Here is a 55,809-nt window from a genome sequence, read left to right as displayed (position 1 = left end):
GCCGAGGTTGGTCGTCATGATGATGACCGTGTTCTTGAAGTCCACGACCCGGCCCTGGGAGTCGGTCAGACGACCGTCCTCCAGGATCTGCAGCAGCGAGTTGAAGATGTCCGGGTGGGCCTTCTCGACCTCGTCGAAGAGGACGACGGAGAACGGCTTGCGGCGGACCTTCTCGGTCAGCTGGCCGCCCTCTTCGTAGCCCACGTATCCGGGGGGCGAACCGAAGAGCCGCGACACCGTGTGCTTCTCGCTGAACTCCGACATGTCGAGGGAGATCAGCGCGTCCTCGTCACCGAAGAGGAACTCGGCGAGCGCCTTGGACAGCTCTGTCTTACCGACACCGGACGGACCGGCGAAGATGAACGAACCACCGGGTCGCTTCGGGTCCTTGAGGCCCGCACGCGTACGACGGATCGCCTTCGACAGCGCCTTGACGGCGTCGACCTGGCCGATGACCCGCTTGTGGAGCTCGTCCTCCATGCGCAGCAGGCGGCTCGACTCCTCCTCGGTCAGCTTGAAGACCGGGATGCCGGTGGCGGTCGCGAGGACCTCGGCGATCAGCTCGCCGTCGACCTCGGCGACGACGTCCATGTCGCCGGCCTTCCACTCCTTCTCCCGCTTGGCCTTGGCGGCCAGGAGCTGCTTCTCCTTGTCGCGGAGGGAGGCGGCCTTCTCGAAGTCCTGCGAGTCGATCGCGGACTCCTTGTCGCGGCGGACGCCGGCGATCTTCTCGTCGAACTCGCGCAGGTCCGGCGGCGCGGTCATCCGGCGGATGCGCATCCGGGAACCGGCCTCGTCGATCAGGTCGATCGCCTTGTCCGGCAGGAAGCGGTCCGAGATGTACCGGTCGGCCAGGGTGGCGGCCTGGACCAGCGCCTCGTCGGTGATCGAGACACGGTGGTGCGCCTCGTACCGGTCACGCAGACCCTTGAGGATCTCGATCGTGTGCGGCAGGGACGGCTCCGCGACCTGGATGGGCTGGAAGCGGCGCTCGAGGGCCGCGTCCTTCTCCAGGTGCTTGCGGTACTCGTCCAGCGTGGTCGCACCGATGGTCTGGAGCTCACCGCGGGCCAGCATCGGCTTCAGGATCGAAGCGGCGTCGATGGCGCCCTCGGCGGCACCCGCACCGACCAGCGTGTGCAGCTCGTCGATGAACAGGATGATGTCGCCGCGGGTGCGGATCTCCTTGAGGACCTTCTTCAGGCGCTCCTCGAAGTCACCGCGGTAGCGGGAACCGGCGACCAGGGCGCCGAGGTCCAGGGTGTAGAGGTGCTTGTCCTTGAGGGTCTCGGGCACCTCGCCCTTGACGATGGCCTGGGCGAGGCCTTCGACGACGGCGGTCTTGCCGACGCCGGGCTCACCGATCAGGACCGGGTTGTTCTTGGTGCGGCGGGACAGCACCTGCATGACCCGCTCGATCTCCTTCTCGCGCCCGATGACCGGGTCGAGCTTGGACTCACGGGCGGCCTGGGTGAGGTTCCGGCCGAACTGGTCGAGGACCAGGGACGTCGAGGGCGTGCCCTCGGCAGGCCCGCCGGCGGTGGCGGTCTCCTTGCCCTGGTAACCGGAGAGCAGCTGGATGACCTGCTGCCGCACCCGGTTGAGATCTGCGCCCAGCTTGACGAGGACCTGGGCGGCGACGCCCTCGCCCTCGCGGATCAGGCCGAGCAGGATGTGCTCCGTGCCGATGTAGTTGTGTCCCAGCTGAAGGGCCTCGCGGAGCGACAGCTCCAGGACCTTCTTGGCACGGGGGGTGAAGGGGATGTGCCCGGACGGGGCCTGCTGGCCCTGGCCGATGATCTCCTCCACCTGCTGGCGGACCGCCTCGAGCGAAATCCCGAGGCTCTCAAGGGCCTTGGCGGCGACACCCTCACCCTCGTGGATCAGGCCCAGGAGGATGTGCTCGGTGCCGATGTAGTTGTGGTTGAGCATCCGGGCTTCTTCCTGAGCCAGGACGACAACCCGCCGCGCGCGGTCGGTGAACCTCTCGAACATCGTTAATCGCTCCTCAGAGCGGTCAGGCAGTGGGGGGAACTTCCCCTCCCTGTCCTTCCGCAGCTTAGTCCCGCAAGCGGGGACCGCTCATTCCAACTGCCGACACCGTCGATGGCCTCCTGACCCCGAACGCCGACATCTGCTCCAACCCGATGGTGCGAGACGATGTTCCCGCAGGCCAGGCAGTTACCCCAGTCGCCAGTACGCCGATGGCGAACGTGAGACGCCCTTTCCTGCGTGTCGCCCCCTCCCACTAGGGATGTCTTACCCGCTGCAACCGACAGTCCATGCCGCGCGCACCGGTCCCCTCCGCTATGGGCGAACAACGTTGCCCCGCCCGACGCCCCCGCGCGCCCTGTTCGTCGACACGGCACGCATCCGTACAAACACCCAGCGTAACCTGCGGGCCTTTTCGACGGTTTCACTTGGCATGGTTGGCTCCGTCCCGTCGGCTGTGCGCTCGGCCGCCGCCGCGATCTCCACGGTTCCCCTCCCCCGTCGGCCGCTCGAGCCGGACGCTCCGGCCGACCTGATCCGCGGCTGGTACGAGAACGAACTGGGGTGGCCGACGGTGCCCGGGGAGCCGGTACGACTTTTGGTGGGCGAGCGCTTCGACGTGCTGGACGTCCCGGCCGAGGCGGGCCTCGCGGCGCTGCGGCGACTCACGCCGGGTTTGCCGGTGGCCGTGCGGGGCGACCGGATGCGGCTGCTGGTGGCGGCGGGCGGCGCGGAGGAGGTGCCGGGGATCCTTCAGTGGCTGGAGTGGGGCGCGCTGCCACTGGATCTGACGGCGATCGGCTCGGGTGAGCTCATCGAGGCGCCCGTGCCGGCTCCCGGCGGGCGCCGGGGCCCCGATACGGACCCGGACAGCTTCGGGCCGGTGCAGGGGGCCGCCGTGTGGCTGCGGCCCCCCGTGGCAGGGCGCGAGGCCGAGGCCTCGCTGCCGACGATGTCGGCGCTGGGGGGCGTTGGGGGCGCCCCCGATCTCGTACGGCTGGTGAACACACTGGCGACGCACTGTCACCGTGTCCGACTGCGGCGCGCGAGCGCTCAGCCGTTGGCCTTCTCGTAAGCCTCGCGAATGGACGCCGGAACACGGCCGCGGTCATTGACCTCGTGACCGTTCTCCTTGGCCCACGCGCGGATCTGGGCGGTGTCCTGGCTGCCGCCGGTAGCGGCGCGCGCCTTTCCGCGTCCGCCCGAAGCGCGGCCACCGGTACGACGGCCACCCTTCACGTAGGGCTCGAGAAGTCCACGGAGCTTGTCCGCATTGGTCGTCGTGAGATCGATCTCGTACGTCTTGCCGTCCAGCGCGAACGTGACGGTCTCGTCCGCCTCGCCGCCGTCGAGGTCGTCGACAAGAAGGACCTGAACCTTCTGTGCCACCGGATTTCCTTTCATCGAAAACGTGAGGGCCGGGGGTCCGCGGCGTCCGCCGTTTAGCCGCGCCCTGTTATATGCAGTACAGCAGTACGTCGGAAAGCAAACCGCTTTTGCTGGGAAAACACAAACCCCCGGTGGGGGCCCACAGCCCGCGCTCAGCCCGGAAACATGCGCGTTTCGGACATAGGGAACCCGGGCAAGGCGGGTGGGTGTGAATGGACGTCGACGATCACAGATGCAGAAGCATCCGGCTGTTGCCCAAGGTGTTCGGTTTCACTCGTTCGAGTCCGAGGAACTCGGCGACGCCCTCGTCATAGGAACGCAGCAGCTCCGCGTACACATCGGTGTCGACCGGCGTCTCACCGATCTCCACGAAGCCGTGCTTGCTGAAGAAGTCGACTTCGAAGGTCAGGCAGAAAACGCGCCGAACCCCGAGCCAGCGCGCGGTGTGGAGCAACTTCTCCAACAACTGGTGACCGATGCCCGCGCCCTTCAGCCCGGGCTTCACCGCGAGAGTGCGGACTTCCGCCAGGTCTTCCCACATCACGTGCAGGGCGCCGCAGCCGACCACCTCGGCGTTGTCGTCGCGTTCGGCGACCCAGAACTCCTGGATGTCCTCGTAAAGCGTCACCGTCGCTTTGTCGAGCAGGATGCCGCCGCGGACGTGGGCGTCAAGGAGACGGCGCACGGCGGAGACATCGCCGGTCCGGGCCCGGCGGACGGTGATGGCTTTAGCGGTGACTTCGGGGTTCTCGGCCGAGGGACTCTCTGCTGACATGTGCGGACGCTATCGCCCGTCGGCCTCCGTCGCCGAGCCGGGGTTCTCGCCGGCACTCCCCGTACTCTCCGGACTCCCGGGAGTTGCGGGTTCGGCAGTTTCCGGACCCTGGACCATGCGTACGGCGTCGCGCAGCGCGTGCCGCTGTTCCTCGCTCATCATCCCGAAGAAGGCGACGAGAGCGGCGGCGGGGTTGTCGCTCTGCGCCCAGGCCTCGTTCATCAGGGCAGCGGCGTAGGCGGCCCGGGTCGAGACCGCCTCATATCGATAGGCCCGGCCTTCGGCTTCACGGCGTACCCAGCCCTTCTGATGGAGATTGTCCAAAACGGTCATCACGGTGGTGTACGCGATGGACCGTTCCTGCTGAAGGTCTTCCAGGACTTCTCGAACGGTCACCGGGCGGTTCCACTTCCACACCCGCGTCATCACCGCGTCTTCGAGTTCTCCCAATGGGCGAGGCACAGCTCAAAACAATAGTGGGAGATCTCGCCAATCGCGTGCCGGACGTGCGCTTTCATCGGCAAACGGGAACAAAAAGGGCGTGCGGCTCCGAAGAGAGCCGCACGCCCGGGGCGGTGCGGAAGCGTCGCGGGCCGGTCAGGCCTCGGGGTTCACGGAGGCCTGACGGGCGCCGTCCGCGCGCGCGAGGACGGCGTCGACGGCCGCGTCCTCCTTGGCCTTGTTGGCACCGCCCTGGGTCTTCACGATCACCCTGATCACACCGATGAAGAACACGGCCATGACGACGGGGGGCACGAGCGCGGAGACGTAGTCCATGGATCCAGGGTAGCCAGAGCGGAACGCGACAGCGGTGCGGGGTCGCGCGTGTCAGCCGGCCGCCAGCCGCCGCTGCTCCGGATCCGCGGGCGGCGGGGTCGGTCTGCGGCGCGGGAAGACCTCGCCCGGCGTGGGAACGGGCCGCCGGGCGGGCTCGGGGGCGGGCTCGACCGGCACCGGGCCGGGAGCGGGCGTGGCGGGCTTCCCGGCGGGTTTCCTGCGCGGCTCCTCACCCGGACGCTCGCCGGGATCACCGGCGGCGAAGGACGGGCGGGCGCGGCCGGCCCCGGAGAGGCCCCCGGGAAGGGCCAGGAGCCGGGTACGGGACGCCGGGACGGTGGGGGTGGCATCCGGGGCCCTGCGGGCCGCCCGGCGGGCCAGACGGGCACGTACGTCCCGTTCGGCGAGCGTCTGGCAGCGCCCCAGGAGGGCGGCGGCCGCGGGGTTCCCGCGCAGGGCGCGCAGGGCGGCGAGGTCGTCGGGCTCGGGCCGGTAGCCGGTCGGCAGCACCTCCTCGAGGAGCGTGAGGTAGCCGGCGGCGGTGCCGGGGAGGGCGGCGCGGTACCGGGCGAGGTCGGCCACCAGGAAGGCCCGCAGTCGGGCGGCCTCGCGCATCGCCTCGTCGAGGGACTCGGCGAGGCGATGACAGTCCTGGATGTCCTCGGCGGAGACGGGGCCGGGGTGAAGGGCGAGGGCAAGGGCGCGGCGGAGCACACACAGCTCCTCCGCGCCGAACGCCATGCCGCCGCGAGATCCATAGGGCGTGGGCATGCCGCGACGATACGCGCTAATCAGACAAATTCGACATAGGGGACGGGTGTGGCGCGCCCGCGATCCGCCCTGGTGGCCCCGCCTCCCGGGTCATCCGCCCCCGCCCGCCCGCTCGCCGCCCGTCCGCTCGCCGAACGTCCGCCGGTGGCGGCCCGCCCCCGGCCCCGTGCGCCGCCGCCCGCCCCCGCTCGGCCGCGGGGGCGGTTCGGCTCACATGCGGGACACGTTGCGCTCGTACACCAGGCGCAGCCCGATCAGCGTCAGCCACGGCTCGTGCTCGTCGATCACGGAGGACTCGCCGAGCACCGTCGGCGCCAGGCCGCCCGTCGCGATCACGGTGACCTCGTCCGGATCGTCCGCCAGCTCGCGGGCCATCCGGGTCACCACGCCGTCGACCTGGCCGGCGAACCCGTAGACGATCCCGGACTGCATCGCCTCGACCGTGTTCTTGCCGATCACGCTCCGGGGCCGGGCCAGCTCGATCTTGCGCAGCTGCGCGGCCTTGACGCCCAGCGCCTCGACGGAGATCTCGATGCCGGGGGCGATCACGCCGCCGACGTACTCCCCGCGCGCGCTGACGGCGTCGAAGGTCGTCGCCGTGCCGAAGTCGACGACGATCGCCGGGCCGCCGTAGAGCTCGTTCGCGGCGACCGCGTTGATGATGCGGTCGGCGCCGACCTCCTTGGGGTTGTCGAAGAGGATCGGCACCCCCGTCTTCACGCCGGGCTCGACCAGCACGGCGGGCACGTCGCCGTAGTAGCGCCGGGTCACCTCACGCAGTTCGTGCAGCACGGAGGGCACGGTCGCGCAGATCGCGATCCCGTCGATGCCGTCGCCCAGTTCCTCGCCGAGCAGCGGGTGCGTTCCCATCAGGCCCTGCAGGAGCACGGCCAGTTCGTCCGCGGTCCGGCGGGCGTCGGTGGAGATCCGCCAGTGCTCGACGATGTCCTCACCGTCGAACAGGCCGAGCACGGTGTGCGTGTTGCCCACGTCGATCGTCAGCAGCATGGCCGGTCCCCGTTCCCTACTCCGCCGCCCGCAGATCCAGACCGATGTCCAGGATCGGCGAGGAGTGCGTCAGGGCGCCGACGGCGAGGAAGTCGACGCCGGTGTCGGCGTACGCCTTGGCGTTGACCAGGGTCAGCCGGCCCGACGCCTCCAGCAGGGCGCGTCCGCCGACGACGCCGACGGCCTCCGCGCACTCCCCGGGCGTGAAGTTGTCCAGCAGGATCAGGTCGGCGCCGGCGTCGACCACCTCCCGGAGCTGGTGCAGGGTGTCGACCTCGACCTCGATCGGGACGTCCGGGAACGTCTCGCGCACGGCCTCGAAGGCCTGGGCGACGCCGCCCGCGGCGACCACGTGGTTGTCCTTGACCAGCGCCGCGTCGGACAGCGACATGCGGTGGTTGACGCCGCCGCCGCAGCGGACGGCGAACTTCTCGAGGGAACGCAGGCCCGGCGTCGTCTTGCGGGTGTCCCGCACGCGCGCCTTGGTGCCCTCCAGCACGTCCGCCCACGCGCGCGTGGCGGTGGCGATGCCGGACAGCCGGCACAGCAGGTTGAGCGCGCTGCGCTCGGCGGTGAGCAGGTCACGCGTGCGCGTGGTGACGGACAGCAGCTTCTGACCGGCCTCCACCCGGTCGCCGTCCTCCACATGCCGCTCGACCTCGAACTCGTCCGTGCAGACGACGGAGACGACCGCCTCGGCGATCCTGAGGCCCGCCACCACGCCCGCCTCGCGCGCGGTGAAGTCGGCGGTGGCGACCGCCTCCTCGGGGATGGTCGCCACGGTGGTGACGTCGACGCCGTGGGCCAGGTCCTCCTGGATCGCGACGTTGGCGATGTCCTCGACCTCGACGGGGTCGAGTCCGGCCTCGGACAGCAACTGGGCGAGCGCGGGGTCGAGCCCGCACTCCGCGTATTCGGCGTATCCCTCGCCGGCGAAGTCGGTGTCTGCGTCGGCGCCACAGGCACAGCCGTCGCCGCAGCCGCCGCTCTGGGCGAGGGGAAGGTCGGGGGTGCTCACGTCTGTCACTGCTCCTGGAGGTGCTGCCGGGTCGGGGGGAAGTCTGCGGTATCGGTGGTGTGTACGGCGAGCGTGCGGTCCGGATTCAGCCGTACGACGATGTGACGGCGCCAGTTCGCGTCGTCGCGGTCGGCGTGGTCCTCGCGCCAGTGGCAGCCGCGGGTCTCCTCGCGCTGCCGGGCGGCGGCGACCAGGACCCGCGCCACGCACAGGAGGTTGGTGGCCTCCCAGGTGTCGACGCCGGGCTCGGCCGTCTTGCCGTTCTCGTCGAGGGCGTCGCGGGCCTCGGCGTGCAGCCGGACCAGCTGGTCGGCCGCCCTCTCCAGGGACTCGGCGGAGCGCAGGACGCCCGCGCCGTCCGTCATGATCCGCTGGATGGCGAACCGGGCCTCCGGTGCGAGCAGCGGGTGCGCCGGCTTCTCCGGGCGCTCGACCGGGGCGGGCACACGCGTGTGCGGGTCGTCGCCCGTCCGGCTCCCGACGATGTCGGTGACGATGCGCTCGGCGTAGACGAGGCCTTCCAGGAGCGAGTTCGACGCGAGGCGGTTCGCGCCGTGCACACCGGTGCAGGCGACCTCGCCGCACGCGTACAGGCCCGGCACGGTCGTCCGGCCGTGGGAGTCGGTGCGCACGCCCCCGGAGGCGTAGTGGGCCGCCGGGGCGACCGGGACGGGCTCGGTGACCGGGTCGATGCCGTGGACGCGGCAGGCGGCCAGGATCGTCGGGAAGCGGTGCTCCCACATGTCGGCGCCGAAGTGGCGGGCGTCGAGGAACATGTGCTCGGCGTCCTGCTCCTGCATGCGGCGCATGATGCCCTTGGCGACGATGTCGCGGGGCGCCAGCTCGGCCAGCTCGTGCTGCCCGACCATGAAGCGCACGCCGTCGGCGTCGACCAGGTGGGCTCCCTCGCCGCGGACGGCCTCGGAGACCAGGGGCTGCTGGCCCTCGGCGTCCGCGCCGAGGAACAGCACCGTCGGGTGGAACTGGACGAATTCCAGGTCGGAGACCTCGGCGCCCGCGCGCAGGGCGAGCGCCACGCCGTCGCCGGTGGAGACCGACGGGTTGGTGGTGGCGGAGAACACCTGGCCCATGCCCCCGGTCGCGAGGACGACCGCGGGGGCGTGCACCGCGCCCACGCCGTCGTGCTGGCCCTCGCCCATGACGTGCAGGGTGACGCCGGCGGTACGGCCGTCGGCGTCCGTCAGCAGGTCCAGCACGAGCGCGTTCTCGATCGTGCGCAGACCACGCGCGCGTACCGCCTCGACGAGCGCCCGGGAGATCTCCGCGCCGGTCGCGTCGCCGCCCGCGTGCGCGATGCGGCGTCGGTGGTGGCCGCCCTCGCGCGTGAGCTCCAGACCGCCCCCCTCCGACTCGTCGAAGTGGGCGCCGGTCTCGATCAGCCGGCGTACGGCGTCGGGGCCCTCGGTGACGAGGATCCGTACGGCGCCCTCGTCGCACAGGCCCGCGCCCGCCACCAGCGTGTCGTCCAGGTGCTGCTCGGGGGTGTCCCCCTCGCCCAGGGCCGCGGCTATGCCGCCCTGCGCCCAGCGGGTGGAGCCGTCGTCGAGCCGGGCCTTGGTGACGACGACCGTCGTCAGGCCGGCGGCCTCGCAGCGCAGGGCCGCTGTCAGGCCGGCGACGCCGGAGCCCACGACCACCACGTCCGCGGCGATGTTCCACCCGGGCGCGGGCGCGTGCAGTCGTATGCCTGTGCTGGTCACGAGGCGGCTCCGAAGGTGAGGGGGAGGTTGTCGATCAGCCGGGTCGTCCCGACCCTGGCGGCGACGGCGAGGACGGCCTCGCCGGTGAAGTCGTCCTCGAGCTCGGTGATCTCCGTGAAGTCCGAGGGGTCGACCAGCGCGAGGTAGTCCAGTTCCAGCGGTGGGTCCAGCCGGGCGGCCTCGTCGAGGACCAGGAGGGCCGCCGCGCGGATGGCGGCCGGGTCGCCGGGGGCGGCCTTGGCGACGGCGTGCGCGTCGGCCGCCGCGCGGGACTCCCCTATGGCGCTGAGCGCCTCGGCACGCGCACGCGTGGCCGGCACCTGACGCGCGCGTGCCCGCAGCGCCTCCTGCGCGGCGTGCCGGTCGCGGCCCGCGAACAGGGCCTGGGAGAGCGCCAGCGCGGTGCGCCGGCCCGCGGCGGACAGATAGCGGTTGCGGCTGGACAGGGCCAGCCCGTCCTCCTCGCGCACGGTGGGCACGGCGACGATCTCCACGCCGAAGTTCAGGTCCCGGGTCATGCGGCGGATGAGGGCGAGCTGCTGGGCGTCCTTCTGCCCGAACAGCGCGAGGTCGGGCCGGGTGAGGTGCAGCAGCTTGGCGACGACGGTGAGCATGCCGTCGAAGTGTCCGGGGCGGGAGCTGCCCTCCAGCCGCTCCCCCATGGGTCCCGCGGTGATGCGGACCTGGGGCTCGCCGCCCGGGTAGACCTCGTCCACGGACGGGGCGAACACGACGTCCGCGCCGGCCTGCTCGGCGAGCTTGAGATCGGCGTCCAGGGTGCGCGGGTAGCGGTCGAGGTCCTCGCCCGCGCCGAACTGGAGCGGGTTGACGAAGACCGTGACGACGACCTCGCCGTCCGGGCCGGCCAGTTCCCGGGCGGTGCGGACCAGGGTGGCGTGGCCCTCGTGCAGGGCGCCCATGGTCATCACGACGGCCCGGCGGCCGTCACGCGTGCGTGCGTGCAGTTCGGCCGCGGTGCGCAGCAGGGTGGTGGTCATCCGGCATCTCCTTCGGTGCCGTGGGTGCCCGGCGCGCCGGGGTTGCCGTGGGCCCCGTCGGCGAGTACCCCGAGGAGGTCCTCGGCGAGCTCGGGCTTGAGGAGCCCGTGGGCGAGCGCGCGGTCGGCGGTCGCGCGGGCCATCGCCAGATAGCCGGCCACGGTCTGCGGGGCGTGCTCGCGCAACTCCGCGACGTGCGCGGCGACCGTGCCCGCGTCCCCGCGCGCGACGGGGCCGGTGAGCGCGCCGTCGCCGGAGCGCAGGGCGTTGTCGAGGGCCGCGCCGAGCAGCGGGCCGAGCATCCGGTCGGGGGCCTCGACGCCCGCCGTCCGCAGCAGCTCCATGGACTGGGCGACCAGTGTGACCAGGTGGTTCGCGCCCAGGGCGAGGGCCGCGTGGTACAGCGGCCGGCTCTCCTCGGCGATCCACTCCGGCTCGCCCCCCATCTCGATCACCAGGGCCTCGGCGGCCAGTCGCAGCTCGTCGGGCGCGGTGACGCCGAAGGAGCAGCCCGCCAGGCGCTGGACGTCGACGGGGCTGCCCGTGAACGTCATCGCCGGGTGGAGGGCCAGCGGCAGCCCGCCCGCGCGCAGGGCCGGGTCGAGGACCTTCGCTCCGTAGCGCCCCGAGGTGTGCACGATCAGCTGGCCGGGCCGTACGGCGCCGGTCTCGGCGAGGCCTTCGACGAGACCGGGCAGGGCGTCGTCGGGGACGGTCAGCAGCACCAGGTCGGAGCGCTGGAGGACCTCGGCGGGCGGGAGGACGGGCACGTCGGGCAGCAGCAGCGCGGCCCGCCGCCTGGAGGCGTCGGAGACGCCGGAGACGGCGACCGGGCGGTGCCCGGCGAGCTGGAGGGACGCGGCCAGGGCGGGGCCCACCCGGCCGGCGCCGACGACGCCGACGGCGAGCCGCGCGGGGCGGTCCCTGGGGTCTGGCTGTTGGGCTGTACTCACGCGACGGAGGCCTTCCGTTCCAGTCCGCTCCGGGTACCGGACGATTTCTCGTCATGTTAACGCTATCGGTCCGAAGAGCGTCCGGTCGTCCACAGGCTGTGGGTTATCCCACGCGTTCCCGACCCGCGCTCCGCGGGACGGGCGGGGGCCGGAAAACGCCCGTGACCCCGCGGGCCGTCGCACGGCATCATCCGGGGCATGACGTACACGGCGGAACACGGCGAGGAGAAGTCGGCGCGGCAGCTCATGCGGGAGCGGCGGGCGGCCGCCTACCGGAACGCGGAACGCGTCCTGTCGCGCGACGGCGCCCTGGGCACCCTGCGGGACCGGCTCGCGCTGCTGCACGAGGCCGCGCCGCAGGTCCACGACCTGGACGAGCCCGCGGACCTCTACGGCGACGGGGTCGTGGCGGCGCTGGAGGAGCGGGTCGCCGGGCTGCTGGGCACGGAGGCCGCGGCGTTCTTCCCGACCGGCACGATGGCCCAGCAGGTCGCCCTGCGCTGCTGGGCGGGACGCACCGGCAACCCCACGGTCGCGCTGCACGCGCTGAGCCATCCCGAGGTGTGGGAGCGGGGCGCGTTCGGGGCCGTCAGCGACCTGCGCACGGTCCGGCTGACGCGCGAGCCCCGGCAGCCCACGGCCGAGGAGGTGCGCGCCTTCGAGGAGCCCTTCGGGGCGCTGATGCTGGAGTTGCCCCTCAGGGACGCCGGTTATGTGCTGCCCTCCTGGGGGGAGCTGACCGAGGTCGTGGAGGCGGCACGCGAGCGGGACGCGGTGGTGCACTTCGACGGCGCGCGCCTGTGGGAGACGACCCATCACTTCGGCCGCCCCCTGCGCGAGATAGCGGACCTGGCCGACAGCGTCTACGTGTCGTTCTACAAGTCCCTCGGCGGCTTCGGCGGCGCCGCGCTGGCCGGCCCGAAGACGCTGGTGGAGGAGGCGAAGGCCTGGCGGCACCGCTACGGCGGGATGGTGTTCCAGCAGTTCCCCACCGCGCTGGCGGCGCTCGTCGGCCTGGAGCGGGAACTGCCCCGGCTGCCGGAGTACGTGACCCACGCGCGCGTGGTGGCCGCCGCGCTGCGCGAGGGGTTCGCCGAAACGGGCGTGCCGTGGGCCCGCGTGCACCCCGAGGCGCCGCACACGCACGAGTTCCAGGTCTGGCTGCCCTACGAGGCCGACGCGCTCGCCGAAGCGGCCGCGCTCCAGGCCGAGGAGACGAAGTCGATGCTCTTCGCCGGCTCCTGGAGTCGCGGCGGTCCGGGGCTGTCGTACACCGAGGTCTCCGTCAGCGCCGCCGGGCTGACGTGGACGGCGGACGACGTGAGGGCGGCGGTCGTGGACTTCGTGGGCCGGGTGGCCGGAGTGGTCAGCGGGTAGGACGCCGGCGCAGGCGGCGGGCCAGGGCCCGCCGCAGCCGCCCGCGGGCGGGACGGCCCGCGAGGACCGCGCGGAACTGCCGTTGGTCGCGCAGTTCGCGCACGACCTGCCAGTCGTGGGCGCCGGGCGCGGGCACGGCGGGCTCGCCGTGCTGCCGGGCCCGGTAGGCGTCGAGGACGTACTGCTGGGTGATGCTCATGACCGATCCCTCTCGGAAACGAATGCGGTCCGGACGTGGCGCGAAGGACGGTCCGGACGGTGATGCGGAAGCGGTGGGGCCATGTCCCGCGACGCCGTCCGGACGTGATCCGGGCGGCGGAGGAGGTGCGGAAGGGCGGCCGGGGGACGGCACCGCGACCGCCCCGGCCCTCTCAGGCTGCGCCCGGCCGGGGCCCCGCGTCGCGTGGATTGACGGCGGCCGTCAATCGAGGACCGCGTTGTCGGTGGCGGGGTGCACCATGAGGTCATGAGCCTGAGCATCGACATCGCGGGGCTGCGGCCGGAGAGGGTCGCGGTCGTGCCCTCACCGCTGGCCGAGCTCGGCATGGCGCTGCACGCCCTGTCCGAGCCGGGGCACCATCCCGGCCTCCAGGGCTGGGTCACCGGCGTGACCGCCGGGCTCGACTCGCACCTCGCGGACCGGATGTGCGAGGCCGACTTCCTGTGGCGGACGACGTTCTCGGACCTCTTCCTGCCGTACGCGGGCATTCCGGGCAGAAGCACGCTCCCCGGGGCCACGCTCGCCGAGGAGCTCGACCTCCTGGACAAGCTGACGGACGAGCAGTTCGTCGACTCCGCGCTGGAGTTCACCTGCGCGCCCGGGTACGACGTGCCGAGCCCCAGCGTCCTCGCCGACCCGGAGCTGCGCCGGCGCGCCTTCGAACTGGCCGCCACGCGCGGGCCGCGGCAGGTGCGGTTCACCCAGCGGCTGCTCGACGACCCGCCCCGCGTGCGTGCCTGGCTGAGGCAGTTCCTGGAGGACTGCGACGAGGCGTTCTTCGCCGATGTCTGGGCCCGGGTGCGGCTCCCGCTCGCCACGGACGCCCGCTACAAGACGGATCTCCTGCGCCGCAAGGGCCTCGCGGAGGCCCTCGCGGCGGTGTCCTCGGCGGTGACGCTCGACGTGGACGCCGCGCGGATCACCGTGGACAAGCTGGTCCAGGGCCGCAGCAGCACCGGCGACGGCGGCCTGCTGCTGGTGCCGACGAGTCTCGGCTGGCCGCACCTGATGGTGCTGCACCGGTACGGCTGGCAGCCGGTGCTGCACTACCCGGTCGGCTCGCCGGAGCTGGCCTCGCCGCCCTCGGTGGAGCAGCTGACCCTGCGGATGAAGGCGCTGTCCCATCCCGTGCGGATGCGGATCTGCCGCCTGCTGGCCCGCAGCGCGTACACCACGACCGAGCTGGCCCAGGTGCACGGCATGACGGCCCCCGAGATATCCCGGCACCTCGCGGTCCTGAAGAAGGCGGGACTGCTCACCACCCGCCGGCGCGGCCGCTACGTCCTGCACCAGCTCGACGTGACGGTGGTGGCCCGGCTGGGCAGCGACTTCCTGGAAGGGATGCTCCGCTAGCGTCGGCACCGCCCCGCCGGGGCCCGCGTGGCTCCGCGCGGGTCAGCCGTGACCGCCGGCCCGGACGATCCCCGTCTCGTACGCGAGGACCACGACCTGGACCCGGTCGCGCAGCCCCAGCTTGGTCAGGATGCGGCCCACATGGGTCTTCACGGTCGCCTCGGACAGCACGAGCCGGGCCGCGATCTCGCCGTTGGACAGCCCCTGGGCGACGAGCACCATGACCTCGCGCTCCCGCTCGGTGAGCCGCTCCAGCTCCTTGTGGCGGGGCTCCTTGCCGGTGGTGGGCAGCATCGGCGCGAACCGGTCGAGCAGGCGCCGGGTGGTGGAGGGGGCGACCACCGCGTCACCGCTGTGCACGGAGCGGATGGCGGCGAGGAGCTCGCCCGGCGGCACGTCCTTGAGCATGAACCCGGAGGCGCCCGCCTTCAGCCCGGAGAACGCGTACTCGTCCAGGTCGAAGGTGGTCAGGATCAGCACCTTCGGCGGTTCGGGCTCGGCGCAGATGCGCCGGGTCGCCTCCACACCGTCCAGCTTCGGCATGCGCACGTCCATGAGCACGACGTCGACCGCCGTGGAGCGCACCACCTGGAGGGCCTCGACGCCGTCGCCCGCCTCGGCCACGACCTCCATGTCCGGCTGGGCGGCGAGCACCATCCGGAACCCGGTGCGCAGCAGCACCTGGTCGTCGACGAGCATCACGCGGATCGTCATCGAGTCCTCTTCCGTTTCTTCTTTTTCTTCTGTTTCTTCTGTATCTGCCGGCGGCCGGTGCGGACGTCACCCGGGGGCGTGACAGGTGTCACCAGGGGCGTGCGTCGGCGTCAATGCGCCGGTTTGAGCGGGAGCAGCGCGCTGATGCGGAATCCTCCGCCGGGCCGCGGGCCGGCGTCCAGCGTTCCGCCCACCATGCCGACCCGCTCGCGCATGCCGATCAGACCGTGCCCCGCGCCGTCGGCGCCGCCCTCCTCGTACAGCTCGTGCGGAGCGCCCTTGCCGTCGTCCTCGACGAGCAGGCCGAGGCCGTCGTCGAAGTAGACCAGGCGCACGCTCGCGCCCGTGTTGGGCCCCCCGTGCTTGCGCGTGTTGGTCAGCGCCTCCTGCACGATCCGGTACGCCGTCAGCTCGACGCCGCTGGGCAGCGGCCGCGGCGTGCCCTCGACCTTGAAGTCCACGGGCAGGCCCGAGCCGCGGCACTGCTCGACGAGGTCCTCGATCTGTTCGACGTCCGGCTGCGGCACGTACTCGCCGCCCTCCTGATGCTCCCCGGTGCGCAGCACGCCCAGCAGGCGGCGCATCTCGGCGAGGGCCTGGCGGCCCGTGGAGGAGATCGTCTCCAGGGCCTTCTTCGCCTGATCGGGCGCGGCGTCCAGGACATAGGCCGCCCCGTCGGCCTGCACCACCATCACGGACACGTTGTGCGCGACGACGTCGTGCAGCTCCCGCGCGATGCGGGCGCGCTCGGCGGCGACCGCGACCTTCGCCTGCGCCTCGCGCTCCTTCTCCAGGCGCGCCGCGCGCTCCTCCAGCTGCGCGAAGTACGCGCGACGGGTGCGAATGGAGTCGCCCAGCACCCAGGCGAGGGCGAACGGCACCGTCTGGAAGACGATGACCGCGACCTGGCCCGGCACGCTCGCGTTCTCGTGCGGCCAGCGCAACTGCGCCAGCGTGGCCGCGCTCAGCGCCATGACCAGGGCGAGCCGGGAAGCCCAGCGGGCGCCCGTCGCGGCGACCGTGTAGACGATCACCAGCAGGGCGAAGTCGGCCGCCGTGACCCCGACGTTCAGCACCAGCTGAGCCAGTCCGAGCGCGGAGGCGAGCACGAGCATCTGCTCGGGCAGGCGCCGTCGCAACGCGATGACCAGGCACAACAGGAACACGACCGGCACCAGCAGCGCCATGGAGTCGGTGCCGCCGCGGTCTTGACCCGCGGTACCGGCAGCCGCGGAGATCCCGAACAGGACGAGGGCCCAGAAGCCGTCCACCCCTGTCGGGTGTCTGCGGAGGAAGTCATAGAGGCGCTGCACGTAACCCAGCGTAGGGAAGCCGGATGCGTGCAGGGGTCAACCGGAGGGCCGATCCGGCCCGGGCGCGCGTACTCCGCAAGGTGGATGCCGTGATCACCTGTACGCCTAGTCTGACCGGATGGTGGTCAAGGCGACGGGCTCGGGCGAGTGGCGCGGCTGGCGGGCGGCGACCCGGGAGGCGCTGTACGGCGAGGACGGGACGGGCGGCTTCTACCGGCGCTCCGAAGGCCCCGCCGGGCACTTCCGCACGTCCGTGCACGCGTCGCCGCTGTTCGCCGGGGCCGTGGCACGGCTGCTGTGCCGGGTCGACGAGGCGCTCGGCCGGCCCTCGTCGCTCGACTTCGTCGACATGGCCGCCGGACGGGGTGAGCTGGTCACCGGGGTGCTGGCCGCCCTCCCCGCCGAGGTGGCGGCACGCACACGCGCGTACGCCGTCGAGATCGCCGACCGCCCCGCGGACCTGCCCCACCGGATCGCATGGCTGCCCGCGCCGCCCCGGCAGCTCACGGGGCTGCTGTTCGCCAACGAGTGGCTGGACAACGTGCCCGTCGAGGTCGTGGAGGTCGACCCCGCGGGCGCGGCCCGGCTGGTGCTCGTCCAGGACACCGGGGCCGAGCGGCTCGGGGAGCGGGTGTCGGGCGCGGAGGCGGAGTGGCTCGCGCGGTGGTGGCCGACGGCGGGCGAGGAGGGGCTGCGGGCGGAGGTCGGGCTGCCCCGCGACACGGCGTGGGCGTCCGCCGTCTCCTGCCTCGAGGACGGACTCGCGGTGGCGGTGGACTACGGGCACAGGGCGGACGCGCGTCCCCCGTTCGGGACGCTCACCGGCTTCCGGGAGGGGCGCGAGACGGCACCCGTACCGGACGGCTCCTGCGACATCACGGCCCATGTCGCGCTCGACGCGTGCGCGGCGGCGGGTGCGACGGCGGCGAAGGCCACGGCGCCGGAGTCCGACGGCCCGCGCCTGCTCACACAACGCGCGGCGCTGCGCGCTCTGGGCGTCACCGGAGCACGCCCTCCGCTGGCGCTGGCGTCCACGGACCCCGCCGCGTACGTGCGCGCCCTCGCGGGCGCCGGGGAGGCCGCCGAGCTCATCGCGCCGGGCGGCCTGGGCGACTTCGGATGGCTGCTGCAGCCGGTCGGGATCCCCCACCCGCTCGCCCCGGAACCCACGACCGACTGACCCGCGGCCGGTCCTCCGTCCCGTCCGCCGCCGGTCTTCCCGGCCGGACCGGCCTACTTGTCGATGTCGCCCACCACGAAGAACATCGACCCGAGGATCGCCACCATGTCCGAGACCAGCGTGCCCGGCAGCAACTCGGTGAGCGCCTGGATGTTGTTGTACGACGCCGAGCGCAGCTTCAGCCGGTACGGGGTCTTCTCGCCCTTGCTGACGAGGTAGTAGCCGTTGATGCCCAGGGGGTTCTCGGTCCACGCGTAGGTGTGCCCCTCGGGCGCCTTGAGGACCTTCGGGAGCCGCTGGTTGATCGGACCGGGCGGCAGCTCCGCGAGACGGTCCAGACAGGCGTCCGCGAGGTCGAGCGCGTTGTGCGTCTGCTCCAGGAGGCACTCGAAGCGCGCGAGGCAGTCGCCCTCGGTCCGGGTCACGACCTTGAGGGTGTCCCTCAGTTCCCCGTACGCGAGATAGGGCTCGTCCCGGCGCAGGTCGAAGTCGACGCCGGAGGCGCGCGCGATCGGCCCGCTCACGCCGTACGCGTGCACGTGCTCCGGCGAAAGCGTGCCCACGTCGCGCGTGCGTCCCCGGAAGATCTCGTTGCCGAGGACCAGGTCGTCGAAGACGTCCATGCGCGAGCGCACGGCGGCGACGGCGGCACGCGCGCGCGTGGCCCATCCGGCCGGCAGGTCCTCCTTGAGGCCGCCGACGCGGTTGAACATGTAGTGCATGCGCCCGCCGGAGACCTCCTCCATCACGTTCTGGAGCACCTCGCGCTCACGGAAGGCGTAGAAGACCGGGGTGATGCCGCCCAGCTCCAGGGGGTAGGACCCCAGGAACATCAGGTGGTTCAGCACCCGGTTCAGCTCGGCGAGCAAGGTGCGGGTCCACACCGCGCGCGGAGGGACCTCCATGCCGAGCATCCGCTCCACCCCGAGGACCACGCCCAGCTCGTTCGAGAACGCCGACAGCCAGTCGTGGCGGTTGGCCAGCATGACGATCTGGCGGTAGTCGCGTGCCTCGAACAGTTTCTCCGCGCCGCGGTGCATATAGCCGATCACCGGCTCCGCCTGCCGGATGCACTCACCGTCCAGGACGAGGCGCAGCCGCAGCACACCGTGCGTGGAGGGATGCTGGGGACCGATGTTGAGCACCATGTCGGTGCTCTCCGCGGCACCGCCGATCCCGACCGTGGTCTCCGTCGTAGGAGTCATGGGCACAGTCTCCCTCACGCGCTCCCCTCCGTACGCTGGCGGTATGGAAACGGGGAGCCCGGGTGGGGTGGGGACGACGGCGGCCGGACCGGAGTGGATCGGACTGCCGTCGGGACTGCTGCGGATGCGGCGACTTCTGCTTGTGGTGTGGCTGGGGCTGACGGCCGTCGGCGTGGGGCTCCTGCTCGGGCTGCTCGTCGGCCCCGCGTGGGCCGCGTTCGCGCTGCTGCCCCTGGCCGGCATCGGTTGGGGCTGGGTGCTGCTCGGCCGCAACTGGCACTCCTGGCGGTACGCCGAGCGGGCCGACGACCTGCTGATCAGCCGGGGCGTGCTGTGGCGCGAGGAGACCGTCGTGCCGTACGGGCGCATGCAGCTCGTCGAGGTGACCTCGGGACCCGTCGAACGGCACTTCGGGCTGGCCAGCGTCCAGCTGCACACCGCGGCCGCCGCGACCGACGCGACCATCCCCGGCCTGGAGCCGGCCGAGGCGGAACGGCTGCGCGACCGGCTCACCCGGCTCGGCGAGGCCCGATCGGCGGGGCTGTGACGGCCCCGGGCGTCGAGGACGACGTACCCGACCTGCCCGGGACGACCACCCCAGCAGACACCACGGCCAACGCTGCCACCACTCCCACGGACGCCACGGACGCCACTGTCACGGACGCCACTGTCACGGACGCCACGGAGACACCTGACCCGCCCGGGAACCGCCCCGAACGGCCCGTCACCGAGCGCCGACTGCACCCCGTCACCCCGTTCCGGCGGGCGTGGGCGCCGATCGCGGTGCTCGCCGGATGGGCCGTGCACGACCCCGACCAGGCGCAGGAGCAGCTGACCCGGCTGACCACCACGACCCTCTTGATCGCGCTCGCCGTCATCGTGCCCGCGGCCTCCCTCTACGGCTTTCTGACCTGGTGGTTCACCCATTTCTCGGTGACCGACAGCGAACTGCGCATCCGGACGGGGCTCCTGTTCCGGCGCGCCGCGCACATCCGGCTGGAACGCATCCAGGCGATCGACGTCAGCCGGCCGCTGCTCGCGCGGATCGCGGGCGTGGCGAAGCTCCGGCTCGACGTGGTCGGCGCCGAGAAGAAGGACGAACTGGCCTTCCTGGGCGAGGAGGAGGCCCGGGTGCTGCGCGCGGAACTGCTCGCGCGAGCGGCGGGATTCGCGCCGGAGACGGCGCACGAGGTGGGCGAGGCGCCCGCGCGCCGGCTGCTGCGCGTACCCGCGCGCGAGCTCGCCGTCGCGCTGGTCCTGACCGGCGCGACCTGGGGCGCGCTGGTCGCCGCGCTCGTCGTGCCGCCGGTGCTGTGGCTGGCCACCCACAGCGTGTGGACGGTCCTCGCGACCGGTGTGCCGCTGCTCGGCGCCGCGGGCGCGACCAGCGTGGGACGGTTCGTCGCCGAGTACGACTGGACGGTCGGCGAGTCGCCGGACGGGCTGCGGATCGACCACGGGCTGCTGGACCGTACGCACGAGACGGTGCCGCCCGGGCGGGTGCAGACCGTACGGATCGTGCAGCCGCTGCTGTGGCGGCGGCGCGGGTGGGTCCGGGTCGAGCTCGACGTGGCCGGCTCGGCCAACTCCGTACTCGTGCCGGTCGCCCCGCGCGAGGCCGCGGAGGCCGTCGTCGCGCGCGTGCTGCCCGGGGTGGGCGTGCCGGCCGGGGACTCGCTGTCGCGTCCGCCGCGGCGGGCCGGACGGTGTGTGCCGCTGTGGTGGCGGGGCCACGGCATCGCCGTCACGGACGCGGTGTTCGCCGCCCGGCACGGACTGCTGCGGCGCACCCTGGCCCTCGTCCCGCACGCCAAGGTGCAGAGCGTGCGGCTGACGCAAGGGCCCTGGCAGCGTCTCTGGCGGCTCGCGGACGTCCATGTGGACACGGGGGCCGACAAGACCGTCACAGCCCGGCTGCGGGACGCACAGGAGGCCGCGGAGCTGCTCGGGAGCCAGGCCGAACGGTCACGGACCGGGCGCCTGGACGCCCGGCCCGACCGGTGGATGGCCTGAGACGCCTCGGCAGTCGCCGCCCGGGACGGATACCCGAGGCGGCGACCGGACACGGCGTCAGGAGACGGCGCTGCGCAGTCCCTGGAGGTCGATCTGCTCCGTCTCGTCGTGGGCGGTCAGGTCGATCACCTGACCCACACCGCGCGCCGCCTCGTCCAGCGGCTTGAACTCCGCCTCGGACTCGGCCTTGTGCAGGGCGAGCGCCTCCTGGCCGACGACGTCGGCCAGGTCCTCGTTCTGCACCGCCTCCAAGGCGTAGGGCTCGGACGCGCCCTTCGTGCCGAAGAAGTCGAAGCCGCCCTCGGCCGCGGGACGCCGCAGGGGCTGCGCGGCCGGTACGACGGCCACGGCGGTCGGCACGGCGAAGTGGCCGGAGGGGCGGCGCTGCACGGCGCCGGCGGGACGGGGGACGAGCGCACCGGACCCGGTGGCGGACGCGGCGGTCTCGCCGACGGGAGCGGAGTGCACGGGCGGCGCGGGCCGCACGGTCTCCGCGTGACCCAGGCGGGAGTCCGCGGGCGAGTCCGTGTGCGCGTCCGTGTGCGCGTCCCTGCGTCCGCCGATCACGGCCGTTGCCGAAGCCACCGGTTCCGGGGCGTTCTCCGCCGCGTCGTCCGCGTCCACGAGGGCGGGATCCCGGTCGTCGGGGTCACGGTCGTCCGGGGCCCGGTCCTTCGGGGCCTGGCTCTTCGGGGCGAGGTCGTCGTGGGCCTGGTCGTCGTGGGCCTGGTCGTCCGGGACCGCGTCGGCCTCGGCAGCCGTGGAGAGGGCGGTCGCGCGCGGGTGCTCGTCGACCGCCTCGGGCTTCCCCTGCGCCTCGTCCTCCTGCGCGGCCTCCGCGTCGCCGCCGGCGGCTGTGGCGCCGACGTCCGCGGAAGCCGCCCCGGCGGGCTCCTCCTCGGCGTGATCCTCGGTCTTCGCGGCCTCGACGCCGTCGGCGTCGAACCGGGACAGGGCGGCCTTGGCCCGCAGGAACAGCTTGGAGCCCTCGGGAGAGAAGACCGCCGAAGCCGTCGGCTTCCCCTCGGCCTCCTCACCCGCCTCCCCCTGCTCGTTCTCCGCGGCCGGCTCGGCGGCGTCGCCGACCTCCGCGGACCCGGCGGACTCGGTGGAGTCCTCGGCAGCGGCAGAGCCGTCGGGCGCGACGTCCTCCTCGGCGGCATCCCGGGCGCCCGCCGCCGTCCCGGCGGCATCCGTGCCGTCGACGTCCTCGGCGCGGTCGGCGTCGTCGGCGTCGCGCGCGACGACGGCAGCGGTCGGCTCGGCGTCCTGCGGCGTGCGCGCGGCGGGCAGTGCGGGTGTCGGAGCCGCCTCTATCTCGAGCAGCCGGCGGCCCTCCAGGGCGCTGGCCCGCTCGGTCTCGGCCGTGGCGTAGCGGCGCAGCAGCGCGGCGTGCTCGTTGCGCAGGCCCGCCAGTTCGGTGCGCTTGGACCGCAGGCGCTGCTCCAGCTTGACGCGCAGCTCACGTGATTCGTCGAGGTCGCTCTCCAGTTCGGCGACCCGTTCCTCGTAGCGCCACTCGTCACTGGCACGCGCGCGTGCCAGATCGGCGACCTGTTTGCCGGCCTGCATGTCCCAGCGGCGCATCACGTACGCGCCGAGGATCGCCGTCGCCGCGGCGGCGGCGGCCAGACCACGGAGCACCGTTGGCTCCGAGAACACCCAGGGACCGAGGGCGCAGACAAGGGAGACGCCCGCGATTGCCGACGGAGGCAGCAGCCTGTGCAAAGGCGGGGAATGGCGGTGACGTCCACGTGGCATGGCCAGAAACTTACCGCGCGTAGGCGAATGTTGGCGCCCCGCCCCGCAAAAACACGGCCATACCGAAGTCTTCACACGGCATCAGGAAACAACGCGGTCACGGAATTCGACGACAAGCAAGATCATTTCTCGTCGGGGCTCCCGGACCGGCTCTCACGAACCCCGTTTCGAACCGCCCGGCACCGCCGGTCCCCGCTCCCCGGAGCACCCTGCCCTCGACGCCCGAAGCCCCTGGCCCCCGACGCCCGTCGGCCCCCTCACGGGCGCCCGTCGACCCGCCCCGGACACCCGCCGACCTCCTCGTCCACGCCCGTCGCACCGCACGGGCACCCATCCGCCCGCGTCCGGGTTCCGGTGACCGCCGCCCGGCCCCCGCCGCCGGGCGCCGCTCACCGGTCGCTCAACCGCCCGCTGATCCACTCGAGCGTCGGCGGGATCTCGCGCCGCCAGGTGTTGAAGTTGTGGCCGCCGCTTTCCAGGATGATGGACGAGATCCTGGTCGTGCCCGTGGCCTTCGCCAGCTCTATGAACTTCTGTGTGGCCTTGAAGTTGGATTCTCCGACCTTGCTGCTGGTGACGAGCAGCGAGGTCTTGGGAGCGGAACGATTCTTCAGAAACCAGTGCAGATCCGCCTCGTTGCGCAGGGTCGCGTTCCCGTGGAAGAGGTCCCCCGTGGTCGGATCGGTCGGCGCCTTGTAGTACGCCGACAGACCCGCGCCCGCCCCGTAGACCTCCGGGTGGTGCATCGCCAGCTTCAGCGCGCAGTAACCGCCCGTGGAGTCGCCGATGACGCCCCAGCTGCCTGGCTTCCTCGCGACCCGGTAATGGGCCGTCACGGCCTCCGGCAGGTCCTCGGCGAAGAACGACTCGGTCTGCGGGCCGCCCGGGATGTCCACGCACTCGGTGTCCCGCGGCGGCGCGACCGTCGGCCGCATCATCACGAGGATCATCGGCTGCATGCGCCCGTCCTCGGCGAGCCTGCGCGCGGTGCGCGGGTAGTGCAGTTTGTCCACGAGCGCCTCAGCCGTTCCGGGGTAGCCCGTGAGGACGACGGCCGCGGGGAACGTACGCGTGCGGTACTGCGGGTCGAAGTACTCCGGCGGCAGGTACACGTACGCGGGCGTGGCTATGTGCGTCGTACGTCCGTCGACGGCGACCTTCTGGATCTGTCCGCCGAACTGCGGACGCCCTCCTCCGCCGTCCACGCGCCGGGTGTCGACCACTCGCAGCGGTCCCGCCGGCGCGCCGCCCGCCGCGTGGTCGACGACGACGCCCTGGTCGGTCTCGCGGCCGAACAGATCCGCCCAGCTGGCGTAGAAGCCGAACGCCTGGTTGGCGGTCAGCCCCACCGCCACGAACAGCGCCAACTGGGTGGCCAGCAGCAGGCCGATCCGCCCGCTGACCGCCCGCCAGCCGTTCCGGGCCAGGCGCGGCCACAGCCACACCGTGCCGACGAACAGCAGTAAGGCGAACAGCACTGACAACAGCAGCGTTTTGTCGCTCGTGAGCCCCATGCGGTGGTTTCCTGCCTGCTCTCCGTCCGGGATCGCGCCCGCTCCCCCGACTCCTTCGCGAGGGCTTGTCCCGGACTTTCCTTCGCCTTTTCAGTGGCTTTGAGAAGACGAGTGAACCTCTCTCCTCAAGACACCGTCCTAGAGGGCGCAATGTCGCCGGATGCCCGAATCGGGCCCGGGTCCAAGGTCTCTCGCGGAACTACGGGATGCGATGTCTGTCACTCAAGATGGGGAAATGTCGGGCGGGGTTCCGCACCGATCAAGCCGGGTGCGGCAGATAGTGCGAGGTCCGCGCCCCGAGTCGGTTCCCGCCCTGGTCGCCCGCGCCTGTGCCCTCGTGGGCCTGCTGGACGTCGCGGGAGGCGTCTTCCCGCGCTTCCGGCACAGCCGTATGCACACCTTCGCCGAGGTGCTGCCCGGCTCGTTCGGGCCGTTCGCGGCGGCGCTGTCCCTCAGCGCCGGCGTCCTGTTGCTGCTCCTCGCACACGGCCTCAAACGCGGCAAGCGGCGCGCGTGGCGCGCGGCCGTGGTGCTGCTCCCGGCGGGCGCGGTGGCCCAGTTCGTGTACCGGCACTCGATCGTGGGCGCGCTCATCTCAGTCGCGCTCCTGGCTCCGCTGCTCATGCACCGCGACCAGTTCGCGGCACTGCCCGACCCGCGCAGCCGCTGGCGCGCGCTCGCCAACTTCGTCCTCATGGGCGCCGGTTCCCTCGGTCTGGGTCTGATCATCGTCAGCGTCCACCCGCGGCGCCTGATCGGCGACCCGAGCCTGGCCGATCGCATTACGCACGTCCTGTACGGCCTCTTCGGCTTCGAGGGCCCGGTCGACTACCAGGGCAACACCTCCTGGACGGTCGCCTTCTCCCTCGGCGCCCTCGGCTGGATCACCGCGGTCACCACGATCTACCTCGCCTTCCGCCCCGAGCACCCGGCCGCCCGGCTCACCGAGGAGGACGAGACGCGCCTGCGCGCGCTGCTGGACAAGCACGGCCGCCGCGACTCCCTGGGCCACTTCGCGCTGCGCCGCGACAAGGCCGTGGTCTTCTCCCCCAGCGGCAAGGCGGCGGTGACCTACCGCGTCGTCTCCGGCGTGATGCTCGCCAGCGGCGACCCCATCGGCGACGTCGAGGCCTGGCCCGGCGCCATCGAACGCTTCATGGACGAGGCCAAGGCCCACTCCTGGACGCCCGCCGTCATGGGCTGCTCGGAGACGGGCGGCGAGGTCTGGACCCGTGAGACCGGCCTCGACGCGCTCGAGCTGGGTGACGAGGCGGTGGTGGACGTGGCGGATTTCTCCCTGGCCGGCCGCGCGATGCGCAACGTGCGTCAAATGGTCAAGCGCATCGAACGCGCCGGTTACGAGACCCGGGTACGGCGCGTCCGTGATCTCGGTGAGGCCGAGCTGGAGCGTATCCGGCGGGCCTCCGAGGACTGGCGCGGCACCGACACCGAGCGCGGCTTCTCGATGGCCCTGGGCCGGGTCGGCGACGCCGCCGACGGGGACTGCCTCATCGCCACCGCGCACAAGGCCGACGAGGTCCCCGGCGAGTACGGCGACCTGAAGGCGATCCTGCACTTCGTGCCCTGGGGCCCGGACGGCGCCTCCCTGGACCTGATGCGCCGCGACCGCTCGGCCGACCCGGGCATGAACGAACTGCTGATCGTCGCCGCGCTCCAGGCCGCCCCGAAATTCGGCATCGCGCGCGTGTCGCTCAACTTCGCCATGTTCCGCTCGGCGCTGGCACGCGGCGAGAAGATCGGCGCGGGTCCGGTGCTGCGGGCCTGGCGCGGCCTGCTGGTGTTCCTCTCCCGCTGGTTCCAGATCGAGTCGCTGTACAAGTTCAACGCCAAGTTCCAGCCTCGCTGGGAGCCCCGCTTCGTCGTCTACCGGGCCTCCGGCGACCTCCCCCGCATCGGCTTCGCCGCCATGCAGGCCGAGGGCTTCGTCAGCCTCGCCCTCCCGCTGCCGCGCTTCCTGCGCCGCCGCTCCGCAGCGGCGCGCGTGTGCACGCACGCGGTGGCGGAGCGGGACGTGCGCGCGGCGTAGGCGCGGCGCCGCGGGGCCCGGCGGCGTCGGGCCCCGCGGCGCCGGGACCGGCCCGGGTGGCGGCCCCGCCCCCTCCCTGCCCTGGGGCTTCCACCCGGGCCGCACCGTGGCCCGGCCCTCTCCTGGGCCTACGCTGAACGCATGAGCAAGCAGAGCGGACGCGGGCGCGTCGTCGGCCTTCCGGAATGGGACCGCTGCGCGGTCATGGGAGTCGTCAACGTGACCCCCGACTCCTTCTCCGACGGCGGCCGCTGGTTCGACACGACGGCCGCGGTCAAGCACGGCCTCCAGCTCGTCGCCGAGGGCGCGGACCTCGTGGACGTCGGCGGCGAGTCCACCCGCCCGGGCGCGAGCCGGGTCGACGAGTCCGAGGAACTCCGCCGGGTCATCCCCGTGGTCCGCGGCCTCGCCTCCGAGGGCGTGGTCGTCTCCGTCGACACGATGCGCGCCTCCGTCGCCGCCCGGGCCCTCGCGGCCGGCGCCGCCCTCGTCAACGACGTCAGCGGCGGCCTCGCCGACCCGGCGATGATCCCGGCCGTGGCGGACACGGGCGCGCCCTTCGTGGTCATGCACTGGCGCGGCTTCCTGGAGGGCGGCAACGTCAGAGGCGTCTACACCGATGTCGTCGCCGAGGTCGTGGACGAGCTCCACGCGCGCGTGGAGGCCGTCCTGGCGGGCGGCATCTCCCCCGACCGTGTCGTCGTCGACCCGGGTCTCGGCTTCTCCAAGGAGGCCGCTCACGACCTCTCCCTGCTGGCCCACCTCGACCGGCTGCACGCCCTCGGTCACCCGCTCCTCGTCGCGGCCTCCCGCAAGCGGTTCCTCGGCCGGGTCCTGGCCGGCCCGGAGGGCGCGCCGCCGCCCGCGCGCGAGCGCGACGCCGCCACGGCCGCCGTCTCGGCCCTGGCGGCGGAGGCGGGCGCCTGGGCGGTCCGCGTGCACGAGGTGCGCGCCACGGCGGACGCCGTACGGGTCGCGCGCGCCGTGGAGGGGGCGCGCGAGGCAGGCGGCGCGCCCGGCGCGGACGCGTCACGCCCGGCGCACACCGCCACAGGCGCACCGGCGACGCCTCAAGCACCTCGCGGCGGGGACGGCCCGAGCGGCGCAGAAGGAGTCCGGTGAGCGCCCCCCACACCGACGTCGAGCAGGTCGAGGCCGCCAACACCGCCTTCTACGAGGCGCTGGAGCAAGGCGATTTCGACGGTGTGTCCGCGCTCTGGCTCACCCCGGCCGACCTGGGCGTGGACGAGACGTACCACGACCCGGCGGACGTCGGCGTGATCTCCTGCGTGCACCCCGGCTGGCCCGTGCTCACCGGCCGGGGCGAGGTGCTGCGGTCGTACGCGCTGATCATGGCGAACACCGACTACATCCAGTTCTTCCTCACCGACGTGCACGTCTCGGTCACCGGCGACACCGCGCTGGTGAACTGCACCGAGAACATCCTCAGCGGCGGCCCCGCGCCGGAGGACGGCGAGGAGCTCGGGCCGCTCGTCGGTCAGCTGGTGGTCGCCACGAACGTGTTCCGTCGCACCCCCGACGGCTGGAAGCTGTGGTCGCACCACGCCTCCCCGGTGCTGGCGGAGAACGACGAGGCCGACGGTCCCGAGGACGCCGAGAGCGACGAGAACCCCTCCTGAGCGGGTAGGCGGACCACAGGAAGGGATCAGGGGTCCCTGAGATGACCCACAGGGACCAAGAAGTGGTTGGAATCACGAACCCGTGGGTAGGGGCGGCTACCAGCCCGTGAGCAGCCGGGTCCCCCCAGGGAAACGCCCGGTGAAATGTCCTGACTCCGGCCCGGGCCACCGTGGCCGGAGCCCGGGACTGTCGGTGCTCGCGGGTAGATTCGTTCGAGGCCGGGGTGCCGCCCGCACGCGGACGCACCGGCCGAAACCGACGATTGCAGGAGTGATTCGCGTGGATCGTGTCGCGCTGCGCGGCCTGAAGGCCCGCGGGTACCACGGCGTGTTCCCCAAGGAACGCGAGGAGGGCCAGACCTTCATCGTGGACCTGGTCCTCGGCCTGGACACCCGACCGGCCGCGGCCGACGACGACCTGGCGAAGACCGTCCACTACGGCATCGTGGCGGAGGAGGTCGTGGCCGTCGTCCAGGGCGACCCCGTCGACCTCATCGAGACGCTCGCCGAGCGCATCGCCCAGGCCTGCCTGAAGCACGAAGGGGTCCAGGAGGTCGAGGTCTGCGTCCACAAACCGGATGCGCCGATCACGGTCCCCTTCGACGACGTGACCGTCACCATCATCCGGAGCCGAGCATGACCGCTTTCTTCACCGAGGGTCAGAGCGACCCGACCGTACAGCCGGTACCCGCCTCCGTCGTGGAGAAGGTCGACGCCGCCGACACCACCCTGCACAACCCCCAACGGGCCGTGATCGCCCTCGGCTCCAACCTGGGCAACCGCCTGGAGACCCTGCAGGGCGCCATCGACGCCCTCGAAGACACCCCGGGCGTCCGCATCAAGGCCGTCTCCCCGGTGTACGAGACGGAGCCCTGGGGCGTCGAGCCCGGCAGCCAGCCCTCGTACTTCAACGCGGTGGTCGTGCTGAAGACGACCCTCCCGCCGTCCTCCCTGCTGGAGCGGGCGCACGCGGTCGAGGAGGCCTTCCACCGGGTGCGCGACGAGCGCTGGGGCGCGCGCACCCTCGACGTCGACATCGTCGCGTACGCCGACGTCGTCGACGACGACCCGCACCTCACGCTCCCCCACCCGCGCGCCCACGAACGCGCCTTCGTCCTCGCCCCCTGGCACGACGTGGAGCCCGAGGCGCAGCTGCCCGGACGCGGCACGGTCGCCGGCCTGCTCGACATCGTGACCCGCGAAGGCGTCGCGGCGCGCAAGGACCTGGAACTCCACCTGCCCGAGTAGTCGTTAAGGTCGACAGGACCACTGCCCGCGGGATGTCCGTGCCCGCGGGCTCGGGGGAGTTGAAGGGACACCGTGAGAGAGCTGCGCATCAGGGTGCTGGCCGGCGTGTTCGGCGTGGCCGCGATCCTGTCCTGGGCCGGTGCCCGCCTGTGGAACTCGATCGGGACCCTCCCCAGCGTCCCACTGGCCGCGCCCATCGTCCTCGCGCTGATCGCCGTGGTGCTCACGGCCACCGCGCTGTCGCTGCGCGCTCGGCTCAAGGCCCAGCGTGAGCGCCGCCCCGAGGCCAAGGGCGTCGACCCGCTGATGGCGGCCCGCGCGGTCGTGTTCGGCCAGTCCAGCGCCCTGGTGGCCGCCCTCGTCTCCGGCATGTACGGCGGCACGGGTGTCTTCCTGCTGGAGTCCCTCGACATCCCCGCCCGCCGCGACCAGGCCATCTACGCCGGTTTCTCGGTCCTGGCGGGCATCGCGGTGATAGCGGCCGCCATCTTCCTGGAGCGCGTCTGCAAGCTGCCCGAGGACGACGATCACGACAAGGGGGCGACGTCACCGGCGTGACGTCGCCCGGTGAGCGGCCCCGTCAGCGGGCCATGATCAGGCTCATCGCCTCGTTGCGCGTCGCCGCGTCCCGCAGCTGCCCGCGCACCGCCGAGGTGATGGTCTTCGCGCCGGGCTTGCGGATGCCCCGCATGGACATGCACATGTGCTCGCACTCGATGACGACGATCACCCCGCGCGGCTCCAGGATCTCCATCAGGGAGTCCGCGATCTGCGTGGTGAGACGTTCCTGCACCTGGGGACGGCGCGCGTAGACGTCCACGAGACGGGCCAGCTTGGACAGGCCGGTGATCTTCCCGCTGGTGGACGGGATGTAGCCGACGTGGGCGACGCCCCGGAACGGCACCAGATGGTGTTCACAGGTGCTGAACACCTCGATGTCCTTCACGAGCACCATCTCGTCGTGCCCCAGGTCGAAGGTGGTCGTCAGCACGTCCTCGGGCTGCTGCCAGAGCCCCGCGAATATCTCCTTGTACGCCCGCGCCACGCGCCCCGGCGTCTCCCGCAGACCCTCGCGGTCCGGGTCCTCCCCGACCGCGATCAGCAGCTCGCGTACGGCGTTCTCGGCGCGCTTCTCGTCGAACTCACCGATGGAGCCCTCGCCGTCCAGCGTGACGGGGTCGGTCATGTGGTGCCTCGTTCCTGTGCGGGTCACGCGTGTGGGTCACGCGCCTCGTCGCGGCATGGAAGACATCGGACGAAAAATGCCGCGCCCCCCAGGCTAGAACCTGGGGGGCGCGGCATCCATTCCGGGCCGGGCGGGGCTCCGGGAGCCGGATCAGCTCTCGGGGCGGTCCTCCGGGGCCGGCTCGGTCACCGGGGTGGGATCCACCGCGGTGGACTTCGCCGTGGAGATCGCCGGCGTCGCGCCGTTGGCGCCGTTCGTCAGTGCGAGCTCCCGGGGGGAGAGCACCGGCGGACGGGTGGACGGCGTGCGCCGCGAGGAGCCGGTCCAGGCGGGCCGGGCCGGGCGCTTGACGATGGCGGAGAAGATCTCGGCGATCTGCTCCTTGTTCAGCGTCTCCTTCTCGAGCAGCTGAAGCACCAGGTTGTCGAGCACGTCGCGGTTCTCGACCAGGATCTCCCAGGCCTCGTTGTGCGCGGTCTCGATGAGCTTCTTGACTTCCTCGTCCACCAGCGCGGCGACCTCTTCCGAGTAGTCGCGCTGGTGAGCCATCTCACGGCCGAGGAACGGCTCGGTGTTGTCGCCGCCGAACTTGATCGCGCCCAGTCGCTCGGTCATGCCGTACTGGGTGACCATCGCGCGGGCCGTGGCGGTGGCCTTCTCGATGTCGTTCGCGGCGCCGGTGGTCGGGTCGTGGAAGACCAGTTCCTCGGCGGCGCGCCCACCCAGCATGTAGGCCAGCTGGTCGAGCATCTCGTTGCGCGTGGTCGAGTACTTGTCCTCGTCCGGCAGGACCATCGTGTAACCGAGGGCCCGTCCGCGCGACAGGATCGTGATCTTGTGGACCGGGTCGGAGTTCGGGGAGGCCGCCGCGACCAGGGCGTGGCCGCCCTCGTGGTACGCGGTGATCTTCTTTTCCTTGTCCGACATGATCCGGGTCCGCTTCTGCGGGCCCGCCACGACGCGGTCGATGGCCTCGTCCAGCGAGTGGTTGTCGATGAGCTTCTTGTCGCTGCGCGCCGTGAGGAGCGCAGCTTCGTTCAGCACGTTCGACAGGTCCGCGCCGGTGAAGCCCGGGGTACGGCGGGCGACGGCCGACAGGTCGACGTCCGGCGCGACCGGCTTGCCCTTCTGGTGGACCTTGAGGATCTCCAGACGGCCCTGCATGTCCGGGCGGTCGACCGCGATCTGGCGGTCGAAGCGGCCGGGGCGCAGCAGCGCGGGGTCGAGGATGTCGGGGCGGTTCGTGGCGGCGATGAGGATCACGCCGCCCTTCACGTCGAAGCCGTCCATCTCGACGAGCAGCTGGTTCAGCGTCTGCTCGCGCTCGTCGTGACCGCCGCCGAGGCCGGCGCCGCGATGGCGGCCGACCGCGTCGATCTCGTCGACGAAGACGATCGCCGGGGCGTTCGCCTTGGCCTGCTCGAAGAGGTCACGGACCCGGGAGGCACCGACACCGACGAACATCTCGACGAAGTCGGAACCGGAGATCGAGTAGAAGGGGACCCCCGCCTCGCCGGCGACGGCGCGCGCGAGGAGCGTCTTGCCGGTACCGGGCGGGCCGTACAGGAGTACGCCCTTGGGGATCTTGGCGCCGACGGCCTGGAACTTCGCCGGTTCCTGGAGGAACTCCTTGATCTCGTGGAGTTCCTCGACGGCCTCGTCCGAGCCCGCGACGTCGGCGAAAGTCGTCTTCGGCGTGTCCTTGGTGATGAGCTTGGCCTTGGACTTCCCGAAGTTCATGACTCGGGAGCCGCCGCCCTGCATCTGGTTCATCAGGAACAGGAAGACGACCACGATGAGGACGAAGGGGAGCAGGGACAGCAGGATCCCGACGAAGGCGTTCTGCTTCGTCGGCGAGACTGTGTATCCGTCCGGGATCTGCTTGTCCTGGTACTTGGTCTGCAGCGTGTTGGCAATGGTCACGCCTTGGTCGCCGATATAGCTCGCCTGGATCTTCGAGCTGTCCTTGACCTTTTCGCCGTCCTTGAGCGTGACCTTGATGGTCTGCTCGTCACCGGTGGTGAGCTTGGCCGACTCGACCTTGTTGTCGTTGATCGCTGCAATGACCTGGCCGGTGTCCACCGTCTTGTAGCCGCCGGACGAGCCGACGACCTGCATCAACACGACCACGGCAAGGACGGCCAGCACGATCCACATGACCGGCCCACGGAAGTATCGCTTCACGTCCATCCATACGGAGCGGTGTCGCCCCGTCCCTCCTGCCATAGTGAGTTTGATAAGACAGTTCTTCTGACGGTACCCCAGCTTTGTCGCGCGGAGCCGCACGGGACGGCTGGCGCACCCGTCTGCTTGCTCCAACGGCGAAAAGCCCGCCGGGGTTCCCGATCTTCGTACGGGGCTTGGGCCCTTCGGGTCTCAGCCGCCGTAGACGTGGGGCGCGAGCGTACCGACGAACGGGAGGTTGCGGTACTTCTCGGCGTAGTCGAGGCCGTATCCGACGACGAACTCGTTGGGAATGTCGAAGCCGACCCACTCGACGTCGATGGCGACCTTGGCGGCCTCGGGCTTGCGCAGCAGCGTGCACACCCTGAGGGTGGCGGGCTCGCGCGAGCCGAGGTTGGAGATCAGCCAGGACAGCGTCAGACCGGAGTCGATGATGTCCTCGACGATCAGGACGTGACGGCCCTTGATGTCGGTGTCCAGGTCCTTGAGGATCCGCACGACACCGGAGGACTGGGTGCCCGCCCCGTAGGACGACACGGCCATCCAGTCCATGGTGATGGGGGTGGACAGGGATCGGGCGAGGTCGGCCATGACCATCACGGCGCCCTTGAGGACACCGACGATGAGCAGGTCCTTGCCCGCGTACTCCGCATCGATCTTCGCAGCCAGTTCGACCAGCTTCGCGTCGATCTCTTCCTTGGTGATGAGCACCTCTTTGAGGTCGGTGCCCATGTCTTTCGCGTCCACCCGCATCACTTTCGGTTGTCCCACCGGCCACCAGGACCGCCCACGACCGCGTGAGCGGTCCTGCCGGAGGGCCCGGATTCAGCCTTGCCGAATCACCAGTCTGCCACCCTGGCGCTGAGCGACGACTTTGCCGGGGAGATTGATGACCCCCTGGCCACGCCAACCGGTGATCAGCCGGTCGACCTCCTCGATGTGCCGGGCGAAGAGGGAACCGGCCGGAGCGCCCGCCTCGATGGCGGCGCGGCGCAGGATCCGGCGGCGTACGGCGGGCGGCAGGGCGTAGAGCTTCGCGCACTCCAGCAGACCGGCGGCGTCCCGTACGGAGGACTCGGCCTGGCCCGCCCAGGCGTCGAGGGCGTCGGCGTCGTCACGGGAGAGCTGGGCCGTCCGGGCGAGGGCTTCGACGACTCCCTTGCCGAGAGCCTTCTCCAGGGCGGGCAGCCCCTCGTGGCGCAGCCGGGAGCGGGTATAGGCCGGGTCGGCGTTGTGCGGGTCGTCCCAGACGGGCAGGGACTGGACCATGCAGGCCTTGCGGGCGGTCTGCCGGTCGACCTGGAGGAAGGGGCGTCGGTAGCGGCCGTCGGCCCCCGAGACCGCGGCCATTCCGGACAGGGAGCGGATGCCGGAGCCGCGGGCGAGGCCGAGCAGGACGGTTTCGGCCTGGTCGTCGCGCGTGTGCCCGAGCAGGATCGCGGCGGCGCCGTGGCGGACGGCGGCGGCGTCGAGGGCGGCGTAGCGCGCGTCGCGGGCCGCGGCCTCGGGCCCGCCTTCGCGGCCGACGGTCACGGCCGTGGCCTCGACGGGATCGAGGCCGAGTTCGCGCAGCCGCAGGACGACTTCCTCGGCGCGCAGGTCGGAGCCGGGCTGGAGCCCGTGGTCGACGGTGACACCGCCGGCCCGGAGGCCGAGCCGGGGCGCCTCGAAGGCGAGGGCGGAGGCGAGCGCCATGGAGTCGGCGCCGCCGGAGCACGCCACGAGCACGAGCGGCGGCGCCGGTCGTTCGTCGGAGTGCGTGTCGGGGGTGGGGTGGTCGTTGAGGATGTCGTGGAGTACGCGGCGGACCGCCAGGCGTATCGCCGCGACCGCAGGATGGGGACCCACTGTCCGGTTCCCTTCATGAAGTTTTCGGGGGTGAACCCGAGGTTCGGTCACGCAGAGTGTGTAGATGGTGACAGAACCCGGCCGTTCCCCGAGCATTGCACGCCTGCCCAGGGCTCACGGTCCCTCGGACGGGTGATTGAAGGGGCGTTCTCCTGCCGTCGGCCGGATTCGTTCACCGCCGTTCCGGCCGTTCACGAGTCGGCCTTGCGGTGCACGCGCGTGACCCAGTCCGCCGGCTTGGCGATCTCGGCCTTGGTCGGAAGTGTGTTCGGGGAGGTCCATACGCGGTTGAAGCCGTCCATGCCGACCTGGTCGACGACGGCCCGCACGAAGCGCTCACCGTCCCGGTACTGCTTGAGCTTGGCGTCCAGGCCCAGCAACTTCCGCAGGGCGACGTCCAGTCGGGAGGCTCCCTTGGCGCGGCGCTGCTGGAACTTCTCGCGGATCTCGGCGACGGACGACACGACCTCCGGGCCCACGCCGTCCATGACGAAGTCGGCGTGTCCCTCCAGGAGCGACATCACGGCGGTGAGGCGGGCGAGGATCTCGCGCTGGGCGGGCGTCTGCACCAGCTCGACCAGGGAACGGCCGCCGTCGTCCTCCTCGCCCTCGGGCCGGCCGCCGGAGAGGGACTGGGCCGCTTCCCTGATCCGCTCCAGGAACGTCATGGGGTCGACGTCGGTCTCGCCCAAGAACGACTGGATCTCGCCCTCGAGATGGTCCCGCAGCCAGGGCACGGCCGAGAACTGGGTGCGGTGCGTCTCCTCGTGGAGGCACACCCACAGCCGGAAGTCGTGGGGCTCCACGTCGAGTTCGCGTTCCACGTGGACGATGTTCGGCGCGACGAGCAGCAGCCGGCCGCCGCCGTTGGCCCCCGCCGGGAGCTCGCGCGTGGCGGGGGCGAAGGTCTCGTACTGGCCGAGGACCCGGGAGGACAGGAAGGACAGGAGCATGCCCAGTTCGACGCCGGTGACCTTGCCGCCGACGGCGCCGAGGACCGCGCCGCCGGGCTTGTCGCCGCGCCGTTCCTGCATCTTGTCGAGGAGGGGTTTGAGGATCTCGCGGAAGCCCGCCACGTTCGCCGCCACCCAGCCCGGGCGGTCGACGACGAGGACCGGCGTGTCGTGGATGTCGTCGGTGCCCATACGAGTGAAGCCCCGGACGTGCGCCTCCGAGGCTTTGGCGTGTCGGCGCAGTTCCGCGACGACGGCTCGCGCCTCGTCGCGGGTGACCTCGGGGCCCGGCCGCACGAGCCGGGTCGCGGTCGCCACCGCCAGATTCCAGTCGACCATCCCCGAAGAAGCAGCGCCACCGTTGCTCGTCATGCGTCAACCGTACGTGAGCGCCGCCGTCGGGGGCAGGCCACGGGAGACCGGTCAGGGAGATGTCAGGGTCGGGACCGGGGACGGCCCGGGGGCGCCGGGCCGCGCCGCTCAGCGGCAGCCGCAGCCCGCCAGCGCCGTCGCCGCCCGATCCAACGCCGCCTGGGCCGCCGCCGGGTCGGTCGTGCCCGCGGCCAGGAGGGCGAACGCGAGGAGGCGGCCGTCCTGGTCGACGACCGTGCCCGCGAGGGTGTTGACGCCGGTCAGGGTGCCGGTCTTGGCGCGGACCACGCCGGCCGCGCCCTCCGTGTAGCGGCTGGTGAGGGTGCCGGTGAAGCCGGCGACGGGGAGGCCGGTGAGGACGGGGCGCAGTTCGGGGCGGGTGGCGTCACCCGCCTTGACCAGCAGGGCGGTCAGGAGGTTCGCCGTGAGCCGGTCCTCGCGGTCGAGGCCGCTGCCGTCCTTGATCCGGACGCCGGCCAACGGCAGGCCGAGCTTCTTCAGTTGGGCGCGGACGGCCTTGCCGCCGCCGGCGAAGTCGGCGCGGACGCCGGTCGCGACGGCGGTCTGGCGGGCGAGGGCCTCGGCGATGTCGTTGTCGCTGTTGGTCAGCATCCGCTCGACCAGGACGGACAGCGGGGGCGAGGAGACGGTGGCGAGGGTCGTCGCGCGCGTGGTGGCCTTCGATGGTCCGGGGGCCGAGGTCTTGATGCCGGCGGCCTTCAGGAAAGCGGCGAACTTGCGGGTGGCGTCGGCCGCCGGGTCGCTCACGCGGGTGGTCGGGCCGCTGGTGGAGTCGTCGGTGCGGCCCTCGTCGGCGGACAGGGCGGTGACGGCGGCGAGGTTGGGGTTGACCCCGATGGGGTGAACCTGGGTGCCGGCGAACAGCGTCGTGTCGTACGAGAGCGTCACCTGGGTGAGGCCGCGCTTCTTCAGGGCGGCCGCCGTGGAACCGGCGAGGGTGCGCAGGTCGGCCCAGCCCCCGGCGTCCGCGCGGGCCGTGAGGGTGGGGTCGCCGCCGCCGACGAGGACGACCTCGCGGGTGTCGGGTTCCAGCGCGGCGCGGGTGGTGAGGCGGTGCTCGCCGCCCATCGCGGAGAGCGCGGCGACGGCGGTGGCGATCTTCGTGGTGGACGCCGGGGTCAGGGCCTCGTCGGCTCCGGAGCCGTACAGCCGCTTGCCGGTGGCCACGTCGACGACCACGGCGGTCCGCCGGGCGCCGAGGGCCGGATCGCCCAGGAGGGGGCCCAGGACGCCCGCGAGGCCCGTACCCGTCGGAAGACCGTCCGAGGCGGATTTCACCGTGCTGGAGGCGCCGCCGAGGCCCGTGAGGACCGAGGCGGCGCTCGGCGCGGGCCGCGGCGCTCCGGCCACCGTGTCGGAGGCACCGGACGAATCGTCCGTACGGCCGTGATCTGTGCCACCCGCCTGTTCCAGGGCGGCGGCCCGGTCCCGCTCCGCCGTACGCTGACCTGTGGAGTCCCAGGGGCCGGCGGCGGTCACCACACAGGCGGCCAGCGCCAGCCCGGCGGTCGCCGCACCCGCGGTGTACTGCCACGACCTGTTGTCCTGACGGGCCTTGGTGATCCGCCCGAGCTGCGGCTTCGCTGCCAGTGTGAGCCGTGTGAGCTGCGGCTTCGCGGCCGCGGTCACGCGTGCGAGACGAGGCCGTACGATCCCTGCGGCCCGTGCCAGACGCGGTCGTACGGCGTCCGTGACCCGCACCACGTGCGGTCTCGCGGCCCGCCAAGGCCTCAGCTCTGGCATGAACACCAGCCCCTTTCGCGATCACACAGCGGCGTGAGGGACACTTAACCACCAGAAGTATGTGCTGATCATGGAGGAGCCACCGGTGGAGTTCGACGTCACGATCGAGATCCCGAAGGGTTCGCGGAACAAGTACGAGGTGGACCACGAGACCGGTCGGATCCGCCTGGACCGTCGACTCTTCACCTCGACCGCCTACCCGACCGACTACGGATTCGTCGAGAACACTCTCGGCGAGGACGGTGACCCGCTGGACGCGCTGGTCATCCTGGACGAGCCGACCTTCCCGGGCTGTCTGATCCGCTGCCGCGCGATCGGCATGTTCCGGATGACGGACGAGGCCGGCGGCGACGACAAGCTGCTGTGCGTCCCGTCGACCGACCCGCGCGTGGAGCACCTGCGGGACATCCACCACGTGTCGGAGTTCGACCGCCTGGAGATCCAGCACTTCTTCGAGGTCTACAAGGACCTGGAGCCCGGCAAGTCCGTCGAGGGCGCCGACTGGGTGGGCCGCACCGAGGCCGAGGCCGAGATCGAGCGGTCCTACAAGCGCTTCAAGGACCAGGGCGGCCACTGAGGCCTCTGTCGCCTGATGCCGTCGGAAGGGCCGCACGCGTACGCGTGCGGCCCTTCCGCGCGTCTGTGCGCATACTGAGGCCTACGGAAGGTGTCGTTCAGGGAGCGTTGCTGAGTGTCGGAGGCGGAGGACCGCAAACCGCAGTCGGACGAGGCGAGGGGTGGTTTCGACCCCGAGATCACGTCCGAGTTCGCGATCCCGGCGGGGCTGGCCGTCCCCAGATCCGGCGGTGAACCGGAGACCACCTCCGAGTTCGCCGTCCCGAACGGACTGGACGTGGGCCCGCCCGCCACCGCGGAGGGCGAGGGATCGGCTTTCAGCCTGCCGAGCACCTACAGCGCCCGGCAGGCCCCGGTGGCCTTCACACCGGCCGAGGGCGTGCCGGTGGTGAGTCTGATCAAGGACCTGCCCTGGCAGGACCGGATGCGCACGATGCTGCGGATGCCGGTGGCCGACCGGCCCGCTCCCGAGCCGGGGCCGAAGGCGGAGGAGGGCGGTCCTGCCGTCCCGCGCGTGCTCGACCTGACGCTGCGCATCGGCGAGCTGCTGCTCGCGGGCGGCGAGGGCGCCGAGGACGTGGAGGCCGCGATGTTCGCGGTCTGCCGCTCCTACGGGCTCGACCGCTGCGAGCCGAACGTCACCTTCACGCTGCTGTCGATCTCGTACCAGCCGTCCCTGGTGGAGGACCCGGTGACGGCGTCCCGGACGGTCCGCCGCCGGGGCACCGACTACACGCGCCTGGCGGCCGTCTTCCGGCTCGTGGACGACCTGAGCGACCCGGAGAGCCATCTCTCGCTGGAAGAGGCCTACCGGCGGCTCGCGGAGATGCGCCGCAACCGGCATCCGTACCCGACCTGGGTGCTGACCTCGGCGAGCGGGCTGCTCGCGGGAGCGGCCTCGGTGCTGGTCGGCGGCGATCTGGTCGTGTTCGTGGCGGCGGCGCTCGGCGCGATGCTGGGTGACCGGCTGGCGTGGCTGTGCGCCGGGCGCGGGCTGCCCGAGTTCTACCAGTTCCTGGTCGCGGCGATGCCGCCGGCCGCGATAGGCATCGCGCTGACACTGGCGAACGTCGAGGTGAAGGCGTCCGCCGTCATCACCGGTGGGCTGTTCGCGCTGCTGCCGGGGCGGGCGCTGGTGGCGGGCGTCCAGGACGGCCTGACCGGCTTCTACATCACCGCCGCCGCGCGCCTGCTGGAGGTCATGTACTTCTTCGTGGGCATCGTGGCGGGCGTGCTGGTGATGCTCTACGTCGGTGTGCAGCTCGGCGCGCATCTCAATCCCGACGCGGCCCTGGGCATCACCAAGCGGCCGCTGTGGCAGATCGCCGCGTCGATGCTGCTGTCGTTGACGTTCGCGGTGCTGCTCCAGCAGGAACGGTCCACCGTGCTGGCCGTCACCCTGAACGGCGGTGTGGCGTGGTCGGTGTACGGCGCCATGCACTACGCCGGGGAGATCTCGCCGGTCGCCTCCACGGCCGTCGCGGCGGGTGTGGTGGGGCTCTTCGGGCAGTTGCTGTCGCGCTACCGGTTCGCGTCCGCCCTGCCGTACACGACCGCCGCGATCGGACCCCTGCTGCCGGGTTCGGCGACCTACTTCGGGCTGCTGGCCATCGCGCAGAACGAGGTGGACGCGGGGCTGGTGTCGATCACCAAGGCCGCGGCGCTGGCGATGGCCATCGCGATCGGCGTGAACCTCGGTTCCGAGATCTCGCGGCTGTTCCTGCGGATCGGCTCGGCCGAGAAGAGGCGGGCCGCCAAGCGGACGCGGGGTTTCTGAGCCTCCGGCAGCCCCAGGGCCGCCGTGGCTCCGGCGGCCCTGACAGCCCCGGCAGCCCTAGTAGCCCTGGTTGTCGTAGGGGTACTGGTTGTTCTGTCCGGCGCCGTACGGCTGCTGCTGGGGCTGCTGCTGCGGCTGCTGGGGCTGCTGGGGCTGCTGCCAGTCCTGGTACTGCTGCTGTTGCGGGTACGGCTGCTGCTGGGGGTACTGCTGCTGACCGTAGTACTCGTGCTGTCCCCCCTGGCCCTGGTGCTGTCCCTGGCCCTGCCCCTGGCTCCGGGCCTGGTGCCGGCCCTGGTCCTGCCCCTGGTTGCCGTACGGGTACTGCTGGTCGTGCTGGTCGATCCGGCGGAGCTGGGTCGTGGCGTCGTCCATGACCGGGGGCTGCTGCTGGTCGGGCTGGTGCTGCTGCCCGGGAGTCTGCGACGCGGACTGCTGCGGGTCCTTCTTGGCCTTCGAGCGGGCCCGCAGGAACTCGATGGCGATCGGGACGACGGAGACCAGGACGATCAGGATGAGGATCGCTTCGATGTTCTTCTTGACGAAGTCGATGCCGCCCAGCCAGGAGCCGAGCAGGGTGACGCCCGCGCCCCACAGGACGCCGCCGATGACGTTGAAGACCAGGAACGAGCGGTACCGCATGCCGCTGACGCCGGCGATGATCGGCGTGAAGGTGCGCACGATGGGCACGAAGCGCGCCAGGACCAGGGACTTCGGGCCGTACTTCTCGAAGAACTCGTGCGCCTTGGTGACGTTCTCCTGCTTGAAGAGCCGCGAGTCCGGGCGGTTGAAGAGCGAGGGCCCGACCTTCTTGCCGAACATGTAACCCGCCTGGTCGCCCAGGATCGCGGCGACGCAGATCAGCGCGACCGCGCCCCACAGCGGGAAGTCGAGCTGGCTCGACGTGATCAGCAGGCCGGCGGTGAACAGCAGGGAGTCACCGGGCAGGAAGAACCCGATCAGCAAGCCGGACTCCGCGAAGACGATGAGCAGCAGACCCCAGAGACCGAAGTTGTCGAGCAGGTAGTTGGGGTCCAGCCAGCTCGGTCCGAGGGCGATCGTCGTCACGGTTCCGGGCTCCTGATGGGTGGGGGAAGGTACGGCGTCCATGGTGCAGCCGCACAAAGCTATCAACGCAATGTGTACGCCCCAGGTTCCACGGATGCCTCCGGGATGCACTGTGGGCCCGCTGGGACGAAGCTGTGAGCCATGGGCATCGAAGACTACGGCGGTGGGCAGGGTCCCGAGCCGGACGTACTGGTCGTCACCACGAACGACGTACCCGGGTTCCGGGTCGAGCGGGTCATCGGCGAGGTCTTCGGACTGACCGTGCGCTCACGGCATCTCGGCAGCCAGATCGGGGCGGGCCTCAAGTCGATGATCGGCGGGGAGCTCAAGGGCCTGACGAAGACCCTCGTGGAGACCCGTAACCAGGCCATGGAGCGCCTCGTCGAGCAGGCACGCGCGCGTGGAGCCAACGGCGTGCTGATGTTCCGCTTCGACGTGACGGAGGCGGCGGAGGTGGGCACCGAGGTGTGCGCGTACGGAACCGCGGTGGTGCTGGTCCGGGAGTAACCGCCCCCGAGCCACCCGGGCACCCGGGCCCCCCGGGCCACCCCGGCCTCCCAGGACCCCGCGGACCTCCCCCGGCGCTCCGGCACCCGGTTCCGGGCCCCCGCGAGCCCGGAACCGGACCCGGCCGGCCCCGGACCTGCCGCACCGTCACTCCCGCGCCGCCTCGCACGGCCTCACGCCGGCGCGGGAGGCCTCACGCCGCCTCGGACCGCCTACGCCGAACGCCGGGCCGCGTTCGCCGCGATCGCCTCCCTGAGGTGCTCGGCCAGGCCCGGGCGCATCGCGTCGTAGAAGGCCTTGAAGCGCTCGTCGGAGACGTACATCTCCCCCAGACAGCGGTGCGTCTCGTACGAGCAGTCGTAGAACCACCTGCTGATGTGCTGCCGGTGTTCCTCGGCCATGTCCGTCGCCGCGTCGCCGGTCGGCGGCTCGCCCGCGGACATGAGGCCGTCGTAGCGCGCGCCCCAGTCGGAGACCTCGTCCTGGATGCGCTTCCAGTCGTCCTTGGTGTAGCGGGCGGCTCGGCGCTGCGACTCCGCGTAGGCCTCGGTGCCGCCCCAGCGCCGCTCCGCCTCTTCGGCGTAGCGCTCCGGGTCCTTGTCGCCGAAGACCTCGAACCGTTCCTCGGGCGTGAGGTTGATGCCCATCTTGCGTGCCTCCATCGCGTGTTCCACGGCCGCGGCCATCTTCTGCAGCTGCTCGATCCGGGCGGTCAGCAGTTCGTGCTGCCGGCGCAGGTGCGCGCGCGGGTCGGCCGCCGGATCGTCGAGCAGGGCCGCGACGTCCTCGAGCGGGAAGCCGAGCTCGCGGTAGAACAGGATCCGCTGGAGCCGGTCGAGGTCGGCGTCGTCGTAGCGCCGGTGGCCCGCGTGGCTGCGCCCGCCGGGGACGAGCAGGCCGATGTCGTCGTAGTGGTGCAGCGTGCGCACCGTGACACCGGCGAATCCGGCGACCTGTCCTACGGAGTAGCTCACTTCCGTCCGCTCCCTTCTCGGTACGCGCTCCACGGTGCGTCCTCACGTCACGTCAGGTGCAAGGCCGGCTCCCTCGTGGCCTCCCCCCGGGTGTCGTGTCCGTTATGCCCGCTTATCGTGAGCCCGTGGCCCAGGACACCCCGCAGCAGGTTCCCGTCGCTCCGGCGACCCCGGCACGCGCCCTGCTGCCGTCGATCCTGCCCGCTCTCGCCGTCGGCGTGCTGGCGAGCCTGCTGCTCCTGCTGGTGGAGGGGGTGGCCGAGCAGCTGGAGCACGTGCTGTGGGAGAACCTGCCGGACGCGCTGGGCGTCGGCCGTTACTCGGTGCTGTGGATGCTCGTCGTGCTGACCGCGACCGGGGTGGCGGTGGGCCTGGTGGTGTGGAAGGCGCCGGGCCACGCCGGTCCCGACCCGGCCACGATGGGGCTGGACGCGCGCGTGCTGCCGCCGGGGGTCCTCCCCGGGCTGCTGGTCGCGACCGCGCTGATGCTGGCGGGCGGGCCGAGCCTGGGCCCGGAGAACCCGATCATCGCCGTGAACGTGGGGCTCGCCGTCTGGCTGGGCCGCCGGATCCGGCCGGGCGCGCCGGGCGCGGTGTGGGTGATGCTCGCGGAGGCGGCGACCATCGGCGCGCTGTTCGGCACGCCGGTGGCGGCGGCGCTGCTGATCTCCGAGGCGCTGGCGGGGCGGCACACCGAGGGGCCGCTGTGGGACAACGTCTTCGCACCGCTGGTCGCCGCCTCGGCGGGCGCGATGACGACCACTCTGGTGGCCCATCCCACCTTCGACCTGGATCTGCCGGTGCTCGGGAAGCCCGGCTGGGGCGATCTGCTGGCGGCCGTCGTGATCGCCGCGGTGGGCGCGCTGCTCGCCATGTGCGCCGTCTACGCCTTCCCGTACGTCCACAGCGCGTTCCGGCGGTTGCGGCACCCCATGCTCATGCTGCCGGCCGGTGGGGTCGTCCTGGGCCTGCTGGGGGCCCTGGGCGGCCATCTGACGCTCTTCAAGGGGCTGGACGAGGTCGGGGAGCTCGCGGCCGATCCCGACGGCTGGACGGCCGGGCAGTTCGCCACGATGACGGTGGTGAAGCTGGCCGCGCTGCTCGTCGCCGCGTCCTGCGGTTTCCGGGGCGGGCGGATCTTCCCGGCCGTGTTCGTCGGCTCCGCCCTCGGTCTCACCGCCCACGCGCTCGTGCCGGGCGTCCATCCGTCGGTGGGGGTGGCGGCCGGGGTGCTGGGCGTGCTCCTGGCCATCACCCGGCAGGGCTGGGTGAGTCTCTTCGTCGCCGCCGTCCTGGTCGCCTCGCCCTCGATCATCGCCCTGCTCTGCGTCGCCTCGCTGCCGGCCTGGCTGCTGGTGACGGGGCGGCCGCAGATGCAGTTGCGCGCGGACGGAACTCCGGTCCGCTGACACCCGTTCGACCCTTCAGGAGGCACCTCATGCCGTTGCACAAAGGCACCGACGAACCCGGTGAGCGCCCGCTGTCCGTGAACCCCTTCTACGGCGAGGCGAATCCGGTCGGCGGCATGACCGAGGCGCCGCCCAAGCACCGGCTGCCGGACGGCCCGACGCCACCGTCGGCGGCGTACCAGCTGGTGCACGACGAGCTGATGCTCGACGGCAACTCACGTCTCAACCTGGCCACTTTCGTCACCACCTGGATGGAGCCGCAGGCCGGCGTCCTGATGGCGGAGTGCCGGGACAAGAACATGATCGACAAGGACGAGTACCCGCGCACCGCCGAGCTGGAGCGGCGCTGCGTGGCGATGCTCGCCGACCTGTGGAACGCGCCCGACCCGTCGGCGGCCGTGGGCTGTTCGACGACCGGGTCGAGCGAGGCGTGCATGCTCGCCGGGATGGCGATGAAACGCCGGTGGTCGCGGCGCGCCGGCGACCGCTACCCGGGCGCCCGGCCGAATCTCGTGATGGGCGTCAACGTCCAGGTCTGCTGGGAGAAGTTCTGCAACTTCTGGGAGGTGGACGCCCGTCTGCTCCCCATGGAAGGGGACCGCTTCCACCTGGACCCGCGGGCCGCGGCCGAGCTGTGCGACGAGAACACCATCGGCGTCGTCGGCATCCTCGGCTCCACCTTCGACGGGTCCTACGAGCCGATCGCCGACCTGTGCGCGGCCCTGGACTCCCTCCAGGAACGCACCGGCCTCGACATCCCGGTGCACGTCGACGGCGCGTCCGGCGCGATGATCGCCCCCTTCCTCGACGAGGACCTGGTGTGGGACTTCCGTCTCCCGCGCGTGGCGTCGATCAACACCTCGGGGCACAAGTACGGGCTGGTGTACCCGGGCGTCGGCTGGGCGCTGTGGCGTGACAAGGAGGCACTGCCGGAGGAGCTGGTCTTCCGGGTGAACTACCTGGGCGGCGACATGCCGACCTTCGCCCTCAACTTCTCCCGGCCGGGGGCCCAGGTCGTCGCGCAGTACTACACGCTGCTGCGGCTGGGCCGCGCGGGATACCGGGCGGTGCAGCAGACCACGCGGGACGTGGCCCGGGGCATCGCCGACCGGGTGGAGGCGCTCGGCGACTTCCGGCTCCTCACCCGGGGCGACGAGCTTCCGGTGTTCGCCTTCACGACGGCCCCGGGCGTGGACGCGTACGACGTCTTCGACGTCTCGCGGCGGCTGCGCGAGAGCGGCTGGCTGGTGCCCGCGTACACGTTCCCGCCGAACCGGGAGGACCTGTCCGTGCTGCGGGTCGTGTGCAGGAACGGCTTCTCTGAGGACCTCGCCGACATGTTCGTGGAGGACCTGTCCCGACTGCTGCCGGACCTGCGCAGACAGTCGGGACCGCTGACCCGGGACAGGAGCGCGGCGACGGGGTTCCACCACTGACCGTCCCCCTCCCCGCCCGTCGGCCGGACCCTCCGCCGGCCGCCCCCCTCGGCCGCCCGGCCCCTCTCCCGGTCGGCCGACGCCCCGGACGGCCGACGGCTCGGACGGCCGTTGCCCCGGACGGCCGACGGCTCGGACGGCCGTTCCCCCGATCGGCCGTCCCGCCCTTCAGTGGCTCATGCGGGCGAACTTCCGGACCGCCAGGGGGAAGAAGACCGCCAGCAGGGCCAGGGGCCAGGCGGTGGCCGCCCAGATGTGGGCGGGGTCGGCGCCCGGGCCGCCGAACAGGTCGCGTACCGCGGTCGCCGTGCGGGACATCGGGTTCCACTCGACGGCGGTGCCCAGCCAGCCGGGCATGGAGGCCGGGGCGGCGAGGGCGTTGGACAGGAAGCCGATCGGCCAGACCAGGATCTGCACGGCCTGCACCATCTCGGGCTTCCCCGCCACCAGTGCGAGGTGGATGCCGATCCACAGCATCGCGAAGCGGAACAGGAGGAGCAGACCCACCGCGGCCAGGAAGGCGCCCGGCCCGCCCTGAGGACGCCAGCCGAGCGCGAGGCCGACGAGGATCAGCACGGCGAGTCCCACGGCCGACTGGAGCATGTCGGCCGCCGAACGGCCCACCAGGACCGCGCCGTCGGCCATCGGCATGGCGCGGAACCGGTCGATGACGCCCTTGTCGAGATCCTGGGTGACGGCGAGCATCGTGCCCTCCAGGCCGAAGGCCATGGTGAGCGCCAGCATGCCGGGCATCAGGTAGTCGAGGTAGTCGCCGTTCACCCCGCGGCCGCCGCCGACCAGGTAGCCGAACATCAGCAGCAGCATCACCGGGAAGACCAGCCCGACGACCAGCCGCCCCGGCTGCCGTGCCCAGTGGGCGAGTTCCCGCCGGGTCATGGTCCAGGAATCGGTCAGCGCGTACGTACTCACACGGTCTCCTTCGTACGGTCGTCCTGCCCGGTCAGGTGCAGGAACACCTCGTCCAGCGTGGGGCGGCGCAGCGCCACGTCCTCCGCCTCGACGCCGGCCTCCTCCAGGGCGCGGACGACGGCGGACAGGGCGGCCATGCGGTCGGTGACCGGAGCGCTGAGCAGACGGCGGTCGGGGTCGACGGTGACGTCCCGCGTGGACAGGGGCAGCAGCGCGAGGGCGGCCCCCAGCAGGCCCGCGTCGCGCAGGACGACGTCGATGCGGTCGCCTCCCGTTCGCGCCTTCAGCTCGTCCGCCGTGCCGTCGGCGATCACGCGGCCCCGGTCGACGACCGAGATCCGGTCGGCGAGCTGGTCGGCCTCCTCCAGGTACTGGGTGGTGAGCACGACCGTCGTCCCGCCGCCGACCAGCGAGCGGACCGCGGACCACACCTCGGCGCGCCCGCGCGGGTCGAGGCCGGTGGTCGGCTCGTCCAGGAAGAGCACCTCGGGGTCGGTGCCGTGCCGGTTGCCGATGAGGGAGGCGGCCAGATCCAGACGGCGGCGCATCCCCCCGCTGTAGGCGCGGACCGGCTTGCGGCCGGTGCCGGTGAGCTCGAAGCGTTCCAGGAGTTCGTCGGCACGCACGCGCGCGTGGCGGGCGCCCAGGTGGTGGAGGCGGCCGAACATCTCCAGGTTCTGGCGGCCGCCCAGCTCCTCGTCGAGGGCGGCGTGCTGGCCGAGCAGGCCGATGCGCGTACGGACCTCCCTGGCCTCGCGCACGACGTCGTGGCCGGCCACCTCGACGCGTCCGGCGTCCGGCCGCAGCAGCGTGGACAGGATCCTGACCAGGGTCGTCTTGCCCGCGCCGTTCGGCCCGAGCACCCCGTGCACGGTGCCGCCGGCCACGGTGAGGTCGAGCCCGTCCAGCGCCTGTGTGTCGCCGTACCTCTTGCGCACGCCGTCGACGGTGATCGCCGTGTCGGCCATGAAAGTCCCCCAACTCCTCCGGTAGTCAAACTTGACTACCACGTCAAAGTAACGCCCCGGATCGGACTCGTCAAACTTGATTAGCGGGCATCCCCCGGATGCCGTTCCCCCGTGGCGTACGGGTTCTCCTCGCCCTCCGCGAGGACGCCGACGAACGGCGCACCCTCCCCCGCGAAGGTGTACGCGCCGCCCTCGATCCGTGCGATCAGGCCCCGCGTCCACGCGGCCTCGGCGTCCGCCGTGTGGAGCCAGAGATTCATGATCTCGCCGATGTGGCCCAGCTGCTCCGGCCCGTCCTCGGGGACGTAGTGCTCGGTGACGGCGGAGCGCCACTCCTCGATGCCGCGGATGCGCTCCTCCAGGAGCGCCACGGCCTCCGCGCGCGGGAGGTCGACCACGAAGCCGATGGCCGCCGACTTCACGTCCGTCTTCTGGTCGTAGGAGGTCAGCGCCTCGCGCAGCAGCCTGAAGTACTCGGCGGTGCCGGCGTCGGTGATCTCGTACTCGGTGCGCGGGGGGCCGCCCGCGGTGGACGGGGCCGTCTCGTGCTCGCGCAGCAGCCCCTGCTTCGCCATCTGCTTCAGGGCGTGGTAGATCGAGCCCGGCTTGGCGTTGGACCACTCGTGGGCGCCCCAGTACTCCAGGTCGCCGCGCACCTGGTAGCCGTGGGCCCGCCCGTGCTGACGCACGGCGCCCAGCACGAGAAGACGGATCGCTGACATGCGCCCAGGTTATGGCGTGGCGGACCCGCGCCCGCCAGGTGCCCGGGCCCGGGTCCGCCGTACCGCCGAGGCGCGGGCCCTCAGAGGGCCGGGCGGCTCAGAACGGGAATCCGCTGCGGCCGTGCTGGACCGAGATCCACTTCGTGGTGGTGAAGGCCTCCAGGGTCGTCTCGCCGTTGAGACGGCCCACGCCGGAGTTCTTCTCGCCGCCGAAGGGGACGATCGGCTCGTCGTGGACGGTGGCGTCGTTGACGTGGAACATGCCGGTGACGATCTGCTTGGCGAAGGCGACGCCCCGCTCGATGTCCGCGGTGTGCACGGCGCCGCTGAGGCCGTACGGCGTGTCGTTGGCGATGCGGACCGCCTCCTCCTCACCGTCGAAGGTGTTGATGAAGACGACCGGCCCGAAGACCTCCTGCTGGAGCAGGGCGGAGTCGGCGGGCAGGCCGGCCAGCACGGAGGGCTCGACGAGGTTGTCCGTGGTCGCGCCGTGCAGCAGGGCGGTGGCGCCCTCGGAGATCGCCTGCTCGACGGCGCCGGTGACGGCTTCCGCCTGCTGGGAGTTGATCACCGGGCCGATGGCGGTCTGCGGGTCGCGCGGGTCACCGGCCTTGAGGGTCTTGACCTTGGCGACGAACTTCTCGGTGAACTCGTCCGCGAGCGAGCGGTCGACCAGGATGCGGTTGGCGGCCATGCAGACCTGCCCCTGGTGGACGAAGCGGCTGAAGACGGCCGCGTCGACCGCGTAGTCGACGTCGGCGTCGTCGAGCACGACGAAGGCGCTGTTGCCGCCGAGTTCGATGATGGACCGCTTGAAGTGCGAGGCGGCCACCGTGGCGACATGGCGGCCGACCTTGTCGGAACCGGTGAAGGAGATGACCCGCGGGATCGGGTGCTCCAGGAAGGCGTCGCCGATCTCGGCGATGTCGGTCACGACGACGTTCAGCAGACCCGGCGGCAGACCGGCGTCCTCGAAGAGCTTGGCGATCACGGTGCCGCCGGCGATCGGAGTGTTCTGGTGCGGCTTGAGCACCACACCGTTGCCGAGGGCCAGCGCGGGGGCGACGGACTTCAGCGACAGCAGGAAGGGCACGTTGAACGGACTGATCACACCGACGACGCCGACCGGCTCCCGGTAGACCCGGTTCTCCTTGCCGTCGATCGGCGAGGGCAGGATGCGGCCCTCCGGACGCAGCGCCAGGTGGATCGACTCGCGCAGGAACTCCTTGGCGAGGTGGAGCTCGAAGGCGGCCTTGCCGAAGGTGCCGCCGGCCTCGGCGACGAGGATCTCGCTGATCTCCGCCTCGCGCTCCTCGACCAGCCGCAGCACCTTCTCGAAGACCGCACGGCGCGCGTAGGCGTTGGTCGCCGCCCACTGCTTCTGGACGCGGGCGGCGGCGCGGTAGGCGTCGTCGACCTCTTCGACCGTGGCTATGGTGATCGAGGCCAGCTTCTCGCCGTCGTAGGGGTTGAAGTCGATGATGTCCCAGGACCCGGTCCCCGGGCGCCACTCACCGTCGATGTACTGCTGGGCCAGGTCAGTGAAGTAGGACGACATGTGATCCCTCAATCCCCTGCTGCGATCGGCTTCGATCGATCGGCATCACGATCTGATCACACGTCATCGTACGGGGGTTTCAAGGGAGTTGGGGTCGTTCTCCAGGTGCTCCAGGGGAATCCCTAGGACAGCTGGATCAGTCCGCGCAGGATGTCCCGGCTCTCGTCCGGTCCGGGGCTGTCCTGCTGGAGCTCCTTCAGGGCCTGCTCGTACTGCGCGACGTCCTCGCGCTTGTCGAGATACAGGGCGCTGGTGAGCTGCTCCAGATAGACGACGTCCTGCAGATCGGACTCCGGGAAGCTCAGGATGGTGAAGGCGCCGGACTCGCCGGAGTGTCCGCCGAAGCTGAACGGCATCACCTGGAGCCGCACGTTGGGGCGTTCGGAGATCTCGATCAGATGCTGGAGCTGTCCGCGCATCACTCCGCGGTCGCCGTACGGCCGGCGCAGCGCCGCCTCGTCGAGGACGATGTGGAAGTCGGGCGCGCTCTCGGCGACGAGATACTTCTGCCGCTCCAGACGCAGCGCCACGCGCCGGTCGATGTCGGCGGCGCTCGCGCCCTTCATGCCCCGGCTGACGACCGCATGGGCGTACGCCTCGGTCTGGAGCAGGCCGTGCACGAACTGGACCTCGTACGCCCGGATCAGCGCGGCCGCGCCTTCCAGGCCCACGTAGGTGGGGAACCAGTTGGGCAGGACGTCCGAGTAACTGTGCCACCAGCCCGCCACGTTGGCCTCGCGGGCGAGTCCGACGAGCGCCTGGCGCTCGGTGTCGTCCGAGATGCCGTACAGCGTCAGCAGGTCCTCCACGTCCCGGGTCTTGAAGCTCACCCGGCCCAGTTCCATCCGGCTGATCTTCGACTCCGAGGCCCTGATCGAGTATCCCGCCGCCTCGCGTGTGATGCCGCGTGCCTCACGCAGTCGCCGTAGTTGCGAACCGAGCAGCATCCGCCGCACCACCGATCCGGGCTCTCCCGCGCTCACGTTCGCCAGCCTCCCCAACCGTCTTAGGGGCCGCAGTCTGCCACTAAAACACTTCGAGCAGTACTCGTCCGATTACAGAGATGGAAAGAAGACAAAGGATACGTACAGCGCGATGCGAGGGAACAGTGAGGGGAAAGCAAGGGAAGTGGCCTCGATGGGCGAGAAGTTGGCGGAAAAAATGGCCAAGAAGCGGTACGGGCGGGTCCATTTCGGTCACGTGCACGTGCATCTGCCCTTGCATCCGCAGTGCGCATCCGAAACCATGGTCTCGCGCCACCGCTGCATCGCAACGACCGCGAATCCCGGGAGTGCCTCGCATGGGGACGAATGGATCGACCATGCTCGAGCCGTTACGGCAGGGCCTTCCGCCGCTTGATCCCGCGGCCGTGTCCAACGCCGCCTCGTGTGCCCTGCCCGCCCGCTTCGAAGCGGTGCGCGAGGCCCGGCAGTTCACCAAGAGGACCCTCGGCCAGTGGGACGTCGGCGACCGTTTCGACGATGTCTGTCTGGTCGTCTCGGAGTTGGTGACCAACGCTCTCCGACACGGTCTGTCCCCGGACGACGTCCCGCTCGCGGCGGACCGGCAGCACCCGGCCGTGCGGCTGCATCTGATGCGCTGGACCGAGCGGCTCGTGTGCGCGGTGCGCGACCCCAGCCGGGAGAGTCCGCTGCCCCGGGAGGGCGACGACTTCTCGGCGGAGTCGGGCCGCGGCCTGTTCCTCGTCGACTCCTTCGCCGACGGCTGGGGCTGGCACCCGCTCTCCGGCAGTCTGGGCGGCAAGGTCGTCTGGGCGCTCTTCCGGCTGCACACGCCTGCCGAATGAGGAACCGCGGCGCGTTCTGACGCCGCGGTTCTACGCGCGTTGCCCTCCGTTTTCACGCGAAAAATCCGAAATTCCGGGGCGTGCGGAGGAGAGGCCGAGGCGGAGCCGATGAGCGGCCGGGCGGAACCGGCGAAGCGGGTGAGGACGTCGCGGGACGTCAGCTCGCGATCAGGTGGTCGAACTCGCCGTCCTTGATGCCGAGCAGCATGGCCTCGATCTCCGCGCGGGTGTAGACGAGCGCGGGGCCGTCGGGGAAGCGCGAGTTGCGCACGGCCACGTCACCGCCCGGCAGCCTCGCGAATTCGACGCAGGAACCCTGCGAGTTGCTGTGCCGGCTCTTCTGCCAGGCAACCCCGTACAGCTGTGTGGCCGTCATGCCGTTGTACACGTCGTGCCCCCCGTCAACGTGGTGGTCCACAGGTCGCTCCCTGGTGGTGCACTGGCTCGTGTGGCCATTGGTGCCGTGGTCAACTGTCCCGGATCATAACCCCGTTCACGTGCAGTCGCATGAGCAGATGCACGTGCACGCGGGGTGCCTGCCTGGTTACAGCTTTGACGCCCGCTTTACCCGAGGTGCGGCCCGGCATGTCCGGGTCGGCGGTCGCCGTCGGCTTCACGGGAAAGTCGTCCGGATCGAACCACTCGTGCACTAGGAACAGACGCGTGGCACGGCCGTCCTGTTCCGCCGACGCGGGAACGGATCGGCCGACGGGGGCCGGCGTGTGGTGGTGGGGCCGTCCCGAAAGGAGCGGTTCCGGCGGATGCCCGTCATCCGCTCGGCACGGTATGCGGTCCGTGAGGAAGCGGCCGCACCCGGGGTGCGTCGGTGACACGGAGCAGTGCACGGCGGGTCCGCCGGGCACACGTCCGGCGGCCCGCCCGCCGCCGACACCCCCCGACACCTGTCGCTCCGACGACGGCGCGACCGCTCCCCCGCCCCCGGCCGTAACCGGCTCGCCCCGGCCGACGACGACCGACGCCGACGCGCCGCCACCCCCGCGCAGGACGCCGGAGTCGGCCGGGGGGCGTGCCGGTGACGGCCCGACGCCGTAGCGCCCCCTCGGCCCGCTGTCGGAGCGACGGTCGCTTCGTTCGGCCAGGCCGTGTAGACGGCACGGGTGAATCCGCTCGTACGGGTGAGGCACCAGCGATACGGAGAGGGCGGGCCCCGGACTACGGACGGCGCACCACCCGGGCGGGGTGCGCGTGGACGGGGAGGACGCGTACCGGACAGCTGCGGGAGCGGTCGGGCTGCGCGGCACCGAACGGGGTGGCGGGCGGGGTGGCGGGCGGGTGACGGAATGACGCTGACGGGCGAGGCAGGGTCGGGCGGTGGGTTGCGGCCAAGCGGTCGATGGGTCGGGGAGTGGTCGGGGTCGGGAGTGTGGGGTCAGGGGTGGTGGGTCAGGGGTGGTGGGTCAGCGGGTGACGGTGGGAGGGAGCAGGGCCATTTCCCGGGCGTTCTTGATCGCCCGGGACACCTGGCGTTGCTGCTGGGCGGAGACGCGGGTGACGCGACGGCTGCGGATCTTGCCTCGGTCGGAGAGGAACTTCCGCAGGAGGTCGGTGTCCTTGTAGTCGACGTACGTGATCCCGGCCTGGTCGAGCGGGTTGGGGCGGGACTTCGCGGGCCGGTGCTCGGTCTTGCGGGGCATGGGTCAGACCTCCAGAAGGGTGTCGAAGGCGGACGGCAGCCGCTTCCAGGCGGCCCGTCCGGCGGCGTACTCGGCGTCGGTGAGCAGGCAGGACTCCAGCAGACGTGCCAGGCCGTCCCGGTCCAGACCGGGGGACGTGAAGACCAGGTGCTGGCAGCGGTCGCCGTGCTCGGGGTGCCAGTCCAGCGCCGCGGCGGCCCGGCGCACCGGGGGGACCATGTCCCAGGCCGCGTCGGGCAGCGACGCCAGCCACGGCCCCGTCGACTCCACGCACAGCGCCCCGCCCGCCGCGTCCCAGTGGAGCAGGACGTCGGGCCTGTCGGCGAGCCAGAACCGGCCCCGGCTGCGGGCCGCCGCGCAGGTCAGGTCCTCCAGCGCCGCGTACAGCCGCTCCGGGTGGAACGGGCGGCGCCGGTGCCAGACGAAGGTGCTCACGCCATGGGCGTCGGCCTCGGCGGGCAGCAGCGCGCAGGCCGGGTGCTGGTCGGCCGCGGCCGACTCGACGTCGAATCCGGCCAGTGCCGCCCGGACGAGAGCCGACCGCGCGTCCGGCGGGCCGGCCGGCCCGATCCGCACCCGGCGGGCCGTCGGGTGCAGCTGCGCCAGCAGCTCGCGGTCCTCGTCGCCGGCCTCCTCGGAGTCGACGACGGCCAGCACCGGCGCGTACTCCAGCTGGCGCGCGAAGGTGTCGGCGACCGTGCGCCGGTCGGTGGCGGCCGCGGCGAGACCGCGCTCGGCGAGGTCGTCGCCGTTGCCGAGGAAGGGCAGCAGCAGCGCCGGATCGACGGCGGTGACGACGCCGGTGACCGTGAGCCCGCCGGCCACGACCACCTCGGCCATCGCCTTGGGCTCGACGGAGTCCCACAGCTCGACGACCGCGAGCCGCGTGGTGCCGTCGTCGGCGAGGCGGCGCAGCTCAGGGACGAGATCCTCGCGCAGGGCGCAGCAGGCGCAGTCGTTGACCAGGGGCGCCTCGCCGGCGGAGAGGACGCCGGTGGCGTCGCCGACGGTCCGCACGACCGTGCCCGCAGCGGCCGTCGCGAGGTCGTGGTGGAGGACGACGCTGCCCGGGACGTCGGCGAGCAGACGGGCGACCGCCGTCCGGCGGGCGTCGGCGTGCAGTCCGCCGACGATCACGACCGACAGACTCACGCCCCGCCCCGCTTCCCGAAGCGGCGCTCGAAGCGCTCGACCCGGCCGGCCGTGTCCAGGACGCGGGCGGTGCCGGTGTAGAAGGGGTGGCTGACGTAGGAGATCTCGACGTCGACGACGGGGTAGGTGTTGCCGTCCTCCCACTCGACGGTCTTCCCGCCTGCCGTGGCGGCCAGCGTCGAGCGGGTGAGGAAGGCGTGGTTCGCGGCACGGTCACGGAAGACGACGGGACCGTAGGCCGGGTGGATTCCCTTGCGCATGGCGGTGGTTCAGCGCTCCTCTCGGAAGTCGACGTGGCGGCCGACGACGGGGTCGTACTTGCGCAGGGTCATGCGGTCCGGATCGTTGCGGCGGTTCTTGCGGGTCACATAGGTGAAGCCCGTGCCCGCCGTGGACCGGAGCTTGATGACCGGGCGGAGTTCGTTGCGTGCCATGCTGGTACCTTACTGAAAATGAATTCCATTAGCACCATGGCCCCCGCCATCGACCGAGGAGAGGTACATCACCCGTGTCCGCTCACTGCATGCTGACCGGCGCCCGGCCGGGCTTCGGCAACCGCATCTCCCACTCCCACCGGCGCACTTCGCGCCGCTTCGACCCGAACATCCAGTCCAGGCGCTACTGGCTGCCCGGCGAGAACCGCCATGTACGGCTGCGGCTGAGCACGAAGGGCATCAAGACCGTCGACGCGATCGGCGTCGAGGCGGCCGTGGCGCGCATCCGCGCGCGGGGAGTGCGGATCTGATGGCCAAGAAGAGCAAGATCGCGAAGAACGGCAAGCGGCAGGAGACCGTCGCGCGGTACGCGGCGCGGCGGGCCGAGCTGAAGGAGATCATCCGGCGGCCGGCGTCGACGGACGCCGAACGGGAGTCGGCGCAGCGGGAGTTGCGCGCACAGCCACGGGACGCGAGCGCGACCCGGGTACGCAACCGGGACCAGGTGGACGGGCGCCCGCGCGGCTGCTTCCGGACGTTCGGGCTGTCCCGGGTGAGGCTGCGGGAGCAGGCGCACGCGGGGCATCTGCCCGGCGTGCGGAAGTCGTCCTGGTAGGTCACAGGCGACCCCCGGCGTCCTTCCGGGCCTTGCTGGTAGCTTGCTGCGGTCCCCTACCGGACCGTGAGACCTCACGGTCCGCACAGCCTCACGGTCCGTGCGGTCGACCCGGTCGGCCGGCTACAGCTTGGGAGCTTGCAGTGACTTCGGCGATCTTCTCGCGGGGCGCGTCCCGTCGGCAGGTGCGGGCCACGGCCGTCGTCTTGGCCGCCACGTTGGCGGGCGTGCTCGTGCTGACGGGGTGCAGCGACGACGGCGGTTCCGACGACGGCTCCTCGGCGACGCCGACGGCGGCGACCGGGGGCACGAACGGCGGGACGGGCTCCTCGTCCGCCTCGGCCTCCGTCTCCGCCTCCGGCGAACTGGAGGGCAGTTGGCTCGCCACGACGGACGGCAAGGCCGTCGCCCTGATCATCACCGGGAAGCAGGCCGCCCTCTTCGTGACCGGCGGGACCGTGTGCAGCGGCACCGCCGGCGAGGAGGCGGGCATGCAGATGATCCACCTCAAGTGCACCAGCGGGACGAGCGACCGGACGACCGGCATGGTCGACTCCGCCGACGCGAAGTCCCTGAAGGTCACCTGGTCGGGTGCGGTCGGCAAGGAGACCTTCACCAAGGCGGAGAGCGGCCAGTGGCCGTCGGGGCTGCCCACACCGGGGCTCGGGTAGACCGGCTTCGGGGGGCCGGCTCGGGGGGTTCGGCTTCGGGGGGCCGGCTCGGGGGGTTCGGCTTCGGGGGCTCAGCTCCGGTGGGAGGTGCTTCGGCAGGGAGGGGCTTCGGCAGGGAGCGGCCTCAGTAGGGAGCGGCCTCGGTGGTTCGGGCCGCCATGGGCCGACTGCCCTGGGATCCAGGGGCCCTGACAGGCACTCGGATGGTCGGCCCTCGGAAGGCTTCGGGGTGGTGGCGAGCGGCCCGGACGGTCA

56 protein-coding genes (1 of these 56 running past the window's edge) are annotated in these 55,809 nt (G+C 71.9%); 21 read left to right on the top strand and 35 right to left on the bottom strand.

Annotated elements, in window-relative coordinates:
- A protein-coding gene (locus J2X68_RS16650; RefSeq protein ID WP_310433311.1) for an ATP-dependent Clp protease ATP-binding subunit crosses the window boundary here: on the bottom strand, positions 1–1,995 show its 5' portion. The gene continues 531 nt to the left of window position 1, outside the view; only the first 1,995 of its 2,526 coding nucleotides appear in the window; it begins with the start codon at positions 1,993–1,995; its stop codon lies off the left edge, out of view.
- A 430-nt stretch (positions 1,996–2,425) separates the two neighbouring features.
- Here J2X68_RS16650 and J2X68_RS16645 point away from each other — a divergent pair, with 430 nt between their 5' ends.
- Positions 2,426–3,067 (top strand): SCO3374 family protein, encoded by a 642-nt coding sequence (locus J2X68_RS16645; protein WP_310433310.1) that lies wholly within the window; start codon positions 2,426–2,428, stop codon positions 3,065–3,067.
- On the opposite strand, the gene J2X68_RS16640 is transcribed toward J2X68_RS16645, so the two are convergent.
- From J2X68_RS16640 to J2X68_RS16595, 10 genes are all read right to left on the bottom strand, one after another.
- Positions 3,046–3,381 carry an Lsr2 family protein gene (locus tag J2X68_RS16640; protein WP_020132476.1) on the bottom strand — a complete coding sequence of 112 codons (336 nt, stop codon included), beginning with the start codon at positions 3,379–3,381 and terminating at the stop codon, positions 3,046–3,048. The genes J2X68_RS16645 and J2X68_RS16640 overlap by 22 nt on opposite strands.
- A 226-nt stretch (positions 3,382–3,607) precedes the next feature.
- A complete protein-coding gene (locus J2X68_RS16635) occupies positions 3,608–4,156 on the bottom strand; it encodes an amino-acid N-acetyltransferase (protein WP_310433309.1) in 549 nt (182 codons plus the stop codon).
- A gap of 9 nt (positions 4,157–4,165) precedes the next feature.
- The gene (locus J2X68_RS16630; protein ID WP_399040126.1) at positions 4,166–4,582 is read right to left on the bottom strand and encodes a BlaI/MecI/CopY family transcriptional regulator; all 417 of its coding nucleotides are present in this window, start codon (positions 4,580–4,582) and stop codon (positions 4,166–4,168) included.
- 171 nt (positions 4,583–4,753) lie between these two features.
- Positions 4,754–4,933, bottom strand: a complete 180-nt coding sequence (locus J2X68_RS16625; protein WP_310433307.1) for a hypothetical protein — start codon at positions 4,931–4,933, stop codon at positions 4,754–4,756.
- A 51-nt stretch (positions 4,934–4,984) separates the two neighbouring features.
- On the bottom strand, positions 4,985–5,674 hold the full coding sequence (locus J2X68_RS16620; protein ID WP_310433348.1) for a hypothetical protein: 690 nt from the start codon (positions 5,672–5,674) through the stop codon (positions 4,985–4,987).
- A gap of 240 nt (positions 5,675–5,914) precedes the next feature.
- The gene (locus J2X68_RS16615) at positions 5,915–6,712 is read right to left on the bottom strand and encodes a type III pantothenate kinase (protein WP_310433306.1); all 798 of its coding nucleotides are present in this window, start codon (positions 6,710–6,712) and stop codon (positions 5,915–5,917) included.
- 16 nt (positions 6,713–6,728) lie between these two features.
- Positions 6,729–7,730 (bottom strand): carboxylating nicotinate-nucleotide diphosphorylase, encoded by a 1,002-nt coding sequence (gene nadC / locus J2X68_RS16610; protein WP_310433305.1) that lies wholly within the window; start codon positions 7,728–7,730, stop codon positions 6,729–6,731.
- Between the two features lie 5 nt (positions 7,731–7,735).
- Entirely contained in the window at positions 7,736–9,451 is a 1,716-nt protein-coding gene (locus J2X68_RS16605; protein WP_310433304.1) for an L-aspartate oxidase, read from the bottom strand.
- Positions 9,448–10,449 (bottom strand): pantoate--beta-alanine ligase, encoded by a 1,002-nt coding sequence (gene panC / locus J2X68_RS16600; protein WP_310433303.1) that lies wholly within the window; start codon positions 10,447–10,449, stop codon positions 9,448–9,450. The genes J2X68_RS16605 and panC overlap by 4 nt, the downstream gene beginning before the upstream one ends.
- Positions 10,446–11,402 (bottom strand): DUF2520 domain-containing protein, encoded by a 957-nt coding sequence (locus J2X68_RS16595; RefSeq protein WP_310433302.1) that lies wholly within the window; start codon positions 11,400–11,402, stop codon positions 10,446–10,448. The genes panC and J2X68_RS16595 overlap by 4 nt, the downstream gene beginning before the upstream one ends.
- 198 nt (positions 11,403–11,600) lie before the next feature.
- Here J2X68_RS16595 and J2X68_RS16590 point away from each other — a divergent pair, with 198 nt between their 5' ends.
- Positions 11,601–12,779: a beta-eliminating lyase-related protein gene (locus J2X68_RS16590; RefSeq protein WP_310433301.1), complete on the top strand. Its 1,179-nt coding sequence runs from the start codon at positions 11,601–11,603 to the stop codon at positions 12,777–12,779.
- On the opposite strand, the gene J2X68_RS16585 is transcribed toward J2X68_RS16590, so the two are convergent.
- Entirely contained in the window at positions 12,769–12,978 is a 210-nt protein-coding gene (locus J2X68_RS16585) for a hypothetical protein (RefSeq protein ID WP_310433300.1), read from the bottom strand. The genes J2X68_RS16590 and J2X68_RS16585 overlap by 11 nt on opposite strands.
- Positions 12,979–13,245: 267 nt before the next feature.
- Between J2X68_RS16585 and J2X68_RS16580 the strand changes: the two genes are divergently transcribed.
- Positions 13,246–14,352: a DUF5937 family protein gene (locus J2X68_RS16580; RefSeq protein WP_310433299.1), complete on the top strand. Its 1,107-nt coding sequence runs from the start codon at positions 13,246–13,248 to the stop codon at positions 14,350–14,352.
- A 42-nt stretch (positions 14,353–14,394) separates the two neighbouring features.
- Here the strand turns inward: J2X68_RS16580 and J2X68_RS16575 are convergent, their stop codons facing one another.
- Positions 14,395–15,066 carry a response regulator transcription factor gene (locus tag J2X68_RS16575; protein WP_062651259.1) on the bottom strand — a complete coding sequence of 224 codons (672 nt, stop codon included), beginning with the start codon at positions 15,064–15,066 and terminating at the stop codon, positions 14,395–14,397.
- A gap of 110 nt (positions 15,067–15,176) precedes the next feature.
- Positions 15,177–16,379, bottom strand: coding sequence for a sensor histidine kinase (locus J2X68_RS16570; RefSeq protein WP_310433298.1), 1,203 nt, complete (start codon positions 16,377–16,379; stop codon positions 15,177–15,179).
- Positions 16,380–16,497: 118 nt separating this feature from the next.
- Between J2X68_RS16570 and J2X68_RS16565 the strand changes: the two genes are divergently transcribed.
- Positions 16,498–17,559 (top strand): SAM-dependent methyltransferase, encoded by a 1,062-nt coding sequence (locus J2X68_RS16565; RefSeq protein ID WP_310433297.1) that lies wholly within the window; start codon positions 16,498–16,500, stop codon positions 17,557–17,559.
- Between the two features lie 53 nt (positions 17,560–17,612).
- On the opposite strand, the gene J2X68_RS16560 is transcribed toward J2X68_RS16565, so the two are convergent.
- Entirely contained in the window at positions 17,613–18,764 is a 1,152-nt protein-coding gene (locus tag J2X68_RS16560; protein WP_310433296.1) for an NADH-quinone oxidoreductase subunit D, read from the bottom strand.
- Between the two features lie 43 nt (positions 18,765–18,807).
- Here J2X68_RS16560 and J2X68_RS16555 point away from each other — a divergent pair, with 43 nt between their 5' ends.
- Together J2X68_RS16555 and J2X68_RS16550 are read left to right on the top strand one after the other, a co-directional pair.
- The gene (locus J2X68_RS16555; RefSeq protein ID WP_310433295.1) at positions 18,808–19,311 is read left to right on the top strand and encodes a PH domain-containing protein; all 504 of its coding nucleotides are present in this window, start codon (positions 18,808–18,810) and stop codon (positions 19,309–19,311) included.
- 191 nt (positions 19,312–19,502) lie between these two features.
- Positions 19,503–20,777, top strand: a complete 1,275-nt coding sequence (locus J2X68_RS16550; protein WP_310433347.1) for a PH domain-containing protein — start codon at positions 19,503–19,505, stop codon at positions 20,775–20,777.
- A 57-nt stretch (positions 20,778–20,834) separates the two neighbouring features.
- Here the strand turns inward: J2X68_RS16550 and J2X68_RS16545 are convergent, their stop codons facing one another.
- The gene (locus J2X68_RS16545; protein WP_310433294.1) at positions 20,835–22,538 is read right to left on the bottom strand and encodes a hypothetical protein; all 1,704 of its coding nucleotides are present in this window, start codon (positions 22,536–22,538) and stop codon (positions 20,835–20,837) included.
- A gap of 389 nt (positions 22,539–22,927) precedes the next feature.
- Positions 22,928–24,052, bottom strand: coding sequence for an alpha/beta hydrolase-fold protein (locus J2X68_RS16540; RefSeq protein WP_310433293.1), 1,125 nt, complete (start codon positions 24,050–24,052; stop codon positions 22,928–22,930).
- A 235-nt stretch (positions 24,053–24,287) separates the two neighbouring features.
- Between J2X68_RS16540 and J2X68_RS16535 the strand changes: the two genes are divergently transcribed.
- The 6 genes from J2X68_RS16535 to J2X68_RS16510 all read left to right on the top strand — a co-directional run bounded on the left by J2X68_RS16535 (position 24,288) and on the right by J2X68_RS16510 (position 29,545).
- Positions 24,288–26,099, top strand: coding sequence for a phosphatidylglycerol lysyltransferase domain-containing protein (locus J2X68_RS16535; RefSeq protein WP_310433292.1), 1,812 nt, complete (start codon positions 24,288–24,290; stop codon positions 26,097–26,099).
- A 141-nt stretch (positions 26,100–26,240) separates the two neighbouring features.
- The gene (gene folP / locus J2X68_RS16530; protein ID WP_310433291.1) at positions 26,241–27,221 is read left to right on the top strand and encodes a dihydropteroate synthase; all 981 of its coding nucleotides are present in this window, start codon (positions 26,241–26,243) and stop codon (positions 27,219–27,221) included.
- Complete coding sequence (locus J2X68_RS16525) at positions 27,218–27,739, top strand: nuclear transport factor 2 family protein (RefSeq protein WP_310433290.1); 522 nt, start codon at positions 27,218–27,220, stop codon at positions 27,737–27,739. Before folP ends, J2X68_RS16525 begins: the two co-directional genes overlap by 4 nt.
- Positions 27,740–28,019: 280 nt before the next feature.
- On the top strand, positions 28,020–28,379 hold the full coding sequence (gene folB / locus J2X68_RS16520; protein WP_142265546.1) for a dihydroneopterin aldolase: 360 nt from the start codon (positions 28,020–28,022) through the stop codon (positions 28,377–28,379).
- Positions 28,376–28,987, top strand: a complete 612-nt coding sequence (gene folK, locus J2X68_RS16515) for a 2-amino-4-hydroxy-6-hydroxymethyldihydropteridine diphosphokinase (protein WP_310433289.1) — start codon at positions 28,376–28,378, stop codon at positions 28,985–28,987. The genes folB and folK overlap by 4 nt, the downstream gene beginning before the upstream one ends.
- A gap of 72 nt (positions 28,988–29,059) precedes the next feature.
- The gene (locus tag J2X68_RS16510) at positions 29,060–29,545 is read left to right on the top strand and encodes a DUF3180 domain-containing protein (protein WP_057601288.1); all 486 of its coding nucleotides are present in this window, start codon (positions 29,060–29,062) and stop codon (positions 29,543–29,545) included.
- 22 nt (positions 29,546–29,567) lie between these two features.
- Here J2X68_RS16510 and folE read toward each other — a convergent pair whose 3' ends face one another.
- The 6 genes from folE to dacB form a co-directional block, all read right to left on the bottom strand.
- Positions 29,568–30,173, bottom strand: coding sequence for a GTP cyclohydrolase I FolE (gene folE, locus J2X68_RS16505; RefSeq protein WP_310433288.1), 606 nt, complete (start codon positions 30,171–30,173; stop codon positions 29,568–29,570).
- Positions 30,174–30,323: 150 nt separating this feature from the next.
- Positions 30,324–32,363 carry an ATP-dependent zinc metalloprotease FtsH gene (gene ftsH, locus J2X68_RS16500; protein ID WP_310433287.1) on the bottom strand — a complete coding sequence of 680 codons (2,040 nt, stop codon included), beginning with the start codon at positions 32,361–32,363 and terminating at the stop codon, positions 30,324–30,326.
- A gap of 186 nt (positions 32,364–32,549) precedes the next feature.
- A complete protein-coding gene (gene hpt / locus J2X68_RS16495; RefSeq protein WP_310433346.1) occupies positions 32,550–33,110 on the bottom strand; it encodes a hypoxanthine phosphoribosyltransferase in 561 nt (186 codons plus the stop codon).
- Between the two features lie 72 nt (positions 33,111–33,182).
- Positions 33,183–34,205 (bottom strand): tRNA lysidine(34) synthetase TilS, encoded by a 1,023-nt coding sequence (gene tilS, locus J2X68_RS16490; protein ID WP_310433286.1) that lies wholly within the window; start codon positions 34,203–34,205, stop codon positions 33,183–33,185.
- A 191-nt stretch (positions 34,206–34,396) separates the two neighbouring features.
- Positions 34,397–35,530 carry a zinc-dependent metalloprotease gene (locus J2X68_RS16485; protein ID WP_310433285.1) on the bottom strand — a complete coding sequence of 378 codons (1,134 nt, stop codon included), beginning with the start codon at positions 35,528–35,530 and terminating at the stop codon, positions 34,397–34,399.
- Positions 35,531–35,638: 108 nt separating this feature from the next.
- Positions 35,639–37,294, bottom strand: coding sequence for a D-alanyl-D-alanine carboxypeptidase/D-alanyl-D-alanine-endopeptidase (dacB, locus tag J2X68_RS16480; RefSeq protein ID WP_310433284.1), 1,656 nt, complete (start codon positions 37,292–37,294; stop codon positions 35,639–35,641).
- A gap of 85 nt (positions 37,295–37,379) precedes the next feature.
- Between dacB and J2X68_RS16475 the strand changes: the two genes are divergently transcribed.
- Together J2X68_RS16475 and J2X68_RS16470 are read left to right on the top strand one after the other, a co-directional pair.
- A complete protein-coding gene (locus tag J2X68_RS16475) occupies positions 37,380–37,871 on the top strand; it encodes an inorganic diphosphatase (RefSeq protein WP_003975424.1) in 492 nt (163 codons plus the stop codon).
- 114 nt (positions 37,872–37,985) lie between these two features.
- Complete coding sequence (locus tag J2X68_RS16470) at positions 37,986–39,647, top strand: threonine/serine exporter family protein (protein ID WP_310433283.1); 1,662 nt, start codon at positions 37,986–37,988, stop codon at positions 39,645–39,647.
- 57 nt (positions 39,648–39,704) lie between these two features.
- On the opposite strand, the gene J2X68_RS16465 is transcribed toward J2X68_RS16470, so the two are convergent.
- Positions 39,705–40,715 carry a VTT domain-containing protein gene (locus tag J2X68_RS16465; protein ID WP_310433282.1) on the bottom strand — a complete coding sequence of 337 codons (1,011 nt, stop codon included), beginning with the start codon at positions 40,713–40,715 and terminating at the stop codon, positions 39,705–39,707.
- A 141-nt stretch (positions 40,716–40,856) separates the two neighbouring features.
- Here J2X68_RS16465 and J2X68_RS16460 point away from each other — a divergent pair, with 141 nt between their 5' ends.
- The gene (locus tag J2X68_RS16460) at positions 40,857–41,222 is read left to right on the top strand and encodes a YbjQ family protein (protein WP_020132511.1); all 366 of its coding nucleotides are present in this window, start codon (positions 40,857–40,859) and stop codon (positions 41,220–41,222) included.
- Between the two features lie 212 nt (positions 41,223–41,434).
- On the opposite strand, the gene J2X68_RS16455 is transcribed toward J2X68_RS16460, so the two are convergent.
- Positions 41,435–42,196 (bottom strand): MerR family transcriptional regulator, encoded by a 762-nt coding sequence (locus J2X68_RS16455; protein ID WP_310433281.1) that lies wholly within the window; start codon positions 42,194–42,196, stop codon positions 41,435–41,437.
- A gap of 125 nt (positions 42,197–42,321) precedes the next feature.
- On the opposite strand from J2X68_RS16455, the gene J2X68_RS16450 reads away from it, so the two are divergent.
- Together J2X68_RS16450 and J2X68_RS16445 are read left to right on the top strand one after the other, a co-directional pair.
- Entirely contained in the window at positions 42,322–43,605 is a 1,284-nt protein-coding gene (locus J2X68_RS16450) for an ion channel protein (protein ID WP_310433280.1), read from the top strand.
- A 29-nt stretch (positions 43,606–43,634) separates the two neighbouring features.
- Positions 43,635–45,041 (top strand): glutamate decarboxylase, encoded by a 1,407-nt coding sequence (locus tag J2X68_RS16445; RefSeq protein ID WP_310433279.1) that lies wholly within the window; start codon positions 43,635–43,637, stop codon positions 45,039–45,041.
- 168 nt (positions 45,042–45,209) lie between these two features.
- Here the strand turns inward: J2X68_RS16445 and J2X68_RS16440 are convergent, their stop codons facing one another.
- The 5 genes from J2X68_RS16440 to J2X68_RS16420 all read right to left on the bottom strand — a co-directional run bounded on the left by J2X68_RS16440 (position 45,210) and on the right by J2X68_RS16420 (position 50,166).
- Positions 45,210–45,971, bottom strand: a complete 762-nt coding sequence (locus J2X68_RS16440) for an ABC transporter permease (RefSeq protein WP_310433278.1) — start codon at positions 45,969–45,971, stop codon at positions 45,210–45,212.
- On the bottom strand, positions 45,968–46,939 hold the full coding sequence (locus tag J2X68_RS16435) for an ATP-binding cassette domain-containing protein (RefSeq protein WP_310433277.1): 972 nt from the start codon (positions 46,937–46,939) through the stop codon (positions 45,968–45,970). Before J2X68_RS16435 ends, J2X68_RS16440 begins: the two co-directional genes overlap by 4 nt.
- 80 nt (positions 46,940–47,019) lie before the next feature.
- Positions 47,020–47,661: a PadR family transcriptional regulator gene (locus tag J2X68_RS16430; protein WP_310433276.1), complete on the bottom strand. Its 642-nt coding sequence runs from the start codon at positions 47,659–47,661 to the stop codon at positions 47,020–47,022.
- Between the two features lie 97 nt (positions 47,662–47,758).
- Complete coding sequence (locus J2X68_RS16425) at positions 47,759–49,219, bottom strand: aldehyde dehydrogenase family protein (RefSeq protein WP_310433275.1); 1,461 nt, start codon at positions 49,217–49,219, stop codon at positions 47,759–47,761.
- A gap of 122 nt (positions 49,220–49,341) precedes the next feature.
- A complete protein-coding gene (locus J2X68_RS16420) occupies positions 49,342–50,166 on the bottom strand; it encodes a helix-turn-helix transcriptional regulator (protein WP_310433345.1) in 825 nt (274 codons plus the stop codon).
- Between the two features lie 374 nt (positions 50,167–50,540).
- Here J2X68_RS16420 and J2X68_RS16415 point away from each other — a divergent pair, with 374 nt between their 5' ends.
- Positions 50,541–51,026 (top strand): ATP-binding protein, encoded by a 486-nt coding sequence (locus J2X68_RS16415; protein WP_310433274.1) that lies wholly within the window; start codon positions 50,541–50,543, stop codon positions 51,024–51,026.
- 157 nt (positions 51,027–51,183) lie between these two features.
- On the opposite strand, the gene J2X68_RS16410 is transcribed toward J2X68_RS16415, so the two are convergent.
- From J2X68_RS16410 to rpmG, 5 genes are all read right to left on the bottom strand, one after another.
- The gene (locus tag J2X68_RS16410) at positions 51,184–51,402 is read right to left on the bottom strand and encodes a DUF397 domain-containing protein (protein ID WP_052183895.1); all 219 of its coding nucleotides are present in this window, start codon (positions 51,400–51,402) and stop codon (positions 51,184–51,186) included.
- Positions 51,403–52,444: 1,042 nt separating this feature from the next.
- A complete protein-coding gene (gene rpsR, locus J2X68_RS16405) occupies positions 52,445–52,681 on the bottom strand; it encodes a 30S ribosomal protein S18 (protein ID WP_310433273.1) in 237 nt (78 codons plus the stop codon).
- Between the two features lie 3 nt (positions 52,682–52,684).
- Complete coding sequence (locus J2X68_RS16400; protein WP_310433272.1) at positions 52,685–53,833, bottom strand: GTP-binding protein; 1,149 nt, start codon at positions 53,831–53,833, stop codon at positions 52,685–52,687.
- Positions 53,830–54,093 carry a type B 50S ribosomal protein L31 gene (locus J2X68_RS16395; RefSeq protein ID WP_310433271.1) on the bottom strand — a complete coding sequence of 88 codons (264 nt, stop codon included), beginning with the start codon at positions 54,091–54,093 and terminating at the stop codon, positions 53,830–53,832. Before J2X68_RS16395 ends, J2X68_RS16400 begins: the two co-directional genes overlap by 4 nt.
- A gap of 9 nt (positions 54,094–54,102) precedes the next feature.
- Positions 54,103–54,267: a 50S ribosomal protein L33 gene (gene rpmG / locus J2X68_RS16390; RefSeq protein ID WP_019753828.1), complete on the bottom strand. Its 165-nt coding sequence runs from the start codon at positions 54,265–54,267 to the stop codon at positions 54,103–54,105.
- A 74-nt stretch (positions 54,268–54,341) separates the two neighbouring features.
- Here rpmG and rpmB point away from each other — a divergent pair, with 74 nt between their 5' ends.
- The 3 genes from rpmB (at position 54,342) to J2X68_RS16375 (ending at position 55,554) form a co-directional block, all read left to right on the top strand.
- Positions 54,342–54,578 (top strand): 50S ribosomal protein L28, encoded by a 237-nt coding sequence (gene rpmB / locus J2X68_RS16385; protein WP_310433270.1) that lies wholly within the window; start codon positions 54,342–54,344, stop codon positions 54,576–54,578.
- Entirely contained in the window at positions 54,578–54,883 is a 306-nt protein-coding gene (rpsN, locus tag J2X68_RS16380; protein ID WP_310433269.1) for a 30S ribosomal protein S14, read from the top strand. The genes rpmB and rpsN overlap by 1 nt, the downstream gene beginning before the upstream one ends.
- Positions 54,884–55,026: 143 nt before the next feature.
- A complete protein-coding gene (locus J2X68_RS16375; protein ID WP_310433268.1) occupies positions 55,027–55,554 on the top strand; it encodes a hypothetical protein in 528 nt (175 codons plus the stop codon).
- Positions 55,555–55,809: the final 255 nt, after the last annotated feature.

Source organism: Streptomyces sp. 3330 (genome assembly GCF_031456635.1).
GTDB lineage: Bacteria > Actinomycetota > Actinomycetes > Streptomycetales > Streptomycetaceae > Streptomyces.
Note: the sequence above shows the minus strand (reverse complement) of the source record. Positions and strands in the feature narration are given on the sequence as shown.

Coding starts and splice junctions, on each gene's coding strand:
- J2X68_RS16645 (WP_310433310.1), top strand. CDS start 2,426: ATGGTTGGCTCCGTCCCGTCGGCTGTGCGCTCGGCCGCCGCCGCGATC.
- J2X68_RS16635 (WP_310433309.1), bottom strand. CDS start 4,156: ATGTCAGCAGAGAGTCCCTCGGCCGAGAACCCCGAAGTCACCGCTAAA.
- J2X68_RS16630 (WP_399040126.1), bottom strand. CDS start 4,582: ATGACGCGGGTGTGGAAGTGGAACCGCCCGGTGACCGTTCGAGAAGTC.
- J2X68_RS16625 (WP_310433307.1), bottom strand. CDS start 4,933: ATGGACTACGTCTCCGCGCTCGTGCCCCCCGTCGTCATGGCCGTGTTC.
- J2X68_RS16620 (WP_310433348.1), bottom strand. CDS start 5,674: ATGGCGTTCGGCGCGGAGGAGCTGTGTGTGCTCCGCCGCGCCCTTGCC.
- J2X68_RS16615 (WP_310433306.1), bottom strand. CDS start 6,712: ATGCTGCTGACGATCGACGTGGGCAACACGCACACCGTGCTCGGCCTG.
- panC (WP_310433303.1), bottom strand. CDS start 10,449: ATGACCACCACCCTGCTGCGCACCGCGGCCGAACTGCACGCACGCACG.
- J2X68_RS16590 (WP_310433301.1), top strand. CDS start 11,601: ATGACGTACACGGCGGAACACGGCGAGGAGAAGTCGGCGCGGCAGCTC.
- J2X68_RS16585 (WP_310433300.1), bottom strand. CDS start 12,978: ATGAGCATCACCCAGCAGTACGTCCTCGACGCCTACCGGGCCCGGCAG.
- J2X68_RS16580 (WP_310433299.1), top strand. CDS start 13,246: ATGAGCCTGAGCATCGACATCGCGGGGCTGCGGCCGGAGAGGGTCGCG.
- J2X68_RS16575 (WP_062651259.1), bottom strand. CDS start 15,066: ATGACGATCCGCGTGATGCTCGTCGACGACCAGGTGCTGCTGCGCACC.
- J2X68_RS16565 (WP_310433297.1), top strand. CDS start 16,498: ATGGTGGTCAAGGCGACGGGCTCGGGCGAGTGGCGCGGCTGGCGGGCG.
- J2X68_RS16560 (WP_310433296.1), bottom strand. CDS start 18,764: ATGACTCCTACGACGGAGACCACGGTCGGGATCGGCGGTGCCGCGGAG.
- J2X68_RS16555 (WP_310433295.1), top strand. CDS start 18,808: ATGGAAACGGGGAGCCCGGGTGGGGTGGGGACGACGGCGGCCGGACCG.
- J2X68_RS16545 (WP_310433294.1), bottom strand. CDS start 22,538: ATGCCACGTGGACGTCACCGCCATTCCCCGCCTTTGCACAGGCTGCTG.
- J2X68_RS16540 (WP_310433293.1), bottom strand. CDS start 24,052: ATGGGGCTCACGAGCGACAAAACGCTGCTGTTGTCAGTGCTGTTCGCC.
- J2X68_RS16535 (WP_310433292.1), top strand. CDS start 24,288: ATGTCGGGCGGGGTTCCGCACCGATCAAGCCGGGTGCGGCAGATAGTG.
- folP (WP_310433291.1), top strand. CDS start 26,241: ATGAGCAAGCAGAGCGGACGCGGGCGCGTCGTCGGCCTTCCGGAATGG.
- folK (WP_310433289.1), top strand. CDS start 28,376: ATGACCGCTTTCTTCACCGAGGGTCAGAGCGACCCGACCGTACAGCCG.
- folE (WP_310433288.1), bottom strand. CDS start 30,173: ATGACCGACCCCGTCACGCTGGACGGCGAGGGCTCCATCGGTGAGTTC.
- ftsH (WP_310433287.1), bottom strand. CDS start 32,363: ATGGACGTGAAGCGATACTTCCGTGGGCCGGTCATGTGGATCGTGCTG.
- hpt (WP_310433346.1), bottom strand. CDS start 33,110: ATGCGGGTGGACGCGAAAGACATGGGCACCGACCTCAAAGAGGTGCTC.
- J2X68_RS16485 (WP_310433285.1), bottom strand. CDS start 35,530: ATGACGAGCAACGGTGGCGCTGCTTCTTCGGGGATGGTCGACTGGAAT.
- dacB (WP_310433284.1), bottom strand. CDS start 37,294: ATGCCAGAGCTGAGGCCTTGGCGGGCCGCGAGACCGCACGTGGTGCGG.
- J2X68_RS16460 (WP_020132511.1), top strand. CDS start 40,857: ATGGGCATCGAAGACTACGGCGGTGGGCAGGGTCCCGAGCCGGACGTA.
- J2X68_RS16445 (WP_310433279.1), top strand. CDS start 43,635: ATGCCGTTGCACAAAGGCACCGACGAACCCGGTGAGCGCCCGCTGTCC.
- J2X68_RS16435 (WP_310433277.1), bottom strand. CDS start 46,939: ATGGCCGACACGGCGATCACCGTCGACGGCGTGCGCAAGAGGTACGGC.
- J2X68_RS16430 (WP_310433276.1), bottom strand. CDS start 47,661: ATGTCAGCGATCCGTCTTCTCGTGCTGGGCGCCGTGCGTCAGCACGGG.
- J2X68_RS16425 (WP_310433275.1), bottom strand. CDS start 49,219: ATGTCGTCCTACTTCACTGACCTGGCCCAGCAGTACATCGACGGTGAG.
- J2X68_RS16420 (WP_310433345.1), bottom strand. CDS start 50,166: ATGCTGCTCGGTTCGCAACTACGGCGACTGCGTGAGGCACGCGGCATC.
- J2X68_RS16415 (WP_310433274.1), top strand. CDS start 50,541: ATGCTCGAGCCGTTACGGCAGGGCCTTCCGCCGCTTGATCCCGCGGCC.
- J2X68_RS16410 (WP_052183895.1), bottom strand. CDS start 51,402: ATGACGGCCACACAGCTGTACGGGGTTGCCTGGCAGAAGAGCCGGCAC.
- rpsR (WP_310433273.1), bottom strand. CDS start 52,681: ATGCCCCGCAAGACCGAGCACCGGCCCGCGAAGTCCCGCCCCAACCCG.
- J2X68_RS16395 (WP_310433271.1), bottom strand. CDS start 54,093: ATGCGCAAGGGAATCCACCCGGCCTACGGTCCCGTCGTCTTCCGTGAC.
- rpmG (WP_019753828.1), bottom strand. CDS start 54,267: ATGGCACGCAACGAACTCCGCCCGGTCATCAAGCTCCGGTCCACGGCG.
- rpsN (WP_310433269.1), top strand. CDS start 54,578: ATGGCCAAGAAGAGCAAGATCGCGAAGAACGGCAAGCGGCAGGAGACC.